Source organism: Microbacterium sp. PRF11, assembly GCF_031844085.1.
Classification (GTDB): domain Bacteria; phylum Actinomycetota; class Actinomycetes; order Actinomycetales; family Microbacteriaceae; genus Microbacterium.
On record NZ_JAUZUP010000004.1, the window covers coordinates 337,393 to 394,170 of the forward strand.

The 56,778-nt window shown below is 70.8% G+C and carries 53 protein-coding genes and 3 tRNA genes (2 of these 56 cut by a window edge); 34 read left to right on the top strand and 22 right to left on the bottom strand.

What is annotated here, in order from left to right:
• A protein-coding gene (locus Q9R20_RS13085; RefSeq protein WP_311249741.1) for a hypothetical protein crosses the window boundary here: on the top strand, positions 1–318 show its final stretch. 351 nt of this gene lie to the left of the window's left edge; only the last 318 of its 669 coding nucleotides appear in the window; its start codon lies off the left edge, out of view; its stop codon occupies positions 316–318.
• Positions 319–486: 168 nt separating this feature from the next.
• Positions 487–1,332: a cation-transporting ATPase gene (locus Q9R20_RS13090; protein ID WP_311249742.1), complete on the top strand. Its 846-nt coding sequence runs from the start codon at positions 487–489 to the stop codon at positions 1,330–1,332.
• A 17-nt stretch (positions 1,333–1,349) separates the two neighbouring features.
• Here the strand turns inward: Q9R20_RS13090 and Q9R20_RS13095 are convergent, their stop codons facing one another.
• The 5 genes from Q9R20_RS13095 to pepN form a co-directional block, all read right to left on the bottom strand.
• Complete coding sequence (locus tag Q9R20_RS13095) at positions 1,350–1,799, bottom strand: globin (RefSeq protein ID WP_311249743.1); 450 nt, start codon at positions 1,797–1,799, stop codon at positions 1,350–1,352.
• Complete coding sequence (locus tag Q9R20_RS13100; protein WP_311249744.1) at positions 1,796–3,031, bottom strand: mechanosensitive ion channel domain-containing protein; 1,236 nt, start codon at positions 3,029–3,031, stop codon at positions 1,796–1,798. The genes Q9R20_RS13095 and Q9R20_RS13100 overlap by 4 nt, the downstream gene beginning before the upstream one ends.
• A 72-nt stretch (positions 3,032–3,103) precedes the next feature.
• A complete protein-coding gene (locus tag Q9R20_RS13105) occupies positions 3,104–3,904 on the bottom strand; it encodes an ABC transporter permease subunit (RefSeq protein WP_311249745.1) in 801 nt (266 codons plus the stop codon).
• Positions 3,901–4,812, bottom strand: a complete 912-nt coding sequence (locus Q9R20_RS13110) for an ABC transporter ATP-binding protein (protein ID WP_295840583.1) — start codon at positions 4,810–4,812, stop codon at positions 3,901–3,903. The genes Q9R20_RS13105 and Q9R20_RS13110 overlap by 4 nt, the downstream gene beginning before the upstream one ends.
• Before the next feature lie 129 nt (positions 4,813–4,941).
• Complete coding sequence (gene pepN / locus Q9R20_RS13115; protein WP_311249746.1) at positions 4,942–7,491, bottom strand: aminopeptidase N; 2,550 nt, start codon at positions 7,489–7,491, stop codon at positions 4,942–4,944.
• A gap of 152 nt (positions 7,492–7,643) precedes the next feature.
• Here pepN and Q9R20_RS13120 point away from each other — a divergent pair, with 152 nt between their 5' ends.
• The 5 genes from Q9R20_RS13120 (at position 7,644) to Q9R20_RS13140 (ending at position 12,755) form a co-directional block, all read left to right on the top strand.
• Positions 7,644–8,831 carry a ferrochelatase gene (locus tag Q9R20_RS13120; protein ID WP_311249747.1) on the top strand — a complete coding sequence of 396 codons (1,188 nt, stop codon included), beginning with the start codon at positions 7,644–7,646 and terminating at the stop codon, positions 8,829–8,831.
• Positions 8,832–8,921: 90 nt separating this feature from the next.
• Positions 8,922–9,464 carry a ribose-5-phosphate isomerase gene (locus Q9R20_RS13125; RefSeq protein ID WP_311249748.1) on the top strand — a complete coding sequence of 181 codons (543 nt, stop codon included), beginning with the start codon at positions 8,922–8,924 and terminating at the stop codon, positions 9,462–9,464.
• On the top strand, positions 9,464–10,456 hold the full coding sequence (locus Q9R20_RS13130; RefSeq protein WP_311249749.1) for a DNA-formamidopyrimidine glycosylase family protein: 993 nt from the start codon (positions 9,464–9,466) through the stop codon (positions 10,454–10,456). Before Q9R20_RS13125 ends, Q9R20_RS13130 begins: the two co-directional genes overlap by 1 nt.
• A 185-nt stretch (positions 10,457–10,641) precedes the next feature.
• Positions 10,642–11,265 carry an FMN-binding negative transcriptional regulator gene (locus Q9R20_RS13135; protein ID WP_311249750.1) on the top strand — a complete coding sequence of 208 codons (624 nt, stop codon included), beginning with the start codon at positions 10,642–10,644 and terminating at the stop codon, positions 11,263–11,265.
• Positions 11,262–12,755, top strand: a complete 1,494-nt coding sequence (locus Q9R20_RS13140; RefSeq protein WP_396653692.1) for an amidohydrolase — start codon at positions 11,262–11,264, stop codon at positions 12,753–12,755. Before Q9R20_RS13135 ends, Q9R20_RS13140 begins: the two co-directional genes overlap by 4 nt.
• Before the next feature lie 139 nt (positions 12,756–12,894).
• Here the strand turns inward: Q9R20_RS13140 and Q9R20_RS13145 are convergent, their stop codons facing one another.
• From Q9R20_RS13145 to Q9R20_RS13165, 5 genes are all read right to left on the bottom strand, one after another.
• Positions 12,895–13,380, bottom strand: a complete 486-nt coding sequence (locus tag Q9R20_RS13145) for a DNA starvation/stationary phase protection protein (RefSeq protein WP_311249751.1) — start codon at positions 13,378–13,380, stop codon at positions 12,895–12,897.
• Between the two features lie 114 nt (positions 13,381–13,494).
• Positions 13,495–14,694, bottom strand: a complete 1,200-nt coding sequence (locus tag Q9R20_RS13150) for a signal peptidase I (protein WP_311249752.1) — start codon at positions 14,692–14,694, stop codon at positions 13,495–13,497.
• Positions 14,679–15,143, bottom strand: a complete 465-nt coding sequence (locus tag Q9R20_RS13155; RefSeq protein ID WP_311249753.1) for a hypothetical protein — start codon at positions 15,141–15,143, stop codon at positions 14,679–14,681. Before Q9R20_RS13155 ends, Q9R20_RS13150 begins: the two co-directional genes overlap by 16 nt.
• Entirely contained in the window at positions 15,140–15,667 is a 528-nt protein-coding gene (locus Q9R20_RS13160) for a hypothetical protein (RefSeq protein WP_311249754.1), read from the bottom strand. Before Q9R20_RS13160 ends, Q9R20_RS13155 begins: the two co-directional genes overlap by 4 nt.
• 13 nt (positions 15,668–15,680) lie before the next feature.
• Positions 15,681–16,271, bottom strand: a complete 591-nt coding sequence (locus Q9R20_RS13165; RefSeq protein WP_311249755.1) for an alternate-type signal peptide domain-containing protein — start codon at positions 16,269–16,271, stop codon at positions 15,681–15,683.
• A gap of 170 nt (positions 16,272–16,441) precedes the next feature.
• Between Q9R20_RS13165 and Q9R20_RS13170 the strand changes: the two genes are divergently transcribed.
• Complete coding sequence (locus Q9R20_RS13170) at positions 16,442–16,984, top strand: gamma carbonic anhydrase family protein (RefSeq protein ID WP_311249756.1); 543 nt, start codon at positions 16,442–16,444, stop codon at positions 16,982–16,984.
• A 46-nt stretch (positions 16,985–17,030) separates the two neighbouring features.
• Here the strand turns inward: Q9R20_RS13170 and Q9R20_RS13175 are convergent.
• Positions 17,031–17,101 (bottom strand) — tRNA-Gly (locus Q9R20_RS13175).
• Positions 17,102–17,283: 182 nt separating this feature from the next.
• Between Q9R20_RS13175 and Q9R20_RS13180 the strand changes: the two genes are divergently transcribed.
• The 7 genes from Q9R20_RS13180 (at position 17,284) to Q9R20_RS13210 (ending at position 23,025) form a co-directional block, all read left to right on the top strand.
• Positions 17,284–17,357, top strand: a tRNA-Pro gene (locus Q9R20_RS13180).
• Between the two features lie 73 nt (positions 17,358–17,430).
• Positions 17,431–18,939: a trigger factor gene (gene tig / locus Q9R20_RS13185; RefSeq protein ID WP_311249757.1), complete on the top strand. Its 1,509-nt coding sequence runs from the start codon at positions 17,431–17,433 to the stop codon at positions 18,937–18,939.
• 162 nt (positions 18,940–19,101) lie between these two features.
• Positions 19,102–19,590 (top strand): tetratricopeptide repeat protein, encoded by a 489-nt coding sequence (locus tag Q9R20_RS13190; protein ID WP_311249758.1) that lies wholly within the window; start codon positions 19,102–19,104, stop codon positions 19,588–19,590.
• Between the two features lie 78 nt (positions 19,591–19,668).
• Positions 19,669–20,253 (top strand): ATP-dependent Clp protease proteolytic subunit, encoded by a 585-nt coding sequence (locus Q9R20_RS13195; RefSeq protein ID WP_295840616.1) that lies wholly within the window; start codon positions 19,669–19,671, stop codon positions 20,251–20,253.
• A 23-nt stretch (positions 20,254–20,276) separates the two neighbouring features.
• Positions 20,277–20,939 (top strand): ATP-dependent Clp protease proteolytic subunit, encoded by a 663-nt coding sequence (locus tag Q9R20_RS13200; protein ID WP_311249759.1) that lies wholly within the window; start codon positions 20,277–20,279, stop codon positions 20,937–20,939.
• A gap of 243 nt (positions 20,940–21,182) precedes the next feature.
• A complete protein-coding gene (clpX, locus tag Q9R20_RS13205) occupies positions 21,183–22,451 on the top strand; it encodes an ATP-dependent Clp protease ATP-binding subunit ClpX (protein WP_311249760.1) in 1,269 nt (422 codons plus the stop codon).
• A 58-nt stretch (positions 22,452–22,509) separates the two neighbouring features.
• Complete coding sequence (locus tag Q9R20_RS13210) at positions 22,510–23,025, top strand: GNAT family N-acetyltransferase (protein ID WP_311249761.1); 516 nt, start codon at positions 22,510–22,512, stop codon at positions 23,023–23,025.
• A gap of 6 nt (positions 23,026–23,031) precedes the next feature.
• Here the strand turns inward: Q9R20_RS13210 and Q9R20_RS13215 are convergent, their stop codons facing one another.
• The 3 genes from Q9R20_RS13215 to valS all read right to left on the bottom strand — a co-directional run bounded on the left by Q9R20_RS13215 (position 23,032) and on the right by valS (position 28,089).
• Positions 23,032–25,083 carry a M3 family metallopeptidase gene (locus Q9R20_RS13215; RefSeq protein ID WP_311249762.1) on the bottom strand — a complete coding sequence of 684 codons (2,052 nt, stop codon included), beginning with the start codon at positions 25,081–25,083 and terminating at the stop codon, positions 23,032–23,034.
• A gap of 190 nt (positions 25,084–25,273) precedes the next feature.
• Entirely contained in the window at positions 25,274–25,522 is a 249-nt protein-coding gene (locus Q9R20_RS13220; protein ID WP_115918078.1) for a hypothetical protein, read from the bottom strand.
• Positions 25,522–28,089 carry a valine--tRNA ligase gene (gene valS / locus Q9R20_RS13225; protein WP_311249763.1) on the bottom strand — a complete coding sequence of 856 codons (2,568 nt, stop codon included), beginning with the start codon at positions 28,087–28,089 and terminating at the stop codon, positions 25,522–25,524. The genes Q9R20_RS13220 and valS overlap by 1 nt, the downstream gene beginning before the upstream one ends.
• 370 nt (positions 28,090–28,459) lie before the next feature.
• Here valS and Q9R20_RS13230 point away from each other — a divergent pair, with 370 nt between their 5' ends.
• From Q9R20_RS13230 to ndk, 8 genes are all read left to right on the top strand, one after another.
• On the top strand, positions 28,460–30,073 hold the full coding sequence (locus Q9R20_RS13230; RefSeq protein ID WP_311249764.1) for an ABC transporter substrate-binding protein: 1,614 nt from the start codon (positions 28,460–28,462) through the stop codon (positions 30,071–30,073).
• Between the two features lie 14 nt (positions 30,074–30,087).
• Entirely contained in the window at positions 30,088–31,065 is a 978-nt protein-coding gene (locus Q9R20_RS13235) for an ABC transporter permease (RefSeq protein WP_311249765.1), read from the top strand.
• Positions 31,062–31,904: an ABC transporter permease gene (locus tag Q9R20_RS13240; protein WP_311249766.1), complete on the top strand. Its 843-nt coding sequence runs from the start codon at positions 31,062–31,064 to the stop codon at positions 31,902–31,904. The genes Q9R20_RS13235 and Q9R20_RS13240 overlap by 4 nt, the downstream gene beginning before the upstream one ends.
• The gene (locus Q9R20_RS13245) at positions 31,901–33,448 is read left to right on the top strand and encodes an ABC transporter ATP-binding protein (protein ID WP_311249767.1); all 1,548 of its coding nucleotides are present in this window, start codon (positions 31,901–31,903) and stop codon (positions 33,446–33,448) included. The genes Q9R20_RS13240 and Q9R20_RS13245 overlap by 4 nt, the downstream gene beginning before the upstream one ends.
• A gap of 418 nt (positions 33,449–33,866) precedes the next feature.
• Positions 33,867–37,295: an isoleucine--tRNA ligase gene (gene ileS / locus Q9R20_RS13250; RefSeq protein WP_311249768.1), complete on the top strand. Its 3,429-nt coding sequence runs from the start codon at positions 33,867–33,869 to the stop codon at positions 37,293–37,295.
• Positions 37,292–38,644 carry a folylpolyglutamate synthase/dihydrofolate synthase family protein gene (locus Q9R20_RS13255; protein WP_311249769.1) on the top strand — a complete coding sequence of 451 codons (1,353 nt, stop codon included), beginning with the start codon at positions 37,292–37,294 and terminating at the stop codon, positions 38,642–38,644. The genes ileS and Q9R20_RS13255 overlap by 4 nt, the downstream gene beginning before the upstream one ends.
• On the top strand, positions 38,632–39,054 hold the full coding sequence (locus Q9R20_RS13260) for a DUF4233 domain-containing protein (protein WP_311249770.1): 423 nt from the start codon (positions 38,632–38,634) through the stop codon (positions 39,052–39,054). The genes Q9R20_RS13255 and Q9R20_RS13260 overlap by 13 nt, the downstream gene beginning before the upstream one ends.
• A 3-nt stretch (positions 39,055–39,057) precedes the next feature.
• Positions 39,058–39,474: a nucleoside-diphosphate kinase gene (gene ndk / locus Q9R20_RS13265; protein WP_311249771.1), complete on the top strand. Its 417-nt coding sequence runs from the start codon at positions 39,058–39,060 to the stop codon at positions 39,472–39,474.
• A 200-nt stretch (positions 39,475–39,674) separates the two neighbouring features.
• Here ndk and Q9R20_RS13270 read toward each other — a convergent pair whose 3' ends face one another.
• A complete protein-coding gene (locus Q9R20_RS13270; protein WP_311249772.1) occupies positions 39,675–40,271 on the bottom strand; it encodes a vitamin K epoxide reductase family protein in 597 nt (198 codons plus the stop codon).
• A gap of 380 nt (positions 40,272–40,651) precedes the next feature.
• Between Q9R20_RS13270 and Q9R20_RS13275 the strand changes: the two genes are divergently transcribed.
• Complete coding sequence (locus Q9R20_RS13275) at positions 40,652–43,180, top strand: Rne/Rng family ribonuclease (protein WP_311249773.1); 2,529 nt, start codon at positions 40,652–40,654, stop codon at positions 43,178–43,180.
• A 60-nt stretch (positions 43,181–43,240) separates the two neighbouring features.
• On the opposite strand, the gene Q9R20_RS13280 is transcribed toward Q9R20_RS13275, so the two are convergent.
• Positions 43,241–43,516 (bottom strand): DUF4031 domain-containing protein, encoded by a 276-nt coding sequence (locus tag Q9R20_RS13280; RefSeq protein WP_311249774.1) that lies wholly within the window; start codon positions 43,514–43,516, stop codon positions 43,241–43,243.
• A gap of 214 nt (positions 43,517–43,730) precedes the next feature.
• On the opposite strand from Q9R20_RS13280, the gene rplU reads away from it, so the two are divergent.
• The 9 genes from rplU (at position 43,731) to rsfS (ending at position 50,471) form a co-directional block, all read left to right on the top strand.
• Positions 43,731–44,039, top strand: coding sequence for a 50S ribosomal protein L21 (rplU, locus tag Q9R20_RS13285; protein ID WP_295840664.1), 309 nt, complete (start codon positions 43,731–43,733; stop codon positions 44,037–44,039).
• Positions 44,040–44,057: 18 nt separating this feature from the next.
• On the top strand, positions 44,058–44,315 hold the full coding sequence (gene rpmA, locus Q9R20_RS13290; protein ID WP_058596273.1) for a 50S ribosomal protein L27: 258 nt from the start codon (positions 44,058–44,060) through the stop codon (positions 44,313–44,315).
• Between the two features lie 146 nt (positions 44,316–44,461).
• A complete protein-coding gene (gene obgE / locus Q9R20_RS13295) occupies positions 44,462–46,006 on the top strand; it encodes a GTPase ObgE (protein ID WP_295840668.1) in 1,545 nt (514 codons plus the stop codon).
• Positions 46,003–46,839, top strand: a complete 837-nt coding sequence (proB, locus tag Q9R20_RS13300; RefSeq protein WP_311249775.1) for a glutamate 5-kinase — start codon at positions 46,003–46,005, stop codon at positions 46,837–46,839. Before obgE ends, proB begins: the two co-directional genes overlap by 4 nt.
• A 4-nt stretch (positions 46,840–46,843) precedes the next feature.
• Positions 46,844–48,103, top strand: coding sequence for a glutamate-5-semialdehyde dehydrogenase (locus Q9R20_RS13305; RefSeq protein WP_311249776.1), 1,260 nt, complete (start codon positions 46,844–46,846; stop codon positions 48,101–48,103).
• A gap of 50 nt (positions 48,104–48,153) precedes the next feature.
• Positions 48,154–48,378 carry a hypothetical protein gene (locus Q9R20_RS13310; RefSeq protein ID WP_295840673.1) on the top strand — a complete coding sequence of 75 codons (225 nt, stop codon included), beginning with the start codon at positions 48,154–48,156 and terminating at the stop codon, positions 48,376–48,378.
• A gap of 10 nt (positions 48,379–48,388) precedes the next feature.
• Positions 48,389–48,985 (top strand): nicotinate-nucleotide adenylyltransferase, encoded by a 597-nt coding sequence (nadD, locus tag Q9R20_RS13315; protein ID WP_295840674.1) that lies wholly within the window; start codon positions 48,389–48,391, stop codon positions 48,983–48,985.
• Complete coding sequence (locus Q9R20_RS13320) at positions 48,982–50,094, top strand: hypothetical protein (RefSeq protein WP_311249777.1); 1,113 nt, start codon at positions 48,982–48,984, stop codon at positions 50,092–50,094. The genes nadD and Q9R20_RS13320 overlap by 4 nt, the downstream gene beginning before the upstream one ends.
• Positions 50,091–50,471, top strand: coding sequence for a ribosome silencing factor (gene rsfS / locus Q9R20_RS13325; protein WP_311249778.1), 381 nt, complete (start codon positions 50,091–50,093; stop codon positions 50,469–50,471). The genes Q9R20_RS13320 and rsfS overlap by 4 nt, the downstream gene beginning before the upstream one ends.
• 62 nt (positions 50,472–50,533) lie before the next feature.
• On the opposite strand, the gene Q9R20_RS13330 is transcribed toward rsfS, so the two are convergent.
• The 3 genes from Q9R20_RS13330 to Q9R20_RS13340 are packed head-to-tail and all read right to left on the bottom strand — an operon-like array spanning position 50,534 to position 53,504.
• Positions 50,534–51,463, bottom strand: coding sequence for a TAXI family TRAP transporter solute-binding subunit (locus Q9R20_RS13330; protein WP_311249779.1), 930 nt, complete (start codon positions 51,461–51,463; stop codon positions 50,534–50,536).
• Complete coding sequence (locus Q9R20_RS13335) at positions 51,460–52,851, bottom strand: HAMP domain-containing sensor histidine kinase (protein WP_311249780.1); 1,392 nt, start codon at positions 52,849–52,851, stop codon at positions 51,460–51,462. Before Q9R20_RS13335 ends, Q9R20_RS13330 begins: the two co-directional genes overlap by 4 nt.
• Positions 52,848–53,504 (bottom strand): response regulator transcription factor, encoded by a 657-nt coding sequence (locus Q9R20_RS13340; RefSeq protein WP_311249781.1) that lies wholly within the window; start codon positions 53,502–53,504, stop codon positions 52,848–52,850. The genes Q9R20_RS13335 and Q9R20_RS13340 overlap by 4 nt, the downstream gene beginning before the upstream one ends.
• A gap of 178 nt (positions 53,505–53,682) precedes the next feature.
• Between Q9R20_RS13340 and Q9R20_RS13345 the strand changes: the two genes are divergently transcribed.
• Positions 53,683–55,047, top strand: coding sequence for an MFS transporter (locus Q9R20_RS13345; protein ID WP_311249782.1), 1,365 nt, complete (start codon positions 53,683–53,685; stop codon positions 55,045–55,047).
• A gap of 203 nt (positions 55,048–55,250) precedes the next feature.
• Here Q9R20_RS13345 and Q9R20_RS13350 read toward each other — a convergent pair.
• The 3 genes from Q9R20_RS13350 to Q9R20_RS13360 form a co-directional block, all read right to left on the bottom strand.
• Positions 55,251–55,323: transfer RNA gene (locus tag Q9R20_RS13350), tRNA-Ala, on the bottom strand.
• Positions 55,324–55,375: 52 nt separating this feature from the next.
• A complete protein-coding gene (locus Q9R20_RS13355; protein WP_311249852.1) occupies positions 55,376–56,266 on the bottom strand; it encodes a 3-methyladenine DNA glycosylase in 891 nt (296 codons plus the stop codon).
• Positions 56,267–56,268: 2 nt separating this feature from the next.
• Positions 56,269–56,778 carry the 3' portion of an SOS response-associated peptidase gene (locus tag Q9R20_RS13360; protein WP_311249783.1) on the bottom strand. It continues 201 nt past the right edge of the window, so the window shows 510 of its 711 coding nt (coding positions 202–711); its start codon lies beyond the right edge, outside the window — the gene reads right to left on this strand; its stop codon occupies positions 56,269–56,271.

Genomic DNA, 56,778 nt, shown 5'->3' on the forward strand with positions numbered 1-56,778 from the left:
GCCGTCGACGCCGCCGTCCTGGCCGCACGGGCGCAGTACGGGGTCGCCGCCGTCGCCGACGCTCTGCCGGCCGACGCCGGGGAGGACGTCGTGCGGGTGATCCGTGCGTCGGTGTGGGGGCAGCCCGACGACGCCCTCGGCGGACTTCCCCTGGGCACGGCGTTCGCGGCGTTCGCGCTCGGCTTCATCGCCGGGTCGGAACAAGCCGCGGTGCGCCGCAGCGGCTCCTGGACGCGGGTGAGCCTCGCGCGCGGGCACGTCCTCGTGCGCGGTCCGGTGCGGTCGGGGCTGACGCCCGTCCGGGCGACCGGCTCGTAGTACAGCGCGCGCACAGGTGGCCTCCGTACGCTGAACCGAGCAAGGGGAGTACTCCCGAGCGTCGGATCCGTCATCACGAGCCCACCGTTGGGTTCCGGGTCCGGCGGCCCCGCGGGGCGGAGGAGACCTTGACGTCGCGGCAGCGTGCCGCCCGTCGAGAGGTACCCCATGGTCTCGTTCTCCCGCCTGTTCGATCTCGCGTCCAAGGCCGTCGACAAGGCGACGTCGTCATCGTCGTCGTCCGGCCGTCCCGCACAGGGCGGCGGACGCGATTGGCGTGACATGGTCCGCGGCGCCGCGGACGCGGTGACCGGCGATCGCCGAGCCGCGGGCACCGCCGCCGGTCGGCCGACGGCGCCGCCGCACGGCCAGAGCTACGCCCCGCCCGCCGCGGGAACCCACGCCGCCTCGCTCTCCGCCGACGACCGCGCTGCGATCGCGCGCTACGACTACCTGCTCCGCACCGCCGACCCCGACCGGGTCGAGCAGATGCACCGGGAAGCCTTCGGCCGCCTCACCCCGCAGCAGCGCGCTCACGTCCGTGCGCGCATGGACGCCGACCTCGCTCCGCACGAGCGGCCGCGCTCCGACGCCCCCGACGACCTGGCGCGCACCGCCGCACGTGCGGAGGCCGCGCGCCCGGGCCGCATGTCGCGACTGCTCGCCGGGGCGGGCACGGCCGGGCTGGTGGGCGCCGGCGCGATCGGCGTTGGGGGCCTGCTCGCGGCGGTCGCGGGCGGCGCGGTCCTCAGCTCGGTCGCCGGACCCCTGCTCGAGCAGGCGGGTCAGCTCGGGGTCGACTTCACCGGACTCGCCGAGGGCGTCGACCTCGAGGCCATGGCATCCGGGGTCGACCTGCCCAGCCTCGCCGAGGGCGCGGGGCTGGGAGCCGTCGGAGACTGGGCGGGCGGAGCCCAGGACGCCGTCTCGGGTGTGGGCGAGCAGGTCAGCGGCTTCGGCGACAGCCTGTCGAACCTCGACATCCCGGGATTCGGCGACTTCCTCGGACGCTGACGGCCGGCGACCCGGCGTCAGTCGGCGGAGCGGACGGGCAGCCCCGTATCGGGGCGCCCGTCCTGCCGGGGGCCGATGCCGCGCGGCTCGAAGGTGTTGACCATGGCGTAGGCCGCGCGCTCGAGGTAGTCCCACAGGGGGGCTTCGAAGGCGGGCGGCAGGGCGATCTCGTCGACCGCGGCCCGCATGTGCGCGAGCCAGCGGTCACGGGCGTCGGGATCGACGTGGAACGGCATGTGCCGCATTCGCAGGCGGGGGTGACCGCGAGTCTCGCCGTAGGTCGTCGGGCCACCCCAGTACTGCGCGAGGAACAGCGTCAGGCGCTCCGCCGCGGGGCCGAGGTCGTCCTCGGGATACATCGGCTTGAGCACCTCGTCGCCGGCGACGCCGCGATAGAAGGCGTCGACGAGTCGGCGGAAGGTGTCCATGCCGCCGACCTGGTCGTAGAACGTCACCGGCTCGCTCACGAGCGGCCCTCCTCGTCGGCGCGGACCGCGGGAGGGGTCGGCTTGGGGGTGTCGGCGCCGGGGAGGTCGACCGTCGTGGTCGGGGCGGCATCGCGGACGGTCGCCTTCTTCGTCTTCTCGGGCGGGGTGAGGCTGCCGTCGGTCTCGCCAACGACCTTCTTGGCGCGCCGACGCGGCTTCCACACGGGTCGGTCGGTCGCCGAGGCGACGGGCGTCTCCTTCGTCTTCGGCGGGTGCGCCCCGCGAACACTTTGGGCGCCCTCCGCGCCGGTGAGCACGATGGAGTTCAGCTGGGGGAGCGCGATGCCCATCGCGTCGATGGCCCGCTTCAGACGCGCGCGCAGTTCGCGAGCGACGTCGTCCTTGGCGCTGGAGCGGGTCTTCAGCACGAGACGGATGACGAGGGCGTCACCGCTGATCGATTCGAGGCCCCAGATCTCGGGCTGCTCGATGATGCGCGAGCGCCACTTGGGTTCCTTCCACATCGTCTTCGCGGCGGACAGCATGGCCTTCTCGACGTCGTCGATGTCGGCATCCACCGGCACCGCGAGGTCGATGATGACGCGCGACCAGCCCTGCGACATGTTGCCGATGCGGGTGATCTCGCCGTTGCGCACGTACCAGAGCGTGCCGTTGACGTCGCGCACGTGCGTGATGCGGACGCTCACGAACTCCACGATCCCCGTCGCCAGGCCGAGGTCGACGACGTCGCCGATGCCGATCTGGTCTTCGGCGACGATGAAGATGCCGTTCAGGACGTCTTTGACGATGTTCTGGGCGCCAAAACCGAGACCGGCGCCGACGGCCGCCGTCAGCAGCGTCAGCGAGGCCAGGGCGTCCGGCGCGACGATCGTGGCGATCCACACGAGCGCCACGATCACGAGGATGACGTTGACGATGTTCTGCAGGATCGTGCCCAGGGTGCGGGTGCGTTGCACGAGGCGCACGGCGCTGAGGGGCGAGCGGTCGAGCGCCTGGGTGTCGTCGACGCGCGCCTTGCTCTTGGCGCCGTTGACGATCCGGTCGACGACGCGGCGGATGATGGCGCGCAGGATCCACGCCGCCACGGCGACGCCGACGATGATCCCGAGGATCTGCAGCATCGTGCCGCCGAAGCTCAGCAGCTGGCTGCCGATCCAGGTCCAGGTGTCGGCGCGCGCGAGATCGGCGGGCGAGGTGATGGTGGGCGACGGGGACGGGCTCGGTACGGAGGTGTCGGCGAGAACGAACATCGTGATCCAGCCTAACGACGGAAGCCTCGGCGCCGGCTGGGCGTCGAGGCTTCCGCGGTGCGGGAAGAGGGGTCAGGCGTCGCGCGAGCGCAGGGCGACGTAACCGAGCACGAGGGGCGCGGCGACCCAGGCCGCGAGGGAGATCGCCCCCTGTGCCAGCTGCTCGCCGCCGGGGCTCATCAGCTGGGACGCTGCGCTGGAGGGCAGGTACTCTCCGGCGTCGACGATCCACTGCCAGTCGGGACCCGCGAAGGTGAACAGGCCGAGCACGATCGGGAGCACGAAGAGCACGCCCACGGTCGTGGCGATCGCTCCGGCGCCGCTGCGCAGGAGGAAGCCGAACCCGAGGCCCATGAGCGTGAACGCCGCCATCGCGGTCGCTCCGAGCACGAGCGGGACGAGGGACTGCTCCGGCTGCGACCAGTCGAGTCCGGCCGAGAGCATCGGCATGGTGACGACGCTTGCGACGGCGTAGATGACGACGGTCGTCGCGGCCATCACCGCGGCGACGACGAGGGCCTTGGCGAGCATCACCGCGCCGCGGCGGGGCTCGGCGGTGAGCGTCGAACGGATCATGCCCGTCGAGTACTCGCCGGTGACGACGATCGCTCCCAGGATGCCGGCGACCAGCATCGTGAATTGCGTCGGCGCGAGCAGCACGGTGGCGGCGGGGAATCCGCCCTCCATGCCGCTGGAGGCGGCGGCGATGAGGAAGGAGATCCCCACCGACAACGCGGCGGTCACGCCGAGCGACCACCACGTGGACCGCAGCGACAGGATCTTGATCACCTCGCTGCGCAGCAGGCGCGGGAAGGTGACGCGCAGCGGGCGGGTGTGCGTGGCGCGGCGGGGCGCCGTGGCGACGGCGGTCATGCGATCTCCTTGGTCTTGTACTCGACCGAGGTCTCGGTCAGGGCGAGGTAGGCGTCCTCGAGGGATCCCGCGCGCGGGGTCAGCTCGTAGACCGGGATGCCGTGATGGGCGGCGACGTCACCGATGGTCTGGGCCGTGACACCGGTGATCTGGGCGGCCCCGGGCTCGAGCGGCGTGATGGTGGCATCCGGGATCTGCAGAGCGGACACGAGTGCGTCGAGGCGCGGGGAGCGGACGACCAGGGTCGTCGTGGTCCAGGACCCGACGAGGTCGGTCAGCGGCGCGTCGGCCAGCACTCGACCGCGGCCGAGCACGATCACGTGGTCGGCGGTCTGGGCCATCTCGCTCATGAGGTGGCTCGACAACAGCACCGTGCGCCCTTCGGCGGCGAGGTGGCGGACGAACTCGCGCACCCATCGGACGCCCTCCGGGTCGAGGCCGTTGACCGGCTCGTCGAGGATGAGGGTGTGCGGGTCGCCCAGCAGGGCCGCGGCGATGCCGAGGCGCTGGCCCATCCCGAGGGAGAAGCCTCCGGCCCGCTTGCCGGCCACGGCCCCGATGCCGGTGAGCTCGATGACCTCGTCGACGCGTGCTCGGCCGATGCCGTGCGTGGCGGCGAGGGCGAGCAGGTGGTTGCGCGCGGATCGGCCGGTGTGCACCGCCTTGGCGTCGAGCAGCACGCCCACCTCGGTGAGGGGCGAGCGCAGGGAGCGGTAGTCCTGCCCGCCCACGGTGACGCTGCCCGACGACGGCCGGTCGAGCCCGACGATCATGCGCATCGTCGTGGACTTGCCGGCTCCGTTGGGACCGAGGAAGCCCGTGACCCGACCCGGCGCGACGGTGAACGAGACGCCGTCGACCGCGGTCTTCGGGCCGTAACGTTTGGTGAGGTTCTCTGCGACGATCATGCTTCCACGCTAGGAAGCGGGGCGGTGCCGGGTCGTCCGCCGCGGGGATGACTCTCGTCGACCGGAGGATGATCCCGAACGACGGATGCCCCCTCCCGGAGGGGGAGAGGGCATCCGATCAGCGGGCGCTCACTGCGCGTCGCGCTCCTGCACGGCGAGGGCGCGCTCGACACCGGCGAGGTTCTCGCCGACCAGTCGACGCAGGGCCGGAGCCGCGTCGGCGTGCTGCGCGAGCCACGAGCGGGTCGCGTCGCGCAGCTCGCGGTTCGCCAGCGCGGCGGGGTAGAGACCCACGATGAGGTAATTCGCGATCTGGTAGCTGCGCGACTCCCAAATGGGCAGCAGCATCGCGAAGTAGGGCTCGACGAAGTCGGCCAGCACCTCGACCGTGGCCGGGTTGGTGAAGCCGGCCGCCGTCGAGCGGACGATCGTGTTCGGGGCGTCGGTGCGCTCGATGAGCGAGTCCCACGCCTGCTGCTTCGCCTCATGAGAGGGCAGCGACGCCTTGGCCATGGCGGCGAACTCGCCGCCCTTGGCCGTGTTGTCGGCGGCGCGGGCCTCGTCGATGTCGGCGGCGGTGACCGCGCCCGCGGCGGCGAGCGAGACCAGCAGCTGCCACGACAGGTCGGTGTCGATCTCGAGGCCCGGGAGCGTCGTCTCGTCGTCGCGCAGCGCGCGCACCGTCTCGGCGTGGGCCGGGGTGGATGCCGCCGATGCGAACGCCGTGACGAACTGCAGCTGGCTGTCACTTCCGGCCTCCGCCGCCTGGGCGAGCTCCCACAGACCGTCGGCGACGCGCTCGCGCGCGGCATCCCGGGTCGCCGGGGCGACGTAGGAGTTGGCGGCCAGCTGAAGCTGGGCGAGGGTCGTGCGCACCGTCGTCGACTCTGTCTCGGAGCCGATGTTGCGCAGCACGAGGTCGAGGTAGTCGGTCGCCGAGGCCTCGGCATCCCGGGTCTGATCCCAGGCCGCACCCCAGACGAGCGAGCGGGCCAGCGGGTCGGAGATGTCCTTGAGGTGCGCGATCGCGGTGGCCAGCGAGCGCTCGTCGAGGCGGATCTTGGCGTAGGCGAGGTCGTCGTCGTTGAGCAGAACAAGGTCGGGACGACGGATGCCGCGCAGCTCGGCGACCTCGGTGCGGTCGCCGTCGACGTCGAGTTCGACGTGGTGCACGCGCTCGAGGGCTCCGGCGTCGTTCAGCGAGTAGAAGCCGATGCCGAGGCGGTGCGGGCGGATCGTGGGGTAGTCGGCCGGTGCCGTCTGCACGATCGCGAAACGCGAGATGGTGCCGTCGGCACCCTCTTCGATGAGCGGCGTGAGCGTGTTGACACCCGCCGTCTCGAGCCACTTCTTCGCCCAGTCGCCCAGGTCGCGGCCGCTCGTGGTCTCGAGCTCGGTGAGCAGGTCGCCCACCTCGGTGTTCGACCACTGGTGCTTCTGGAAGTAGGCGGCGACGCCGGCGAAGAACTGCTCGATGCCCACCCAGGCGGCGAGCTGCTTGAGCACGGATCCGCCCTTGGCGTAGGTGATGCCGTCGAAGTTGACCTGCACGTCTTCGAGGTCGTTGATCTCGGCGACGACCGGGTGGGTCGAGGGGAGCTGGTCCTGGCGGTAGGCCCAGGTCTTCTCCATCGCGTTGAAGGTCGTCCACGCGGCCTCCCACTCGGTGGCCTCGGCGGTCGCGATCGTCGACGCCCACTCGGCGAACGACTCGTTGAGCCACAGGTCGTTCCACCACTTCATGGTGACGAGGTCGCCGAACCACATGTGCGCGAGCTCGTGCAGGATCGTGACGACGCGGCGCTCCTTGACGGCATCCGTCACCTTGCTGCGGAAGACGTACGTCTCGGTGAAGGTCACCGCGCCCGCGTTCTCCATCGCGCCCGCGTTGAACTCCGGCACGAAGAGCTGGTCGTACTTGGCGAAGGGGTAGGGGAAGCCGAACTTCTCCTCGAAGTAGGCGAAGCCCTGACGCGTCTTGTCGAAGACGTAGTCGGCGTCCAGGTACTGCCAGAGGCTCTTGCGGGCGAACACGCCGAGCGGGATGACACGGCCGTCTGCGCTCGTCAGCTCGCTGTAGGTCGCCTCGTAGGGACCCGCCACCAGAGCCGTGATGTACGAGGAGATGCGCGGGGTCGCGGGGAAGTCCCAGCGAGCGGTGTCGTCGGAGACGGCCACCGGCTCGGGCGTGGGGGAGTTGGAGACGACCTTCCAGCGCGCCGGCGCGGTCACCGAGAACGTGAACTCGGCTTTGAGGTCTGGCTGCTCGAACACCGTGTACATACGACGCGAGTCGGGCACCTCGAACTGCGAGTAGAGGTAGACCTCGCCGTCGACGGGATCGACGAAGCGGTGCAGGCCCTCGCCGGTGTTCGTGTACTCGCAGTCGGCCTCGACGACGAGCTCGTTCTCGGGCGCGAGACCGTCGAGCGCGATGCGGGAGTCGGCGTACACCTGGGCCGGGTCGAGAGAACGCCCGTTCAGCTCGATCGAGCGCACCTCGCGCGCGATGAGATCGATGAAGGTGGACGCACCCTCGGTCGATGCGAACGTCACCCGCGTGCGGGAGGAGAACACCTCGTCTCCGCGGGTGAGGTCGAGCTGCACGTGATACTCGTGCGTGTCGACGATCGCGCGGCGCTCCTGCGCCTCGATGCGGGTGAGGTTCTCTCCTGGCACTGGCGTTCTCCCGGGGATGAGGGTGGGATCGTCGCGGAAGACGTCCTGACGTGTGTGACGACAGGCTGCCGTCGGCGACGATGACAACCACATAAGCCTAGTCACGAGACAACCGGCGTCCAGGCCGTGCGGGCAGGTGGGAGGATGTCACCGTGAGCACGACCGACACGGACAACACCCCTGAGACCGTCCTCTACGCGTCGCCCGCCGCGGCATCCGGACCCAAGTGGGTCGAGACGCCCGTGGCGTACGACGGCATCCTCCTCGCCGGATTCGGCGGGCCGGAGGGGCAGGACGACGTCATCCCCTTCCTGCGCAACGTCACGCGCGGACGCGGCATCCCCGATGAGCGCCTCGAGGAGGTCGCCCACCACTACCGCCACTTCGGCGGAGTCAGCCCCATCAACCAGCACAACCGCGAGCTGAAGGCCGCGCTCGAGGCCGAGATCGCCAAGCGCGGCCTCGGTCTGCCGGTGTACTGGGGCAACCGCAACTGGGAGCCCTATCTCGAAGAGGCCGTGACCGAGGCCGCGGAAGCCGGGGACACCACCCTCATCGCGATCGCCACGAGCGCCTACAGCTCGTTCTCCAGCTGCCGCCAGTACCGCGAGGACTACGCCCGTGTGCTCGAGGCCACGGGCCTGGGCGAGACCGTGACCATCGACAAGGTGCGTCAGTTCTTCGACCACCCCGGATTCGTGACCACCTTCGTGCGCGGAGTGACGGATGCCGTCTCGGCCTACGTGGACGAGGGGATCGCCCCCGAGAAGATCCGGGTCCTCTTCTCCACCCACTCCATCCCCACCGCCGACGCGGAGCGGTCCGGACCGCGCGACGTCGACTTCGGCGACGGCGGCGCCTACGCGGCGCAGCACAAGGCCGTCGCGGCCTTCGTCATGGCCGAGGTCGCCGCAGCCGTCGCCGACGTCGAATGGGAGCTCGTCTACCAGTCGCGCTCCGGCCCGCCCACCCAGCCCTGGCTCGAGCCCGACGTCAACGACGTGATCGCCGAACTCCCCGGGCGCGGGGCCGAGGCCGTCGTGATCGTCCCGCTCGGATTCGTCAGCGACCACATGGAGGTGCTCTGGGACCTCGACACCGAGGCCATGGAGGCGGCCGAGGAGGCCGGCATCAAGGCGGTGCGCACCCCCACGCCCGGCATCGACCCGGCGTACGTCTCGGGACTCGTCGACCTCGTCGAGGAGCGTCTGAAGGGCACCCCGAAGAGCGAGCGACCGCACCTCACCGATCTCGGCCCGTGGTACGACGTGTGCCGCCCGGGCTGCTGCGAGAACATCCGCGCCGGATTCAAGCCGGTCGCCGCGGGCCTTCGGCCCTGACGGTCCCCGACGCCGCCCGTTCCCTTCGAGGAGCGGGCGGCGTCGTCATGTCCGCCCGCGGGGCCGAGCCGTCTCAATAGACTTGGCACCATGCGCATCCACATCGGCACCGATCACGCCGGTCTCGAGTTCTCCACCCAGATCCAGCACCACCTCGCCTCGCAGGGGCACGAGGTCGTCGACCACGGGCCGGTCGAGTACGACGCCCTCGACGACTACCCGTCGTTCTGCATCCGTGCCGCCCAGGCGGTCGTGCGCGACCAGGCCGCGGGCGTCGACGCCCTCGGCGTCGTCTTCGGCGGGTCGGGCAACGGCGAGCAGATCGCCGCGAACAAGGTGCTGGGTGTCCGCGCAGCGCTCGTCTGGAACATCTCCACCGCCGAGCTCGCCCGCGAGCACAACGACGCCAACGTCATCTCGATCGGCGCCCGGCAGCACACCTTCGAGGAGGCGGCGTCATTCATCGACCGCTTCATCGCCACCCCCTTCTCGGGGGAGGAGCGCCACGCGCGCCGCATCGGACAGCTCGCCGCATACGAGCAGGACGGCGTCCTGCTGCCCGACCCGCGCGCCGGGCGAACGCCGAACACCATGACCGACGCCAGCGACTCGTTCGACCCCGAGGCAGGCTGATGCCCGAAGGGCATTCCGTCCACCGCATCGCCCGGCAGTTCGAGCGCAACATCGTGGGCCGCACGGTCTCGGCATCCAGTCCCCAGGGGCGGTTCGTCGAGGGCGCGGCGGTCATCGACGGGCGCGAGGCGGTCGAGGTGCGCGCGGTCGCGAAGCAGATGTTCCTGCGCTTCGACGGCGACGTCTGGCTGCGCGTGCACCTCGGCATGTACGGTGCGTGGGACTTCTCGGGTGAGGTGTCGGTCGACGCGACGATCGCGTCGTCGAACGGCCGCATGGGCCAGACCAACCAACGCGGCACCGTGCTCGACGACGAACCGATCCTGGATGCCGCCGGCGAGAACTCCCTGAGTTCGATCGGCGCCCCGCGGCGCGCGCGCGTGCGGATGTCGGAGCAGACGACGGGGCTCGACGAGCAGACCGAATGGCCGCCCCCGGTGGTGGGAGCGGTGCGCCTGCGCCTGCTGACCGAGACCACCTGCGCCGATCTGCGCGGGCCCACCGCCTGCGCCCTGCAGACCCCCGACGAGGTGCAGGCGACGATCGCGAAGCTCGGCCCGGACCCTCTCGTGGATGACCTGACCGCGGGCGAGGAGCAGTTCACGGCGACGGTGCGCAAGAAGCCCACGGCCATCGGGCTGCTGCTCATGGACCAGTCGGTCGTCAGCGGCATCGGCAACGTCTACCGCGCCGAGCTGCTCTTCCGCGCCCGCCAGAACCCGCACACACCCGGACGCGAGGTGCCGGAGGAGGTCGTGCGGGGCCTCTGGCGCGATTGGGCTCGGCTGCTGCCGATCGGTGTCGAGACCGGTCAGATGATGACGATGGACGATCTCGACCCCGAGGCGTACCGCCGCGCCATGGCGCACCGCGACGACCGCCACTGGGTGTATCACCGCGCGGGGTTGCCCTGCCGGGTGTGCGGTACGACCGTGCTGATGGAGGAGGCCGCGGGGCGCAAGCTCTACTGGTGCCCGAACTGCCAGGCGTGAGGGCCCGGGTCCCGTTCGCGGCTGCGGGAGCTCCGGCGGAGGTGGCTGAGCCCGTCGAAGCCACCGGGGCGTGCGGGTTCCGGTCTCTTCGACAGGCTCAGGGACCTGGGGGCGGCCGCTCGGGGCCCGTTGAGAGGCGGCTGAGCCTGTCGAAGCCACCGGGTGCCGCGTTCTAGGCTGATCCGGTGCGTCAGAACCCGAGCTTCGCGATGACCGATGTCGGCGAGATCCGCCGTCTCGTCGACCTCAACCCGTGGGTCACCCTCATCAGTCAGGGCGACGACGGCCTCGTCGCCTCGCACTACGCCGTCATGCTCGACGACGAGCGCGACGACCTCACGATCGTGGGCCACGTCGGCAAACCCGACGACGTGATCCTCGGCCTCGGAGAGCGCGAACTGCTCGTCGTCGTGCAGGGCCCGCACGGTTACGTCACCCCGCGCTGGTACGGCGACGTCCCCGCCGTGCCGACCTGGAACTTCGTCGCCGCGCACCTGACCGGCATCCCGGAACTGCTGACCCCGGCCGAGAACCTGCGGGTGCTGGACCGACTGGTCGACCGCTTCGAGGGCGACGGCGACGACGCTCGGGGCCTGTACCGGCTGCCCAACGACGTCGACTTCGTCGAGCGTCTGGAGCGCGGAACGGTCGGGTTCCGACTGACCCCCACGCGCGTGACGGCCAAGCGCAAGCTGAGTCAGAACAGGAGCGCCGAGGTGACCGAGACGATCATCGCCGGGCTGTCCGGGCACAACCCCGCCCTCGCCGCCGAGATGCGTCGCGCCGCCGACGCCCGGGTGCGCCCGTGATCGGCGAGAGTGCGGCCTTCGTCCGCGCCGTGCGGGTGGCCGGCCCCGGCCGGGAGCTCCTGCCCACGACCGAGCCCGTCGACCTCGTCATCGCGGGCGGCCGCATCGCCGACATCGCTCCGACCGGCAACCTGAAACCGCGCGGATTCGTCGTGGAGGGCGACGGCGGGTGGGTGCTGCCCGGACTCTGGGACCACCACGTCCACGTTCTGCAGTGGGCTCTCGCGGCCGACCGCGTGCCGCTCGGCGAGGTCGATTCCGCCGCCGCCGCGGCCGCGATCATGGCGCTCGCACCCGAGAGCGGTGGGCGCCGCGTCGGTTCGGGATTCCGCGACGGTCTCTGGCCCGACACCCCCACCCTCGAGCTCCTGGATGCCGCCGCGGGCGGCGTCCCGACGTACCTCATCAACGCCGACGTGCACAGCGTGTGGATGAACTCGGCCGCGTTCCGGCGCGAGGGCTTCGAGCCCGTGGCATCCGGGATGCTCGTCGAAGAGGACGCGTTCGAGATCTCGCGGCGCCTCAACGCGGTCGCCCCGGACGTCGCCGACGACGCGGTCGAGCGCATGGCCCGCGCCGCCGCGGCCCGGGGAGTGGTGGGTCTCGTCGACCTCGACATGACGTGGAACGACGAGCCGTGGCAGCGCCGCGCCGCGCGCGGTTTCGACGTGCTGCGCGTCTCCTACGGCACCTACCCGCAGCACCTGGACCGGGCGATCGCCGAGGGCCTGCGCACCGGGGACACGGTGCGGGGCGCTTCGAACGATCTCGTGCGCGTCGGCCCGCTGAAGGCGATCACCGACGGCTCGCTCGGCACGCGCACGGCCGCGTGCGCCCACCACTACCCGGGAGAGGTCGGCAACCACGGGCTGCTGACCATCGCGCCGACCGAGCTCGTCGACATGATGACCCGAGCGACGGCGGCGGGGATCGAGTGCGCCATCCACGCGATCGGCGACGTCGCGAACGCGCACGCGCTCGACGCGTACGCCGTCACGGGCGCGGTCGGCACGATCGAGCACGCCCAGCTCGTCGCCCACGCCGACATCCCGCGCTTCGCCCGCCTCGGGGTCGCCGCGAGCGTGCAGCCCGAGCACGCGCTCGATGATCGCGACATGACGGATGCCATCTGGGCCGAGCAATCCGCCCAGCCGTACCCCCTGCGGGCCCTGGCCGACAGCGGGGCGAACCTGCGGTTCGGCTCCGACGCTCCCGTCGCCCCGCTGGACCCGTGGTCCGCGATCGCTTCGGCCGTCTACCGCACGCGCGACGGTCGCGACCCCTGGCAGCCGCACCAGCGGGTGGGCATCGACACCGCGATCGCGGCATCCACCGCCGGCGGCTCGACGGCCGCGGCGGAGATCTCGCCCGGAGCGCTCGCCGACCTCGTCGTCGTCGGCTCGGATCCGTTGACCGCCGACGAGCGGGCTCTGCGCAGTATGCCGGTACGCACGACGCTCCTCGCCGGCCGCGTGACGCACGGCGCCTGACCCGCCCGCGTCCACACCCGCGTGAGTCGCCAGGATTTGTCGCTTCGGTCTGGCGGGAAGCGACAATTCTTGGCGACTCACCCGGAGAACGACGACGGGGGCGGTGCCGAAGCACCGCCCCCGTCGAGGTGGAGAACTCTTACGCCGCGAGGTGCGCGAAGAGGAACCAGCGGTCCTTGTCGAGACCGCGCTTGATCTCGATGGCGACGTCCTGGCTCGACATGTCGGTCTCGTCGAGGCCGTCGATCGCGGTCTGGATGTCGACGAGCACGGCGTCGATGTCGTCGATCACGGCGCGGATGATGACGTCGGACTGCGCGAAGCCCGCGGGAACCGCGGTCTGCTTCGCCTTGGCCGCCACGGTCGACAGACGCGAGTCGACGGGGAGGCCCAGGGCGACGATGCGCTCGGCGGCGAGGTCGGCCCACTCCTGCGCGTGGGCGACGACGGTGTCGAGCAACTCGTGCACGCCGATGAAGTTCGAGCCGCGGACATGCCAGTGGGCCTGCTTGCCGTTGACGACGAGGGCCTCGAGGCCGATCACGACGGGAGAGAGGAACTGGGCGGTGCTCGAGGCCATCGTCGAGTCGACGGTGGTGGCGGCGGGGGTCTGAACGGTGCTCATGTCTGCTCCTTCTCGCAGCGAACGACGTCTGTTGGATGCAACGCTACTCACGTCCCGGCATTCCGCAAGCAAGATGAGGCTCGGCTAAATCCCTGGTGAGTAGGCAATCCTCACCTATGTTCGGCGCTTCGCCCACCGCGCCCTGAGGGTGAGGCCGAAGAAGGCCGCCACCCCCGCGAGCAGAACCGGAACGGCGAGCGACGCCGCGGGCAGGCCGGTCGACGGCAACGTCCCCGCGGGCGGGAGGGCGCCAGGACTCCCACCGGTGGCCTCGGTCAATCGCACGACGGGAGTCACCACCGCCGCCGAGCGGCGCGAGTCGTTGCCCGAGGCCGCATCCAGCGCCAGCCCCACGTCCAGGCGTACCGTGCCACCCGCGGGGATGACCTCGCTCACCCACTGCTCGCCCGCGGGCACGGCGGAAGAGGCGACCACCAGTCGCACGGCCTCCGCCAGCGCGCGGTCGCCGGGGTCGTCGGTGCGCGGCACGGCATCGAGCCGCAGACCCGCTCGCGCCGGGTCCGCGCCGGCGTTGCGGATCCACACGGTCGATCCCACCGTCTCGCCCGGGACGAGCAGTCCCGCGTCGTCGAACAACGACACCGAGCCGTTCGCGACGAAGCTCACGCCGTCGTCGCTGATGAGGAGGCGGTCGAGGGGCGCCGCGTGGGCGGCATCCGGAAGACTCAGGGGGAGGCACGCGGCCGCCGCGACCACCGCGAGCACGACGGCGGGACCGCCCCGGCGCTCGCGCCTGCTCCGCACGAGATCGAGGGTCAGGAGGGCAGCGCCGTAGCCGACGACCGCGATGCCCACCGCCACCACCAGGGCGCCGCGCTCCTGGCCGCCGATCAGGACGCCTGGATACCCCAGGTAGGGCACGGCCAGGACGACCGTGCCGCGCAGCTGCTCCCGCTGGACCGGCGGATCGTCGGCGTCGTTCGCGTCGCCCCGGGTGATGAGCAGGCGATCGCCTCCGGTGCTGCTGGTCGTCCCCACCACCCGATGGGTGACCACCGCCGGATCGCCCGAACGGATCTGGTACGTCACGACGTCTCCGACGCGCACGGCCTCGATCGGGGTCTGCCGGACGGCGATGAGGGTGCCCGGCGGCATCCCGGGCTGCATGCTGCCGGTGAGGACGGTGTACGTCTGCGCGCCCATCAGCAGGGGGATGACCACGGCGACGAGGGCGAACAGCGACACGACGACCAGCAGGATGGTCCCGACGACGGCGCGGGTTCGGGCGAGAGGGGGAGCGGGACGGCGTTCGCTCGCGCGGAGGTCGCGGCGGGTGGTCAGGGGTTCTGACATCTGACACCCGCCAGCCCCGAAGGGCCGATGACCTGCGCATTACCCGGCGCGGATTCCCAGTTCTGGGTCCGCGCAACCACCGTGATCGAGGTGGAAGATCCGATGAGCGCGCCCAGGAGGGAGATGATCAGGGTCCCGGTGATGTCGAAGGACAGCGCGCTCGTCTCGAAGAAGGAGGTCGAGCCCCCTACGTACAGGCGGTAGCTCGTCGCATTGGGGACCTTCGCCCACGAAATGGTCGCGGAGTCTGCCAGACCCAGCAGGCCCGTGTTCGTCTTGCACGTCGTGGTCGGTGCGGCCAACGTGCCCGTCGACAGTGCGATGACCGGAGCGCTCGCGCTCGCCTGCCAGGCCCCAGCGGCGGGCGATGCCGCGGGCGCAAGGGTGAGCGCCAGCGCCGCCGCCATTGCGCAGCCGACGGTCGCGATCCGGCGCTTCTGCACGATCACGAGACCACCTGGTCTGCCGTGACGGAGATCGAAGGGAGGAGGTCCTTGCCCTGCGCGACGTTGGGCGCGGAGGGGGAGAGCGTCAGGCGCACGCAGAGGTCGACGGACTGCCCCGGCGTCAGGCCGCCAGCGGGTGCCCAAGAGCTCCCGGCGGCGATGATCGTCGCGCTCCCGCACGACCCCACGAACACCTGCGTACTCACGTACGGCGCGAGCTCGGGCGAAAGGGCGACGACCGGTGTCACACGCCATCGCAGCGTCGTGCCCCCGGCTCCCGTCTCGGTCACCCGTAGCGTCGCGGTATCGCTGGACGCTCCCGGGAACAGCGGCGTCCATTTGGACCAGTCGCCCACCCACTGGGTGGACACGGCAAGCGATCCGGATGCCACGGGCCCGGCCCTCAGATCCACGCGCGCGCTCCAGAACGCCTGGGCGGCGGCGGTCCCGGTGCCCAGCACCAGGACCGCCGCGAGGACTCCGGCCCATCTCAGCCGACGCGGGACGCCGTTGTCGCGCTTCGACATGGCCGCCGGAGGGTCAGCTGGACGCCTGCGTCAGCGTGAACGAGATGTCGTTCAGGTTGACGCTCTGCGACGCCCCCACCTGACCGGTGGTCGACGGCTTGAAGGTGATCGTCAGCGTGGCGGTGGCGGCGCCGTTGTTCGCCTGCGTGAGGCGGTAGGTGTTCGTGCCGCTGGGCGTGCCATAGCTGCTGACGGTCAGGGCGACATCCAGGTTGCTGCCGAGGGCCCCGGTCGTGAAGGCCGAGCCGACCTGGGCCTTCAGGTCGGCCGCGATCGTGTCGCCCACGAGCGTCACGTCGAGCGGCTGCGTGAGGGTCAGCACGTCACCGGGGACGATGCGCACGTTCGCCAGGTTGGTCACCGGCTGCACGGCGCCGAGGACGCCTTTCAGGCTCCAGGTGCCGGTCCCGAGCGAGAGGTCGAGGTTTCCGGACTGCACGGTTCCGGAGCTGAGCGCGGTCTGCGTCGACCAGTAGGCGTAGGTGCCCCCTCCGCCGAGCATCAGCGCGGCGCCGGCGGCGATCGCCAGGATCGCCGTGCCGCGGCGGTGGCGGCGCACGGGTCGGGTTGTGGCCGGGGCGAGCGAGTCGTGGGACTGCGACATGGCGGGTTCTCCTGAGACGAGGTGGCTTCGTTGTCTCAGAACCTATGATTCAGGTGTGAGTCGAGTGCTACCGGTTCCTACCGGAATGACTACGGGGCCGCGCGTCTGAGTAATCGTGTTCATCGGGTCGGTAGTCGAGCGGGCGTGATGCGCAGGTCTAGCCTCGGACCATGACGATCGCTGCCGACGCCTCCGTCCTCGCCCTCCCCGGAGCGGCACCGATCGTCCACGAGACTGCTTTCGTGGCATCCGGTGCACGGGTGGTCGGCGACGTCACCCTCGCCGAGGGCGCGAGCATCTGGTACAACGCCGTCGCGCGCGGCGACAGCGCGGCCATCATGCTCGGGCCGCGGAGCAATCTGCAGGACAACGTGTCGGTGCACGTCGACGCCGGGCGGCCGGTGATCATCGGCGCCGACGTGTCGGTCGGGCACAACGCCGTCGTGCACGGCTGCACGATCGGCGACGGGTCATTGATCGGGATGGGCAGCGTCGTGCTCTCAGGAGCGCAGATCGGCTCGGGGTGCCTCATCGCCGGGGGAGCGGTGGTGCTCGAGGGAACGGTGGTCCCCGACGGGTCGCTGGTCGCCGGCGTTCCGGCGAAGATCCGGCGGGCGCTGACCGACGAGGAGCGGGAGAAGATCCTGCGCAACGCGCGGACCTACCTGGCCCACGTCGTCAGACACCGCGAAACGATCAGCGTGAGCGACTGAGTCGCTCCGGGGGAGTGCGCCCGGCTCATGAGCCTGCGCATTTCGGAGGGGCTGACGAGAATCGAACTCGCATCATCTGTTTGGAAGACAGAGGCTTTACCACTAAGCTACAGCCCCGGATTTCCACAGTTCTGAGCGAACCGGGGAACTCGGACTCCACCACTCTACGACACCCGCGGGCGCCCCGCGAACCCGGGCATCCCGAGTCCCGGGGCACGCGCCTCGTGGAAATCGGCGCTGGCAGGGTGATCGACTAGACTTTCAGCGGTCGTTTCGTCGGCGCGTGCCGCGCGCCGCCCCGGGGCGTAGCTCAGCTTGGTAGAGCGCCCGCTTTGGGAGCGGGAGGCCGCAGGTTCAAATCCTGTCGCCCCGACGTCACGGCCCCACAGACCACAGGCCCAACCGGCCCCCGCGTGCGCGCGGGCCACACGAGGAGAACGAACCGCATGGTCAACAGCACCGTCGAGAAGCTCAGCCCCACCCGGGTCAAGCTGCACATCACGGTCTCGCCCGACGAGCTCAAGCCGAGCATCGCCCACGCCTACGAGCACATCGCTCGTGACGTGCAGATCCCCGGCTTCCGCAAGGGCAAGGTTCCCGCGCCCATCATCGACCAGCGCATGGGTCGCGGCGCCGTCATCGAGCACGCGGTCAACGAGGGCCTCGACGGCTTCTACCGTCAGGCCGTCGAGGCGCAGGAGCTGCGCGTGATCGGCCGCCCGAGCGCCGAGATCGTCGAGCTGCCCGAGCTGAAGGACTTCTCCGGCGACCTGGTCGTCGACGTCGAGGTCGACGTTCGTCCCGAGTTCGACCTGCCCGCCTACGACACGATCACCGTGACCGTCGACAAGGCCGACATCGACGAGGCCGGGATCGACGCCGAGCTCGACCGTCTGCGCGCGCGCTTCGGCACGCTCGTCACGGTCGACCGCCCCGTCACGACCGGTGATTTCGTCGAGCTCGACCTCGTCGCCACCATCGACGGCAACGAGATCGACCGCGCCGAGGGCGTGTCGTACGAGATCGGCTCCGGCGAGCTGCTCGAGGGCATCGACGAGGCGATCGAGTCGCTCACCGCCGACGAGCAGACCACGTTCCGCTCGAAGCTCGTCGGTGGAGACCACGCCGGCGAAGAGGCCGAGGTCGCCGTCACCATCAAGGCCGTCAAGGAGCGCGAGCTGCCCGACGCCGACGACGACTTCGCGCAGATGGCATCGGAGTTCGACACCATCGGCGAGCTGCGCGAGTCGCTCAGCGAGCGCGTGTCGCAGCAGGCCGTCTTCACGCAGGGCTCCGCCGCGCGTGACAAGTTCATCGAGGCCCTGCTCGACGCCGTCGAGATCCCGGTTCCGCCGCAGCTCATCGAAGACGAGGTGCACCAGCACCTCGAGGGCGAGAACCGCCTCGAAGACGACGAGCACCGCGCCGAGGTCACCGAGGCCAGCGAGAAGCAGTTCCGCACGCAGATGGTCCTCGACAAGATCGCCGAAGAGGCCAACGTCCAGGTGTCGCAGGACGAGCTGACGCAGTACCTCATCCAGTCGGCCGCCCAGTACAACATGGCGCCGCAGGACTTCGTCAACGCGCTGCAGCAGGGCAACCAGCTCCCCGCCCTCGTCGGCGAGGTCGCCCGCAACAAGGCGCTGGCCATCGCCCTCGGCAAGGTCACCGTCGTCGACACCGACGGCAAGCCCGTCGACCTGACCGGCTTCGTCGCCGTGGAGGGCGAAGAGCCCGCCGAGGGCGACGACGACACCGACGAGGCCCCGGCCGCCGAAGAGGTTCCGGCTGCCGAGGAGGCGCCCGCCGAGGCTCCCGCCAAGAAGCGCGCCCCCGCGAAGAAGAAGGCCGCCGACCATGAGGCGTCCGCCGAGGACGCTCCCGCGAAGGCTCCCGCCAAGAAGCGCGCGCCCGCGAAGAAGAAGACCGACGACGAGGCCGCTGCCGCCGAGTAAGTCGAGACGAGGGGGCGGATGCCATGGCATCCGCCCCCTTTTTCGTTCCCGGATGCCGTGACCGCAGCGCGAACCCGTCGAGTGTCCAGAACACCCGGGCGACTCTCGAAACGGTCCGGGAGTTCTGGACACTCGACCCCGAACGACGACATGGGAGCGACAGTGAACGACTGGCAGAGCCGAGTGGATGCCGTCTGGGCCGACGACCAGCTCAGCCCCGAGGACGTGATCGAGCGCATCGACGCCCTGGGCGCGGAGCGCCCCGAGGATGACGCGGTGGCGTTGTTCGAGCGGGCCGGAGCGCGCGACTCGGCCGGTCTCGAGGTCGAGGCGGAGGCGCTGTACCGTCGCGCGCTCGCCCTCGGCCTCGACGACGAGCGGCGCACCCGTGCGACCATCCAGCTCGCGAGCACCATCCGCAACCTCGGGAAGACCGAGGAAGCGCTCGCGATGCTCGAGGCCGAGTACGGGCGCGATCCCGACGGGCCGCTGCACGACGCGGCCGCCGCCTTCTACGCCCTCGCGCTGGTCTCGAGCGGGGAGCCCGAGCGCGCGGCATCCATCGCCCTTCAGGCACTGGCCCCGCACTTGCCGCGCTATACCCGGTCGGTGACCGGATACGCGCGAGAAATCGCCGACGACACCCGCTGATCCGCCCGCGGCGAACACGGCATCCCGCCTCCGACCCCGCCGGTAGATTCGTTGCAGATCACCGGAAGAGGAGCACACATGCCCGAACCCCTTATGGCAACGAGCGTCTTCGACAGGCTGCTGAAGGACCGCATCATCTGGCTCGGTTCGGAGGTGCGCGACGAGAACGCCAACGAGATCTGCGCGAAGATCCTGCTTCTCGCCGCAGAAGACGCCGAGCGCGACATCTACCTGTACATCAACTCGCCCGGTGGCTCGATCACCGCGGGTATGGCCATCTACGACACGATGCAGTTCGTGCCGAACGACATCGTCACCGTCGGCATCGGCATGGCGGCGTCGATGGGCCAGCTGCTGCTGACCAGCGGCACCAAGGGCAAGCGGTACATCACGCCCAACGCCCGCGTGCTGCTGCACCAGCCGCACGGCGGCTTCGGCGGCACCTCGAGCGACATCCAGACGCAGGCGCAGCTCATCCTCGACATGAAGCGTCGACTGGCCGAGATCACCGCCAGCCAGACCGGCAAGAGCGTCGAGCAGATCAACGCCGACGGTGACCGCGACCGCTGGTTCTCGGCGCAGGAAGCGCTCGAGTACGGCTTCGTCGACCACATGCGCGAGCACGCCACCGACGTCACCGGCGGCGGCGGGACCGCGGCCTGAGGCCGAGAGGAAAGGACACCGACATGAACATCCCCACCTTCGGCGGCTCCGCAGCCCACATGCCCAGCAGCCGCTACGTTCTTCCTCAGTTCGAGGAGCGCACCGCCTACGGCTACAAGCGCCAGGACCCCTACAACAAGCTGTTCGAGGACCGCGTCATCTTCCTCGGCGTGCAGGTCGACGACGCGTCGGCCGACGACGTCATGGCCCAGCTGCTCGTCCTCGAGTCGCAGGACCCCGACCGCGACATCATCATGTACATCAACTCGCCCGGCGGCTCCTTCACGGCCATGACGGCGATCTACGACACGATGCAGTACGTCTCGCCGCAGATCCAGACGGTCGTGCTCGGACAGGCCGCCTCCGCGGCATCCGTCCTGCTCGCCGCCGGCGCCCCCGGCAAGCGTCTCGCCCTCCCCAACGCCCGCATCCTGATCCACCAGCCCGCCATGGGTGAGGCCGGACACGGACAGGCCTCCGACATCGAGATCCAGGCGGCGGAGATCCTCCGTATGCGCACCTGGCTCGAGGAGACCATGGCCCGCCACACCGGACAGGACGCGGCGAAGGTCAACAAGGACATCGACCGCGACAAGATCCTCTCGGCCCAGGAGGCCATGGATTACGGCATCGTCGACCAGGTCCTCACGACCCGCAAGCGCACCCCGGCGGCCCTCACCGCCTGACGCGTTCGCGCCACGGCCAGCCCCGCAGACCCGTTTCGGTCTGCGGGGCTTCGTCGTGCGCGCCGCGCTGATCGCGTGAGTCGCCAGGATTTGTCACTTCGGCGCACGCCCAGGCGACAAAAAGTGGCGACTCGCGCGGTGGGGGGGAACGCCGCGGCGCGCGCAAATGCCCTCGGATGCCGTGGGCTCGGGTTAGGCTCGGGTAACACACCGGCGGGGGCCGGGTGACGGGAGGAACCGGCCATGGCACGCATCGGTGAGAGCGCCGACCTGTTCAAATGCTCTTTCTGCGGCAAGAGCCAGAAGCAGGTGCAGCAGCTCATCGCCGGTCCCGGCGTGTACATCTGCGACGAGTGCGTCGAGCTGTGCAACGAGATCATCGAGGAGCGCATGGCCGAATCCTCGGCCGGCGAGGTCGCCGAGTTCGACCTGCCCAAGCCCCGCGAGATCTTCTCGTTCCTCGAGGAATACGTCGTCGGGCAGGAGCCGGCCAAGCGCGCCCTCGCCGTCGCCGTCTACAACCACTACAAGCGTGTCCGCGCCCACGGCACGCTTCAGCCAGCCGAGCAGCGCGCTGAAGAGATCGACATCGCCAAGAGCAACATCCTCTTGCTCGGGCCCACCGGTTGCGGCAAGACCTACCTGGCGCAGACGCTCGCGAAGCGCCTCAACGTCCCCTTCGCGGTGGCCGATGCCACGGCCCTCACCGAGGCCGGCTACGTCGGTGAAGACGTCGAGAACATCCTCCTCAAGCTGCTGCAGGCCGCCGATTTCGACGTGAAGCGCGCCGAGACCGGCATCATTTACATCGACGAGGTCGACAAGATCGCCCGGAAGGCCGAGAACCCCTCGATCACGCGCGATGTGTCGGGCGAGGGCGTGCAGCAGGCGCTGCTGAAGATCCTCGAGGGAACGGTCGCCTCGGTGCCGCCGCAGGGCGGGCGCAAGCACCCGCACCAGGAGTTCATCCAGATCGACACGACGAACGTCCTGTTCATCGTGGCCGGCGCGTTCGCGGGTCTCGAGGAGATCATCTCGGCCCGCGTCGGCAAGCACGGCGTCGGCTTCGGCGCTCCGCTGCACCGCAAGGAAGACGCGCCCGACCTCTTCAGCGAGGCGCTTCCCGAAGACCTGCACAAGTTCGGCCTGATCCCCGAGTTCATCGGTCGTCTGCCCGTGGTGGCCTCCGTGTCGCCCCTCGATCAGGATGCACTGATGGAGATCCTCACCGCGCCGCGCAACGCGCTCGTCAAGCAGTATCAGCGCATGTTCGAACTCGACGGCGTCCAGCTCGAGTTCGACGACGACGCCCTGCGCGCGATCGCCGACCTCGCGGTCGCCCGCAAGACCGGCGCCCGAGGGCTCCGTGCCATCCTCGAAGACGTCCTCGGCCCCATCATGTTCGATGTGCCCTCCGCCGACGACATCGCCAAGGTGGTCATCACGCGCGCGGCCGTTGAAGACGGCGCGCAGCCGACGATCGTGCTCGCGCAGAAGCGTCGCAGCGCCTGAGCAACATTCACGGGGCGTCATGCCCGGTGCGCGATCCTGCGCGCGGCAGGATGGGACGATGCTCGCCGACCTGCCGCTTCCCGTCGTCCTGTCCACCCGCTCCGGCGACGTCGGCGTGCGTCGCGCGGCGGCGTCGGACCTCCCCGCTCTCATCGCGCTGCTCTCGGACGACCCGATCAGCGCCGCGCGCGGCGACCGCGGCGGTGCCGAAGACGTCGAGGCCTACTCCGCCGGCCTGACCAGCGTCCTCGACGCGCCGCTGAACGACCTGCTGGTCGTGGATGCCGCTGACGGCACGGTCGTGGGGACCCTTCAGCTGACCGTTATCCCCGGCATGGCGCGCCGGGGCGCCACGCGGCTGCTCGTCGAGGCTGTCCGGGTGTCCTCGAGCGTGCGCTCCGGGGGCATCGGCAGCGCCGTCATGCGCTGGGTGATGCACGAGGCCGCCCCGGCGACCGGGGCGAGCCTCGTGCAACTGACCTCCGACGCGGCGCGCGTCGACGCCCACCGGTTCTACACGCGGCTCGGCTTCGTCGACTCGCACGTCGGGTTCAAATACTCGGTGCCGAGCTGACCGCGCTCAGCCCGCGAGCCCGCGACGCTCCAGCAACGGCTGGATCTCGGCATCCCGGCCCCGGAAGTCCCGGTAGGCGGCGAGAGGGTCGCCGGACCCGCCGACACCCAGGAGTCGCCGGCGGAACCGATCACCGTTCTCGCGCGAGAGGCCGCCGTTCTCGCGGAACCACTCCACGGTGTCGGCGTCGAGCACCTCGCTCCAGATGTAGGAGTAGTACCCGGCGCTGTAGCCGCCCGAGAACACGTGCGCGAAGTACGTCGACGCGTAGCGGGTGGGGACCGCGGGGTTGTCGAGTCCGATGTCGGCCAGGGCCGACGCCTCGAAGGCCTCGACGTCGATGTCGGCCGCCGCCTCGTCCGTGGAGAGACCGTGCCACGCCTGGTCGATCCAGGATGCCGCGAGGTACTCGCTCGTGGCGAAGCCCTGGTTGAACGCCTCGGACGCGTGCAGCCGCTCGACGACGTCGGACGGCAGCGGCTCACCGGTGTCGATGTGACGGGCGTAGTTCGAGAGGATCTCGGGCCACAGGATCCACATCTCGTTCACCTGGCTGGGGAACTCGACGAAGTCGCGGTACACCGCGGTACCGCCGAAGTGCGGGTAGGTGACGGTGGCGAAAAGGCCGTGCAGGGCGTGCCCGAACTCGTGGAAGAGGGTCGTGACCTCGTCGAGCGTCAGCAGCGTCGGAGTCCCGGGCGCGGGCTTGTTGACGTTCAGATTGTTGACCACGACCGGGGCGGTGCCGCGGAGGGCCGACTGCGTGACGATCGAGTTCATCCACGCGCCGCCGCGCTTGGTGTCGCGCGTGTACAGATCGAGCAGGAACAGCCCGAGCTCGCTGCCGTCGGCGTTGTGCACCTCGAACACGCGCACGTCGGGGTGATAGCCCTGCAGGTCGTGCCGCTCGGAGACCCGGATGCCGTAGAGCTGCTCGGCCGCGAAGAAGACGCCGTCGCGCAGCACCCGCTCCGCCTCGAACCATGGGCGCAGGGCCGCGCGGTCGAGGTCGTAGCGCTCCGCGCGCACCTTCTCGGTGTAGTACGCCCAGTCGTGCGCCTCGATGCGGATGCCGTCGGCGTCGGCGATCTGCTGCAGCGCCTCCTGCTCGGAGCGGGCGTTGGCGGCCGCGGGGGCGGCGAGTCTGCGCAGCAGGTCGTGCACGGCATCCGGGGATCCCGCCGTCTGGTCGGCCAGGATGGCGGCGGCGTGCGAGGGATAGCCCAGGAGGGCGGCCCGCTCGGCACGGAGGCGCACGATGTCGCGCAGCACGGGGCGGTTGTCGTGCTCGTTGCCGCGGATGGCGCGCGACCGCGACGCCTCGAGCAGCCTGTGACGGCTCTCGCGGTTCGTGAGCGACGCGAGCAGCGGATGGCCCGTGTAGAGCGTGAGGGTGACGATGTAACGCCCATCGAGGCCCCGGTTCGTGGCAGCCTGCGCCGCGGCCGAGAGCTCACCGTCGCTGAGCCCGTCGAGCTCGGCCGCGGTGTCGAAGACCACGGCGAGGTCGTTGGTGTCGGCGAGCAGGTTCTTCTCGAACGCGTTCGTCAGGACCGACAGGCGTTGGTTGAGGTCGGTGAGGCGCTGCTTCTGCTCGTCGTCGAGTCCCGCTCCGGCGAGCGACATCTCGCGGTGGCGGCGCTCGACGAGGTAGCGGCTCTCGTCGTCGAGATCGAGGTCGTCGAGCCGGGCGTACAGCGCGGCGACGCGGGCGAAGAGGGCGGCGTCGAGCTGGATGGCGTCGCCGTGCGCCGACATCAGGGGCGCGAGCTCCTCCTCGACCGCCTGGATCTCGGGAGTGCCGTCGGCGGATGCCACGGTGTAGAACGCGCGGGCGACGCGGTCGAGCAGTTCGCCGCTGCGCTCCAGGGCGACCAGGGTGTTCTCGAAGGTGGGGTCCGCGGTTTCGGCGGTGATCGCCTCGACCTCCGCCCGCTGCGCAGCGAAGGCGGCGTGGAACGCCGGGAGGTAGTGCTCGACCGCGATGCTGCCGTAGGGCGGCAGGTCGTAGGGGAGCGAGGGCGGCGCGAGGAGGGGATTGTTCACGGCATCCGTCATCGGTCCAGCCTACGAGCAGGCACGAGGGTTGCGGGGGGAGGACTTTCGGCCGAGGGCGGACATCGGGCGCGCGAGTCGTCCTCCGCCGCCGGATTCTCCTCCGCTCCGGGGCCGCGGCGACGAGAGAGCCGAACACGACGGAGCCCGCCGACGCCCCGGAGGGCGCAGCGGGCTCCGTGATGAGCGCGGCTCAGGCGAATTCGGCGTCGTCGTCGTAGCGCACGACGACCTCGCCCGCGGCATCCTGGGTCACGATGACCCCGGTGTCGAGTTCGGCGACGGGGCGCCCCTCGAGGAACGTCAGCGTCCACCTCGGAGCGGGAGCGCTGAGCCCGTCGGGGTTCAGCGCGGCCTCGACCGCGGCGATCTGGGCGTGCAGCGCCTCGGGCACAGCCTTCGGCGGCTGCTCGCGGGCGGTCCAACGGGTTCCGAGTTGCATCAGGCCTCCTGGGGTGCGAACACGATGTCGGTGACGGTGGTGGTCTCGGCCTCGGCGAACGAGATCGTCTCGATCCGCCCCACGGCGCGCAGGTCGCCCTCGGCGAGGCGCAGTGCTTCGACGTGCGGTCCCGCCACGGTGAGCGAGGTCACGGGCGTCTTCTGCGAGGCCTTCGCCTCGGTCTTGGCGCGACGGATGCCGATGAGCGCGGCGCTCACGGCGGTCAGCACGGCCGGGTCGCCCTCGATGCCGAGGGGCTCGGGCCACGCGGCGGTGTGCACGGAGCCCTCCTCGAACCACGACCACACCTCCTCGGACGCGAACGACAGCACGGGCGCGAACAGGCGCACGAGCGTCGACAGCGCCGTGCGCAGCGCGAGGGCCGCGGAGGCCTGGCCCACGTCGGTCTGGTCGTACGCGCGCTCCTTCACCAGCTCGAGGTAGTCGTCGCAGAACGTCCAGAAGAACGACTCGGTGATCTCCAGCGCGCGCGCATGGTCGTACGCCTCGAAGGCGGCGGTGGCGTCGCGCACGACGGCATCCAGGGTCGCGAGCATCGACGCGTCGAGCGCGTGCGTCACCTCGGCGCCCTCGGGCACGGGGAACGACAGCACGAACTTCGCGGCGTTGAGGAGCTTGATCGCGAGACGGCGCCCGATCTTGACCTGCGTGGGGTTCTGCGGGTCGAAGGCCGCGTCGGTGCCGAGACGGCTCGACGCCGACCAGTAGCGCACCGCGTCGGAGCCGTGCTGCTTGAGGATGTCGGCGGGCGTGACCACATTGCCCTTCGACTTGGACATCTTCTTGCGATCGGGGTCGACGATGAAGCCCGAGATCGCGGCATCCGACCAGGGGCTCCGGTCGTCCTCCAGCGCGCTGCGCAGCATGGTCGAGAAGAGCCAGGTGCGGATGATGTCCTGCCCCTGCGGGCGCAGGTCGAACGGCGACACGAGGTTCCACAGCTCCTCGTCGCGCTGCCAGCCGCCGGCCAGCTGCGGGGTGAGGGACGAGGTCGCCCACGTGTCGAGGATGTCGCGCTCGGCGTCGAAGCCGCCCGCCGCACCGCGCTGCTCCTCGGTGTAGCCCGGTGGGACGTCGGTGGTCGGGTCGACGGGCAGCGAGGCGAGGTCGGGAGTCAGCACGCGGTCGTAGTCGCGCTCGCCGTTCTGGTCGAGCGCGTACCAGACGGGGATCGGCACACCGAAGAAGCGCTGGCGCGACACGAGCCAGTCACCCGTGAGACCGCTGGTCCAGTTCTCGAACCGCACACGCATGAAGTCCGGATGCCACGACATCTCGCGACCGAGCGAGATGAGGCGCTCCCGCAGCTCGGCGTCGCGCGCACCGTTGCGGATGTACCACTGGCGCGTCGACACGATCTCGAGCGGGCGGTCGCCCTTCTCGAAGAACTTCACGGGGTGGGTGAAGGGCTTCGGTGCGCCCTCCATGGCGCCGGACTCCTGCAGGAGCTCGACGATGCGCTTCTTGGCGCTGAACACCGTCTTGCCCGCGAGCTCCGCGTACGCCGCCTTCGCGGCATCCGTCACGATCACCTCGGGAGCCTCGGCGACGATGCGGCCGTCCTTGCCGATGATCGTGCGGTTGGGCAGGTCGAGCTCGCGCCACCAGATGATGTCGGTCACGTCGCCGAAGGTGCAGATCATGGCGATGCCCGAGCCCTTGTCCTTCTGCGCGAGAGGGTGCGCGAGGACCGGCACCTCGACGTCGAACAGGGGCGTGCGCACGGTCGAGCCGAACAACGGCTGGTAGCGCTCGTCATCGGGGTTCGCCACGAGGGCCACGCACGCGGGCAGCAGCTCGGGGCGCGTGGTCTCGATGAACACGTCTCCCGAGCCGTCGGTCTTCGCGAAGCCCACGCGGTGGTACGCAGCCGGCTGGTCGCGGTCCTCGAGCTCGGCCTGGGCGATCGCGGAGCGGAAGTCGACGTCCCACAGCGTCGGTGCGAGCGCCTGGTACGCCTCGCCGCGCTCGATGTTGCGCAGGAACGCCAGCTGGCTCGTGCGGATCGAGTCGTCGGAGATCGTGCGGTAGGTCTGCGTCCAGTCGACGCTGAGGCCGAGCTCGCGGAACAGCTCCTCGAACTGCTTCTCGTCCTCGATCGTCAGCTGCTCGCACAGCTCGATGAAGTTGCGGCGGCTGATGGGCACCTGGTCGGCGGCCTTGCTGCTCTTGTTGTCGCCACCCGCGAACGGCGGGGTGAAGTCGGCGTCGTAGGGGAGCGAGGGGTCGCAGCGCACGCCGTAGTAGTTCTGCACGCGGCGCTCGGTGGGCAGACCGTTGTCGTCCCAGCCCATCGGGTAGAACACCGTCTTGCCGCGCATGCGCTCGAAGCGCACCTTCACGTCGGTGTGCGTGAACGAGAACACGTGGCCGATGTGCAGGCTCCCGGATGCCGTCGGCGGCGGGGTGTCCACCGAGTAGACGCCCTGGCGACCGGCCTCGGCGGCGCGGATGCGATCGAACACGTACGTGCCGCGCTCGTTCCACGCGGCATCCCACTTCTGCTCGAGACCCTCCAGGGCGGGCTTGTCGGGAATGGTGGCCATGGGGGTACTCCTCGAGCGATATGGGCGGCACTGTGTGAGCGTGCCTGATGGGTATGGCATCCACGATACCGGGGTCGGGCGGGAGCGCACGCTGCCGGCGCACGCTCGCAGATTCGGATGGGTGCAGCAAATTCGGATGCCGAGCGGACGCGCATCCGATTCTGTCGCGCCGGTCCGAATCCGTTCGCGGCCGACGTGAGCGCGGCGCGGGGGGTTTCGCGCGAGTCGCCAGGAATTGTCGCTTCCCGTCCCCTTGAAGCGACAATTCTTGGCGACTCACGCGGGGGGGGCGTGCGAGACGGGGTTTCCGCACCCGGTACAGGAACGCGAGTAGGCTGGAGACTCCCCACAGACACTTCGAGGTTTCGTCATGCCTTCACAGCTTTCCCGCCGCGTGCTCTCGGCGGTCGCCGTCGCCGCGGTCGCCGCCCTCTCGCTCTCGGCGTGCGCCGGTTCCGACCCCGCAGCGCAGGGCGACGGCGAGATCGTCTGGGCGATCGAGGGGGCGAACCTCTCGGCCGGGCACATGGACCCGCAGACCAGCCAGCTCGACGTGTCGGCCATGGTGCAGCGCGCCGTGCTCGACTCGCTCGTGTACCAGGAGGCCGACGGATCGTTCTCGCCGTGGCTCGCCGAGTCCTGGGACGTCGAAGACGGCGGCGCGAGCTACCTCTTCCGCCTGCGCACCGACGTGACCTTTCACGACGGCACGGCGTTCGACGCCGCGGCGGTCAAGGCGAACTTCGACCGCATCGCCGACCCCGACACCGCCTCGGCCCAGGCTGCGAGCATGCTCGGCGGCGAGCTGTACGCCGGCACCGACGTCGTCGACGAGCACACCGTACGCGTGCGCTTTACGCAGCCCTATGCGCCGTTCCTGCAGGCGGCGTCGACCTCGCTGCTCGGCTTCTACTCGCCCGCGGTGCTGGAGTCGAAGGCCGACCAGCTCAAGGCCGGCGGCCCCGGCATCACCGTCGGCACGGGCCCCTTCGAGCTCACCGAGTACACGCCCGACCAGGACATCGTCTACACCCGCAACGAGGATTACACCTGGGGTCCCGACGGCGGCGGCACGCCGACGTTCAAGACCCTGCGCGTCGACATCCTGCCCGAGGCCTCCGTCCGCCTCGGCGCGCTCTCGAGCGGTCAGGCCGACGTCGTCACCAATCTGCCGCCGAACCTCGTCGGCCAGGTCCCGGGCGACGACGAGGTGAAGTCGATCGCCTATCCGGGCCTGCCGTACTCGCTGTTCCTGAACGAGAAGTACGGCGTCTTCGCCGACCAGAAGGTGCGTCAGGCGTTCACGAAGGCCATCGACGTCGACACCGCCGTGCAGGAGATCTTCTACGGCCAGTACCCCCGCGCGTGGAGCATCCTCGGTGCCACCACCCCCGGCTACGACGCGAGCCTCGAGAATTCGTGGCCCTTCGACCGGGCGGCCGCCGATGCCCTCCTCGACGAGGCGGGCTGGACGGGACGGGATGCCGACGGCATCCGCACCAAGGACGGTCAGCGCCTCACCGCGCGCTGGATCGCGTGGACGCCCGTGCCCGACGACCGCGCTGCGCTGGCCAACGCCGTGCAGAGCGACCTCAAAGCGGTCGGCTTCGACCTGCAGCGCGAAGTGCTCGAGCCCGGCGCCTACAACGAGCAGTACGGGCCGAAGACCTACGACGTCACCGACTGGGGCTTCTCCGGCGTCGACGCCGACCTGCTGCGCAGCCACCTCGCCACCGACGGGTTCCAGAACGCCTCCCAGGTGAGCGATCCGGCCTTGGACGCGCTGCTGGAGCAGGGCGCCTCGACGACCGATCCGGCCGAACGCAACGCGATCTATGCGCAGGTGCAGCAGTGGAACGCCGAGCAGGCCGCGATCGTGCCGCTGTACAGCCCCGCGCTGATCAGCGCCGTCACCCCGAAGGTGTCGGGGCTCGAGTTCGACCTGTATGGTCGTCCGCTGTTCGCGACCGCGTCGGTCGGCTGAGTCCGGACTCACGGATGCCGCGTTCTCGCTCCCGCGCCCTGCTGAGGCGCCTCGGCGGGATCGCGGCATCCGTCGTTCTCGTGCTCTGGGGTGCGGCGACCTTGGCGTTCGTGGCGTTCCGGATCATCCCCGGCGACCCGGTCGACGTCATGCTGGGCCCGCAGGCGCAGGTGAGCGAGGCGGTGAAGGCGGGGATCCGCTCCGAGCTCGGACTGGACCGGCCCGTCATCGAGCAGTACGCGGCGTTCCTCGGGCGGCTCGTGCGGGGAGACCTGGGGGAGTCCTATCAGCTGCGCCTCCCTGTCTCCGAGGTCATCGGCCGACAGCTCGGACCCACCCTGCAGCTGTCGGCGCTGGCGCTGGTGATCGCCGTGCTGCTGGCCCTCGCGACCGCGCTTCTCGTGCGCGGACGGCGTGGGCGGGCCGCGGCATCCGGGATCGAGCTCATCGTGCTGTCATCGCCGGTGTTCTGGACGGGGCTCGTGCTGCTGAGCGTCTTCTCGTTCCAGCTCGGGTGGTTCCCGGTGGCCGGAGGACGGGATGCTGCCTCGCTCGTGCTGCCGGCGGTGACCCTGGCCCTGCCGGTCGCCGCACTCCTGTCCCAGGTGCTGCGCGACGGGATCGAGGCCGCCGAGCGCGAGCCGTTCCTGCTGACGGTGCGGGCCCGCGGCGCGACGCCACGACGCGAGACGCTGCACCACACGCTGCGTCACGCGAGCGTCGGCGGCGTGACCCTCGCCGCGTATCTGGTGGGCTCCCTGCTGGGCGGCGCGGTGCTCGTCGAGACGGTGTTCGCGCGACCCGGGATCGGGCGGGTGACGCTCGCGGCGATCACCGACCGCGATCTGCCGGTGATCACGGGGGTCATCCTGCTGAGCGCGCTCGTCTTCGTGGTGGTCAACACCGTGGTCGACCTCGTTGTCCCCCTTCTCGACCCGCGGCTGCGCTCCGTCCGGACGGCGCTTCGCGTGCGGGCGGGGGTACCGGCGTGAGCGTCGTCGCTCCTGCGCGTCGGCCATCCCGCCGCGGCCGGGTGATCGCGCTGTCGATCGCTGGCGCCGTCCTGACCGTGATCGCCCTGGCGGCGGTGGCACCGGGTGTTCTCGCCACCCACGATCCGCTGCTGACCGACGTGCGCGCCACCCTCCAGCCGCCGAGCGCCGCGCACTGGTTCGGCACCGACCAGAGCGGGCGGGACGTGTACTCCCGCGTCGTGTTCGGCGCGGGGCGATCGGTGGGGATCGGTCTGCTCGCGACGGGTCTCGCCGTGATCGTCGGGGTCGTCTTCGGTTCGCTGTCGGCCGTCGCCCCGCGCGCGGTGGACGCGGCCGCGATGCGCGTCGTCGACGTGCTGCTGGCCTTCCCCGAGTTCCTGGTCGCCCTCCTGGTCGTGGCGGTCCTGGGCCCGGGGCCGGCGAACATCGCGGTGGCCGTGACGATCGCCGCCGTCCCCGTGTACGTGCGTCTGGCTCGTGCGCAGACCCGCTCGCTCGCTGCGGCCGAGCACGTCGAGGCCGCGCGCATCATCGGCGTCCCCGCCGTCATCGTGCACGTCCGGCACGTGCTGCCGGGCGTTCTGGGCGCCGTGAGCGTGCTGGCCACGATCGGCGTCGGAACGAGCATCCTCGCGGCAGCCGGCTTGAGCTTCCTCGGCCTCGGCCCCACCGAGCCCACCGCCGAGTGGGGTCTCATGCTGTCGGCCGGCCGGAACCTCCTGCTCCAGGCCCCGTGGGTCGCCGTGTTCCCGGGGCTGGCCATCACCGCGACCGTCGTCAGCGTGAGCGTCGTCGGGCGCATCCTCCGCGCACGCACCGAGGAGCGGGGCGCGTGAGCGGGGTGCGCCTGCGCGGCCTGCGCATCGACGGTCCGGATGGCGCGATCGTGCGCGGACTCGATCTCGATGTCGCACCGGGTGAGTGCGTCGCGATCGTCGGCGAGTCGGGAGCGGGCAAGTCGCTGAGCGGACGCGCCCTGCTCGGGCTGGTTCCCGACGGTCTGTCGTGGTCCGCGGACGACCTGGAGATCGACGGCGTCGCCGCGCAGTCCCTGACCGGATCGCAGTGGCGGGCCCTGCGCGGTCGGCGCATCGCCCTCGTGTCGCAGGACGCGCTCGTCTCGCTGGATCCCCTCCGTCGTGTCGGCGCCGAGGTCGCCGAGCCGGTGCGCATCCATGAGCCGGGCGTGCGCGGCGACGCTCTCGCGGGGCGCGTGCGCTCCAGCCTCGAGCGTGTCTCGATGCCCGACCCCGCCGAGCGGGCCCGGCAATACCCGCACGAACTCTCCGGCGGACTGCGCCAGCGCGCCCTGATCGCCTCGGCCCTGTCGGCGAACCCCGCCGTCGTGGTCGCCGACGAACCCACCACGGCCTTGGATGCCACCGTGCAGGCGCGCGTGCTCGACCTGCTGCGCCGCATCGCCGACGACGGCGTCGCCGTGGTGTTCATCAGCCACGACCTGGGCGCCGTCGCGCGGGTGGCGGATCGGGTCGTCGTGATGCACGAGGGACGGGTGGTCGAGACCGGCGTCACGGCCGAGGTGCTGGCATCCCCTCGCGATCCCGTCACGCGCGAACTCGTCGCCGCGGTGTCGCACGAGCCGCTCGGCCGCGCACCGCGCACCGACGCTCCGCTCTTCGCCGCCCGCGGCGTCACGAAGCGTTTCGGCGACCGAGTGGCCGTGAACGACGTCTCGTTCGAGGTCCGTCGCGGTCGCACCCTCGCTGTCGTGGGGGAGTCGGGGTCGGGGAAGACCACCCTCGCGCGGCTCGTGGTCGGCGTAGCGGCGGCCGACGCGGGGACGCTCTCGTTCGACGGGCACTCCTGGACGCCCGACGTGGCACGCGGCGCGGACCGGCGGCGGGTGCAGCTCGTGCAGCAGAACCCCTGGGGTGCTCTGGATCCGCGGTGGAGCGTGGGTCGCACGCTCCTCGAGGCCGTGGCCGCCGGCGGCGTGGCGCGTCCCGGACGTCGTCGGGCCGTGGCCGCCCTGCTCGACGAGGTCGGGCTGTCTCCCGCGTTCGTCCGGCGCCGACCCGCGCAGCTGTCGGGCGGACAGCGCCAGCGCGTCGCGATCGCCCGCGCCCTCGCGGTGTCGCCTGATCTGCTCGTGCTCGACGAACCGGTCTCGGCCCTCGACGCCACGGTCCGGGCGCGGATCCTCGAGCGCCTCCTCGCCCTGCAGCGCGAGCGCGACCTCGCGATGATCTTCGTCACCCACGATCTCGACGTCGTGGCCGGAATCGCCGACGACGTGATCGTGATGAAGGACGGCCGCGTCGTGGACTCCGGCGCCGTGTCGTGCGTCTTCGCCGCGCCGGGGCATCCGTTCACCCGGGAGATGCTGGCCGCCGCCGGTCTGGGCGCCCCCGACGCGTGAGCCAGCGCGGCCCTCGCGTCGAGTGTCCACGACACGCCGCATCCCACGCGCTACGCGCGGCGTGTTCTGGACACTCAACGGGATGGTGCCCGGCGGCACTCGAGTGTCCACAACACCCGGACGACACCGGCCCCGTGTCCGGGTGTCCTGGACACTCGCGACGGTCGCGGGCGGCCGCACCGCACCCCGCCCCGCTCGCGTAGACTCGACGGACACGCATCGATCCGGCCATCACCGGGGAGCTCGCGGAAGAACGTCCGGCCCTCGACTCGCTCGAGGTCCGGGTCAGTAGAACCGCGCGGGGCAGGCCCGTCACAGCCGCAGTGAAAGCGGCGTTCCCGACAGGGTGCGCAATGCAGGGTGGTACCGCGGTCCGCACGGATCGTCCCGGCGAGCAGACCTCGACCCGCGGAGTGACATGACCTACCCACGCCCCTCATCCTTCGGCCCGGCCGCCGACGCGGCCTCGGATGCCACGACCCCGGTGTCCACGCAGGGCGCCGCGTCCGCGGCATCCGTCGTCCCCAGCCCGCGCTTCCCGGCGATCGAGCAGGAGACGCTCGCGTTCTGGAAGAGCGACGACACCTTCCGCGCCTCGATCGCGAACCGCGAGGGCGCCGAGGAGTGGGTGTTCTACGACGGCCCGCCGTTCGCCAACGGCCTGCCGCACTACGGGCACCTGCTGACCGGTTACGCGAAGGACGTCTTCCCGCGCTTCCAGACCATGCGCGGCAAGAAGGTCGACCGCGTGTTCGGCTGGGACACCCACGGCCTGCCCGCCGAGCTCGAGGCGATGAAGCAGCTCGGGATCACCGAGAAGGACGAGATCGAGGCCATGGGCGTGGCGACCTTCAACGCCAAGGCCCGCGAGTCCGTCCTCGAGTACACGCGCGAGTGGCAGGACTACGTCACTCGCCAGGCCCGCTGGGTCGACTTCGAGCGCGGGTACAAGACCCTCGACACCACGTACATGGAGAGCGTCCTGTGGGCGTTCAAGACCCTGCACGACAAGGGTCTCGCCTACGAGGGCTACCGCGTGCTGCCGTACTGCTGGCGCGACGAGACGCCCCTGTCGACGCACGAGCTGCGCATGGACGACGACGTCTACAAGATGCGCCAGGACCCCTCGGTCACGGTCACGTTCCCGCTCGTCGGGGCGAAGGCCGAGGCACTCGGGCTCACCGGCGTGCGGGCGCTCGCGTGGACGACGACGCCGTGGACGCTCCCCACGAACCTCGCGCTGGCGGTGGGTCCCGGCATCCGGTACGCGGTCATCGAGGGCGGACCGAACGGCGCGGCCGACGTGCACCGCGCGCCCGACGGCACGCCCGACGAGGCTTTCGAGGCCGTCGCGCACCGCTACCTGCTGGCCGAGGATCTGCTCCCCGGTTACGCGAAGGACCTCGGGTACGAGAGCCCGGATGCCGCTCGCGAGGCCGTGCAGACGACGATCCTGGGCGCCGAGCTCGAGGGCGTCTCGTACGACCGCCTCTTCGACTACTACGCCGACGCCTCGGTGTGGGGAACCGAGAACGCGTGGAAGATCCTCGTCGACGACTACGTCACCGTCAGCGACGGCACCGGCATCGTGCATCAGGCCCCGGCCTACGGTGAGGACGACAAGCGCCTCGCTGATGCCGCGGGCCTGCCCACGATCATCTCGCTCGACGACGGCGGCCGGTTCCTCTCGGCCGTGGCCGACGTCGCGGGCGAGCTGTGGCTCGACGCGAACCGTCCGCTGATCCGTCTGCTCAAGCAGGGCGGGCGCCTCCTTCGCGAGGCGTCGTACGAGCACTCTTACCCGCACTGCTGGCGCTGCCGGAACCCCCTCATCTACAAGGCCGTGTCGAGCTGGTTCGTGCGCGTGACAGACATCAAGGACGACCTGCTGGCGAACAACCAGCAGATCACCTGGGTGCCCGAGAACGTCAAGGAGGGCCAGTTCGGCAAGTGGCTCGAGGGCGCGCGCGACTGGTCGATCAGCCGCAACCGCTACTGGGGTTCGCCGATCCCGGTGTGGAAGAGCGACGACCCCGACTACCCGCGCGTCGACGTGTACGGCTCGTTGGCCGACATGGAGGCCGACTTCGGCCGCCTGCCGGTGAACGCCGACGGCGAGGTCGACCTGCACCGGCCCTACATCGACGACCTCACCCGGCCGAACCCCGACGACCCGACGGGACAGTCGACGATGCGCCGCATCGAGGACGTGCTCGACGTCTGGTTCGACTCGGGCTCGATGCCGTTCGCCCAGGTGCACTACCCGTTCGAGAACCACGAGTGGTTCGACGAGCACGCTCCGGCCGACTTCATCGTCGAGTACATCGGGCAGACGCGCGGCTGGTTCTACGTCATGCACGTGCTCTCGACCGCCCTGTTCGACCGTCCGGCGTACACCGGCGTCTCGTGCCACGGCATCGTGCTCGGCAACGACGGGCAGAAGATGTCGAAGTCGCTGCGCAACTACCCCGACGTGCGCGAGGTCTTCGACCGCGACGGCTCGGACGCCATGCGCTGGTTCCTCATGTCGTCGAGCGTGCTGCGCGGCGGCAACCTCGTCGTGACCGAGGAGGGCATCCGCTCGGGCGTGCGTGAGTTCCTGCTGCCGTTGTGGAACGCCTGGTACTTCTTCGCGACCTACGCCAACGCGTCAGGGCCCGACGGCTACACCGCCGAGTGGCGCACGGATTCGACCGACGTTCTCGACCGGTACATCCTGGCGCTCACCGGCGACCTCGTCCGCGATGTCGCCGCCGACCTCGAGGGCCTCGACTCCACGACCGCCGCCGAGCGCCTGCGCGACTTCGCCGAGGTGCTGACCAACTGGTACATCCGCCGCTCGCGCGACCGCTTCTGGGTCGGCGTGACCGACGACCCCACCAGCCGCGAAGCCTTCGACACGCTCTACACCGTGCTCGAGACGCTCACCCGCGTCGCCGCCCCGCTCATCCCGCTCGTGTCCGAGCGCGTGTGGCAGGGCCTGACCGGCGGCCGCAGCGTGCACCTCGAGGACTGGCCCAACGCCTCGGCGTTCCCCGCGGCCGAAGACATCCGCACCGCGATGGACACCGTCCGCGAGGTGTCGAGCGTCGCCAACGCCCTGCGCAAGAAGGAGGGCAAGCGCGTGCGCCTGCCGCTGCCGCGTCTGACGGTGGTGACCCCGGATGCCGCGGGCCTGGCGCAGTTCGACGACATCCTGCGCGAGGAGCTCAACGTCAAGACCGTCGAACAGGTCGCGCTCGAGGACGGCACGGCGGGGGAGTACGGCATCACCCACCGCCTCTCCGTGAACGCCCGCGCCGCGGGCCCGCGCCTGGGCAAGCAGGTACAGCAGGCCATCAAGGCCGCGCGCGAAGGCGACTGGAGCGAGAGCGACGGTCAGGTCGTCGCCGGCGGCATCGCGCTGGAACCGGGCGAGTACGACCTCGTCGTCGAGACCGCGGGTCGCCCCGAGGGCGAGGCGCTGGCCGTGCTGTCGAGCGGCGGCTTCGTGCTGCTCGACACCGTCACCACCCCCGAGCTCGAGGCCGAGGGCCTGGCGCGCGACATGATCCGCGGCATCCAGGACACCCGAAAGGCCGCCGGCTTCGACGTGAGCGACCGGATCTTCCTGTCGCTGACGTTCGTCGACGACGCCGACGCGCGGGCCGTCGCCCAGGCGTTCGACGTGGCAGGCGTGGCATCCGAGACCCTCGCCGAGGCCGTCGTGCTCGCCGGAGCCGAGGGCCGGCTCATCGAGCGGGGCGCGGCCCTGCCCGCCGAGTACGAGGCGCAGATCGCCGCCAAGACCTACGCGAACGTCGGCCCCGTCACGGTGGCCGTCGCGCGGATCGGAGCCCCCGCATGAGCGACCGCACCAGGGCGGATGCCGTCTACTCGGCGCTGCTCGAACGGCAGGGCGAGCAATGGGTGCAGCCGCGCGTCGAGCGCACGCGCCGCGTGCTCGAACTGCTCGCCGACCCGCAGCGCACGTACCGCGTGATTCACGTCACCGGCACGAACGGCAAGACCTCGACCAGCCGCATGATCGAGAGCCTCCTGCGGGCCCTCGGGCTGCGCACGGGGCTGTTCACGAGCCCGCACCTCGAGCGCTTCACCGAGCGCATCCTCGTCGACGGCGAGCCCGTGGCCGACGCCGCGATCGCCGACGCCTGGGACGAGATCCAGCCGTTCGTCGAGATGGTGGATGCCGAGCTCGCGGCATCCGGGGACGCCCCGCTGACGTTCTTCGAGCTGCTCACCGTGCTGGCCTTCGTCGCCTTCGCGGATGCGCCGATCGACGTGCTCGTGCTCGAGGTCGGCATGGGCGGGGAGTGGGACTCCACGAACACCGCCGACGGAGACGTCGCGGTGTTCGCGCCGATCGACATCGACCACACCGATCGTCTGGGCTCGAGCATCGCCGAGATCGCCACCGTCAAGGCCGGGATCATCAAGCCCGGAGCCGCGGTCGTCTCGGCCGCGCAGCCGGAGGAGGCCCTCCGCGCCATCCGCACCCGCGCCGAGAAGGAGGGCGCCACGGTGGCGGTCGCCGGCGACGGCTTCGCGCTGGAGGGCCAGACCCTCGCCGTCGGCGGCCAGCAGCTCGACATCCGCGGGGTGGCCGGAACCTACTCCGAGGTGTACCTGCCGCTGTACGGCGCTCACCAGGGCAGCAACGCGGCCCTCGCGGTCGCCGCGGTCGAGTCGCTCATCGGCGGGGGAGAGCAGGCGCTGAACGCCGACGTCGTCGCCGACGGTCTCGGCAACGCCACCTCGCCCGGCCGGCTGCAGCTCGTCGGCACCGCGCCCACCGTCTTCGTCGACGCGGCGCACAACCCGCACGGCGCTCGCGCGCTCGTCGCCGCTCTCGACGAGTCCTTCGACATCGACGAGTGGGGCGCCGTGGTCGGCATCCTCGAGGGCAAGGATGCCGCCGGCATCATGTCGGCGCTGGTCCCGGGCGTCGCCCGCGTGTTCGCGACCGCGCCCGACAGCGATCGCGCCACCGATCCCGACGCGATCGCCGACGTCGCCGAGGCGGCCGACCTGCCCGTCACGGTGCATCCCACCCTCGAGGACGCCGCCGACGCCGCGCGTTCCTGGGCCGCCGAGTCCGACCGCCGCGCCGTGGTCATCGCCGGCTCCGTCGTGCTCGCCGGCGAAGCCCTGCGGCTCGCGGAGCTCGAGGACTGGAAGGCCGGGTGGCAGGGTTGAGCCCGCGCGAACCCCGCGCGCCGCGCCCGCGCCGCCGGCGCGGTGCCCAGGAGTCGCTCGGCGCGGTGGTGCTCGGCTTCGAGTCGATCGTCGTGTTCCTCGGCGGGCTCGTCGTGTTCGGCCTGAAGGCGCTGCCCTTCGGCATCGAGCCGTGGTGGGGCATCGTCGGCGGCGTCGTCCTGGCGATCGCGATGGTCGCCGTCTCCGGATTGCTCCGGCACCGCTGGGCGCTGTTCGCCGGGTGGGGCCTGCAGGTGCTCCTGCTGCTCGGCGGTTTCCTCGTCCCCGCCCTCGCCGTGGTCGCCGTCATTTTCGGTGGCATGTGGGCGTATGCGACGATCAAGGGAGCGGCGCTGGACCGACGCAACGCCCGGCTCGCCGCCGACCCCGACCTCTCGAACGGAGAATGACCCATGGCCACCGAAGAGACCCTCGTCCTGGTCAAGCCCGACGGCGTCGCCCGCGGCCTGACCGGCGCGATCCTCGCCCGTATCGAGGCGAAGGGCTACGCCCTCGTCGACATCCGCCTGGTCGAGCCCGACCGCGAGACCCTCGCGCAGCACTACGCCGAGCACGAGGGCAAGCCGTTCTACGAGCCGCTGCTCGAGTTCATGATGTCGGGGCCCTCCGTCGCGATCCGCCTCGCCGGTAACCGCGTCATCGAGGGCTTCCGCTCCCTCGCCGGGACGACCGATCCCACGACCGCGGCCCCCGGCACCATCCGCGGCGACTTCGGCCGCGACTGGGGCCTGAAGGTGCAGCAGAACCTCGTGCACGGCTCCGACAGCGTCGAATCCGCCGAGCGCGAGCTCACGATCTGGTTCGCCTGATCCCGGATGCCGAGAAGGCCGTCGCCCGTAAGGGCGGCGGCCTTCGTCGTTACGGGCGGCGTGTCGGGGACGGACGCGGCCCGCTCCGTCAAAGCTGGGTGAGCACCGCGCCGCACGATGTCAGCGATCCCCACCACCTCAGCGGCTCCAAGCGCCGTAGCGCTGAGGATGCTCGACTTCGCGACATCGCGCGCGGTACGTCAGAGCTGGGCGAGCACGTTCAGGCGCAGCTGCGCGAGCACCGCCACCACGACGAACGCGGCGAGCGTCATGAGCGGAACCCACGACATCAGGCGGTCGGCGATCTCCCGCACGCGCCGGCCCGGAAGAACGCCCTCGCGCAGCACGTGCAGCGTCACGACGAAGAACGAGGGGATGACCACCGACCACGTCACCATGCACCAGGGGCAGAGCGTGGCGAGCACGTACAGGCTCTGCGCGATCAGCCAGATGACGAATCCGAGCGCGAAGGCGAAGCCGACCCAGAAGAGCGCCCAGAACCACCGCGCGAAACGGGCTCCGGCGAGCAGCGCCATGCCGACCACGATGGGCGCGATCCACGCCGCGAGACCGATAATCGGGTTGGGGAAACCGAAGACGCTGCCCTGCGCCGACTGCAGGTTCGCCGAGCACTGCACCAGCACGCTGAAGTCGCAGGATGCCGCCGCATCGGGGTTCGCGAGCTGCTGGAAGCGCTCCATGGTGAGCGAGAAAGCGGCCCACCATCCGACGACCCCCGCGAAGATCAGCCAGACGGCGACGACGACGGGGCGGCGCGGGGCGACTGTTTCGCTCATGAGCGCGATTCTTCCACCCGGTCGCTATGCGCATGCTTTGAGAGGCGGGGGCTGGGCCTCTCGTCGGCGAAGGCCACGAGGCGCCCCGACCGGGGACGTGGACTCGACCGTCGCCGTCCCTACGTGCGGAAATGCGCGGAGATGACGGGTTCCGCGAGCGGCGTCGTGGGCGTTCGCCCCGGTCCGTGCGATAATCGAAGCTGATGTGACCGCGGCCGCGCCGCAGGAACATCACCAGAAGACTTCGGGCGATGACCGCCCTTCGCAGACCGAGCCGCAGGCCGACTGCAGACCGAGTGAGTTCGCGGCCCCGCCGGGTGCGGCGCCGCATGAGATTTCGTCGGGCGACGCGCGGTGTCGCCCGCCAGGGAGTACCCCGCATGGCCGAGAAGAACGACGATCAGACCCCCACCGACGAAACGGTGACCGAGACGCACGCTCCCGAGACCGACGAGCAGGTCGACACGGTCGCCCCGGCCGAAGAGGACGAGGCCGCGGTCCAGGATGCCGAGCAGGCCGCCGCCGCCGACACCGAGGCGCCCGCGGTGCTCGACGAGCCCGACGCCGAGGCTGCGGCATCCGCCCCCGACGCCGAGGCTGCGGCATCCGCCCCCGACGTCCCGGCCGAAGACGTCGAGGCCGCCACGGTCGACGCTCAGCCCGAGCACGAGACCCCCGGCGAGCCCGAGACGCCCGCCGAACCCGAGACCCCCGGCGAGCCCGAGACGCCCGCCGAGCCGGAGAAGCCGGCGCGACCCACCGCGGTCTCGCTCGGGCTGCTCCCCGAGAACTTCGTCTCCGCGGTCTCGACCGCTCTGCACTTCTACGCCCCCGAGCTGCCGCCGCTGCCCGCACGCGACGACGCATGGGACCGCGACGACCGCGACGACGACGGGTCGAACGAGCGCGGCTCCGCGAACACCCGCCGCCGCAATCGCCGCCGCGGCGGCGCGCCCGCGGGAGACGAGGTCGCCGAGCCGTCGGCCGCGCCGGTCCGCCAGCGCGCTGTCGAGGTCATCACCGAGCCGCAGCGCATCAAGGGCTCCACCCGCCTCGAGGCGAAGAAGCAGCGTCGGCGCGATGGGCGCGAGGCCGGCCGTCGCCGCCCCGTGGTGACCGAGGCGGAGTTCCTCGCCCGCCGCGAAGCGGTCGATCGTGTGATGGTCGTGCGCTCGAAGGCCGGTCGCATCCAGATCGCCGTCCTCGAGGACAACGTGCTCGTCGAGCACTACGTCGCCCGTAATCAGGACGCCTCGCTCATCGGCAACGTCTACCTCGGACGCGTGCAGAACGTGCTGCCCAGCATGGAGGCCGCGTTCGTCGACATCGGTCGAGGCCGCAACGCCGTGCTCTACTCGGGCGAGGTCGACTGGGACGGCGTCGAGACCAACAACCAGCCCCGCCGTATCGAGCTCGCGCTCAAGTCAGGCGACCGCGTGCTCGTACAGGTCACCAAAGACCCCGTGGGGCACAAGGGCGCGCGCCTGACGAGCCAGATCTCGCTGCCCGGCCGCTACCTCGTGTACGTGCCCAACGGCACGATGAACGGCATCTCGCGCAAGCTCCCCGACACCGAGCGCGCGCGCCTGAAGAAGATCCTCAAAGAGGTGCTGCCCGAGTCCTCCGGCGTCATCGTCCGGACCGCGGCGGAGGGCGCGACCGAAGAGCAGCTGACCCTCGACGTGCAGCGCCTGACCTCGCAGTGGGAGCACGTCTCCAGCCAGGTCAAGACGATCCAGGCACCCGCCCTGCTGCACTCCGAGCCCGACCTTCTGGTCAAGATCGTGCGCGACGTCTTCAACGAGGACTTCACCCGCATGCTCATCCAGGGCGACGAGGCGCTGCAGACGATCTCGAACTACCTCAAGGGCGTCGCTCCCGACCTGCTCGAGCGCGTCGAGAAGTACGAGGGCGAGCAGGATCCGTTCGACGCCTTCCGCGTGACCGAGCAGATCGAGAAGGCGCTCGACCGCAAGGTCTGGCTGCCCTCCGGCGGCTCGCTCGTGATCGACCGCACGGAGGCCATGACCGTGGTCGACGTCAACACCGGCAAGTTCGTCGGCTCGGGCGGAAACCTCGAAGAGACCGTCACCAAGAACAACCTCGAGGCCGCCGAGGAGATCGTGCGCCAGCTGCGCCTGCGCGACATCGGCGGGATCATCGTCGTCGACTTCATCGACATGGTGCTCGAGTCCAACCGCGACCTCGTGCTGCGCCGACTCATCGAGTGCCTGAGCCGCGACCGGACGAAGCATCAGGTCGCGGAGGTCACCTCGCTCGGCCTCGTGCAGATGACCCGCAAGAAGCTGGGACTGGGTCTGCTCGAGACCTTCAGCGAGGCCTGCGAGGTCTGCGCCGGTCGCGGCGTCATCGTCCACCACGACCCCGTCGTCAAGCACCGCCCCGCGGGCTCCTCGAACGGCAACGGCAACCAGGGCTCGTCCAACCGACGCGGACGCGGTGGGAACGGTGGCTCCAACGGCAATGGCAACGCCCAGTCGGGCAACACCGCGCAGAACGCCTCCGGCGCCGCCGCGGCCCAGGCCGGCGGCACGCACGTCATCACCGAGGGCGTGAAGTCCGCACTCGCGCAGATCGCGGCATCCACCGTCAAGCCCACCATCGACGACCCCGCCGTCGTCGAGGCGGCCGTCGTGGCGTCCGTGGAGGCCGTCCTCGAAGCCAAGACCGAGAAGGATGCCGAGACCCCGGCGCCTGTGCGTGAGAAGCGTCCCCGCAAGAAGCGCGAACCGAAAGCTCCGCGCACCGAGAAGGACGCGCTGCTGGAGTCGGTGCTCGAAGCCCTTCCCGAGCCCAAGGCTCCGGGTCAGGGACGCTCGCGCCGCCGCGTGACCACGGCGGCCCTCACCGGCACGCCCGTCGACGCGCAACCGGTCACCGAGTCCTGAGCCGCATCCGCTGAGGGGTCGGCCCCCGTCGGATCCGATCCGATCGCGGGGGCCGGCCCCTCAGGCGTGCCGGCGACGGTCTCGTGCCGGGACGCGCAGACCCGACGCGAGCAGGCGTCGCACGAGTTCCTTGCCGCCCACGTGCTCCGCGCCGAGCGCGACGAGGTCGGCGTGCCTCTCGTCGGGGACGTCGTAGTGATCGAGGTCGAACGCTCGTCGAGGGATCCCGGCCGCCGCGGCGAAGGCGTGCAGCTCCGCGAGATCGCTGTCGCTGACCAGGTGCGCCCACAGTCGTCCGTGGGCGGGCCACCGCGGGTCGTCGATCAGGATCGCCATCGCTCGATCCTACGGTCGACACGCGGGCCGGATGCTTTTGCCGGATGCTCCCGGGTGAGCTAAACTTGACCCTTGGTGCGTCGCGTCCGCCCTTCCAGGTGCGTGACCCCGCGGTCTTTCGCCCGCCGGATCGCACCGAGACTTGGGTCAGCAGACCCTCCCCAACGTCATCAGACAACCGGAGCCGTGCGCTCCCGAATGAAACAGGTGTGAAGTGGTTTACGCAGTTGTGCGCGCCGGCGGCCGGCAGGAGAAGGTGGAGGTCGGCACGATCGTCGTGCTCGACCGCCAGCAGGCGAAGATCGGCGAGAGCATCCAGCTGCCCGCCGTCCTGTTCGTCGACGGCGACGCGGTCACGACCGACGCCGACAAGCTCGCGAAGGTCTCGGTCACGGCCGAGGTCCTCGGTGAGGAGCGCGGTCCGAAGATCGTGATCCAGAAGTTCAAGAACAAGACCGGCTACAAGAAGCGCCAGGGCCACCGCCAGGACCTCACGCGCGTCAAGATCACCGGCATCAAGTAAGAGCCAGGAGACGCAGAGATGGCACACAAAAAGGGCGCAAGCTCCACCCGCAACGGTCGTGACTCCAACGCACAGCGCCTCGGCGTGAAGCGCTTCGGCGGCCAGGCCGTCAACGCCGGCGAAATCCTCGTCCGCCAGCGCGGCACGCACTTCCACCCCGGCGCCAACGTCGGCCGCGGTGGCGACGACACGCTGTTCGCCCTCGCCGCCGGTGCGGTCGAGTTCGGCAACAAGGGCGGCCGCAAGGTCGTCAACATCGTCGCCGCAGCGGAGTAATTCCCAGCGCTTCGGCGCTCGCGAGGGGGTGGGCACTGCCTACCCCCTCGTTCCTTTTCCCGGCGCGGCCCCGCTGCGCGATCCCGTCCCGACACCCCGTCGCCTCCCGCGCCGGTCGAGTCGTCGTCCACCCGGAAGGACCCGTCATGGTCACCTTCGTCGACCGCGTCACCCTGCACCTGCGTGCGGGCAAGGGCGGCAACGGCTGCGTCTCGGTGCGCCGTGAGAAGTTCAAGCCGCTGGCCGGTCCCGACGGCGGCAACGGCGGCAGCGGGGGAGACGTCGTGCTCGTCGCCGACCCCCAGACGACCACGCTGCTGTCGTACCACCACTCGCCGCACCGTTCGGCCGGCAACGGCGGGTTCGGCATGGGCGACCACCGCTCGGGTGCTCTGGGCGAGGACCAGGAGCTCCCGGTCCCGCTCGGCACGGTCGTGAAAGACGTCGACGGCAACGTCCTGGTCGACATGCTCACTCCGGGGATGCGTTTCGTCGCGGCCCCCGGTGGACTCGGCGGTCTCGGCAACGCGGCCCTGGCGTCGCCGAAGCGCAAGGCCCCCGGCTTCGCGCTGCTGGGCACGCCCGGTTACGAGGGCGACGTCGTCCTCGAGCTCAAGACCGTCGCCGACGTCGCTCTGGTCGGCTTCCCGTCCGCGGGCAAGTCGAGCCTGATCGCCGCGGTGTCGGCCGCGCGCCCCAAGATCGCCGACTACCCCTTCACCACACTGCACCCGAATCTTGGCGTCGTGCAGGCCGGTGACGCGCGGTACACGATCGCCGACGTCCCCGGCCTCATCGAGGGCGCGAGCGAGGGCAAGGGTCTCGGACTGGAATTCCTCCGCCATGTCGAACGGTGCACGGCCCTCGTGCACGTGCTCGACTGCGCGACGCTCGACCCGGGCCGCGACCCGCTGAGCGACCTCGACATCATCCTCGCCGAGCTCGCCGCCTACCCGGTTCCCGAGGGACAGATCCCGCTGCTCGACCGCCCGCAGATCATCGCTTTGAACAAGGTCGACGTCCCCGAGGCGCACGAGCTCGCCGATTTCGTGCGTCCCGACCTCGAGGCGCGCGGCTTCCGCGTGTTCGAGATCTCCACCGTCAGCCGCTCGGGGCTGCGCGAGCTCACCTTCGCGCTCGGCGAGATCGTCGAGGAGCACCGCCGCGCCACCGTGGAGCAGGCTCCTGCCGAGCGCGTCGTCATCCGCCCGCGCGGCGCCGAGAAAGACTTCACGATCAAGGTCGAGGGCGGCACCTACGGTCCCGTCTACCGCATCCTCGGCGACAAGCCCGTCAAGTGGGTCCAGCAGACCGACTTCCAGAACGAGGAGGCGGTGGGCTACCTCGCCGATCGCCTCGCGCGCCTGGGCGTCGAGGACGGCCTGTTCCGCGCCGGCGCGGTCGCGGGTGCGACCGTCGTCATCGGTCCCGGCGACGGCATCGTCTTCGACTGGGAGCCGACTCTCACCTCGGCCGCCGAGCTCATGACGGCTCCGCGCGGCACCGACCCCCGTCTCGTGCAGAACTCCCGCCGCACCTCGTCCGAGCGCCGGGAGCAGTACCACGAGCGCATGGATGCCAAGGCCGACGCCCGCGCCGAGCTCGAGGCCGAGCGCCGCGCGGCGCGTGCGGCGGGGATCTCGCCCGACGGCGACTCCTCGCAGCTCTCCCTCGAGGACGACCAGCGGTGACCGCGACGACGCGCGCCGACATCCCCGGCGCCGCCCGCGTCGTGGTGAAGGTCGGGTCGTCGTCGATCAGCGGCGACGGTGCCCACCGGATCGACACCATCGTGGAGGCGCTCTCGCGCGCTCACGGCACGGGCACCGAAGTCGTCCTCGTCTCCTCGGGCGCCATCGCCACCGCGCTGCCCCTGCTCGATCTCGACGGTCGTCCGCACGATCTGGCGACCCAGCAGGCCGCCGCGGCCGTCGGGCAGAACGTCCTGATGTGGCGGTACCAGACCTCGCTCGACCGGTTCGGTCTGCTCGCGGGGCAGGTCCTGCTCACGGCGGGCGACCTCGAGAACGCCACGCACCGGTCGAACGCCCGTCGCGCGATGGAACGGCTGCTGGGGCTGGGCATCCTGCCGATCGTCAACGAGAACGACACCGTCGCCACCCACGAGATCCGTTTCGGTGACAACGACCGTCTGGCGGCGCTGGTCGCCCAGCTCATCGGGGCCGACGCCCTCATCCTGCTCAGTGACATCGAGACGCTGTTCACTCGTCCGCCGAGCGAGCCGGGCGCGCGTCCGATCACCGACGTGGCGTGGGGCGACGACCTGTCCGACTTCGAGTTCGGCGCGGGCGTCGTCAACGGCGTCGGCACCGGGGGAGCTGCGACCAAGGCCTCCGCGGCCAAGCTCGCCTCGACCGCGGGCGTGGGCGTGCTCGTCACGAGCGCCGACCTGGTGGCATCCGCCCTCGCCGGCGACGCCGTGGGCACCTGGTTCGCTCCCCATCCCGATCCCGTCACCCTCGCGACCGGGCCCGTGGGCGCCGTGGGCGCGCCGGTACACTGACCCCATGACCGTGATCGCCGCCTCCGTCGACGAGCGCCTGCGCCTGGCCAAAGACGCGGCGCGCGAGGTCGCCCTCCTCGACGCCGATCGCAAGCGCGAGCTGCTGAACGCCGTCGCCGACGCGATCGACGCGGCGACGACCGAGATCGTGGCCGCCAACGCCGACGACCTCGACCGCGGCCGGGCCGACGCCATCGGCGAGGCCCTGCTCGACCGTTTGCGCCTCGACGAGCGTCGTGTGGCGGCCCTCGCCGCGGCGGTGCGCGACGTCGCCGACCTGCCCGACCCGGTCGGGCGCGTCCTCGACCGCCGCACCCTGCCCAACGGCCTGTCCCTCGAGAAGGTCGCCGTCCCCTTCGGCGTGGTCGGCTCGATCTACGAGGCGCGTCCCAACGTCACGGTCGACATCGCCTCGCTGGCGCTGCGGTCGGGCAACGCGGTCGTCCTCCGGGGCGGCTCGGCCGCGCAGAGCTCGAACGCGACGCTCGTCCGGGTCATGCGCGACGCGCTGCAGTCGCAGGGTGTCACGCCCGAAGCGGTGCAGAGCGTCGACGACTTCGGTCGCGACGGCGCCCGCGCGCTCATGAACGCCCGCGGGCTCGTCGACGTGCTGGTCCCGCGCGGCAGCGCCTCGCTCATCGAGACCGTCGTCACCGAGTCCTCCGTCCCCGTGATCGAGACGGGCGCCGGCGTGGTGCACATCGTGCTCGACGCGACGGCCCGCGACGACTGGGCGCGAGACATCGTGCTGAACGCCAAGGTGCAGCGACCGAGCGTCTGCAACGCGGTCGAGACGGTGCTCGTGCACCGCGCTGCCGCCGACCGTCTGCTGCCCGAGCTCATGGCATCCCTCTCCGACGCGGGCGTCACCGTCCACGGCGACGACGCGACCCGCGGCTACGACGCGCGGGTGGTCGCGGCCACCGGTGACGACTGGGCGCGCGAGTACGGCACCCTCGACCTGTCCGTCCGCGTGGTCGACGACCTCGACGACGCCCTCGAGCACATCCGCCGCTACTCGACGCACCACACCGAGGCGATCATCACCGACGATCAGCTCTCGGCCGACCGCTTCCTCGCCGAGGTCGACTCGGCCGTCGTGCTCGTGAACGCCTCGACGCGGTTCACCGACGGCGGGGAGTTCGGCTTCGGCGCCGAGGTCGGCATCTCGACGCAGAAACTGCACGCCCGCGGACCCATGGGCCTCGCCGAGCTGACGAGCACCAAGTGGCTCGGGCGCGGCGACGGCCAGGTACGCGCCTGACCGCCTAAAATGGCAGTGCGCTGTGCGCACACCACTCGAACGGAGCACTGATGACTTTCGCCTCACTTCTCGCCCACGCCGCCGAAGAAGGCGGACACCACGGCGGCAACGTGCAGGCCGAGACCTTCTGGGTCGGCGCCGTGGCGTTCGTGGTCTTCATCGCGCTGAGCCTGGTGACCCTGTCGTACCGCAACGTGGCCAACCGCCACGCGCACAAGGCCGAGGCGTACACCCAGAAGCACGGGACGCCCACCCCCGAGGCGCACGGCCACTGAGGCCCACCGTATGTCGGTGACGCGCGCCCCGCGGATCGGGGTCATGGGTGGGACGTTCGATCCCATCCATCACGGTCACCTGGTCGCGGCGTCCGAGGTCGCGCAGTCGTTCGACCTCGACGAGGTCGTCTTCGTGCCCACGGGCCGCCCGTGGCAGAAGGACGAAGTCACGCAGAGCGAGCACCGTTACCTCATGACGGTGATCGCGACGGCGTCCAATCCGCAGTTCACCGTCAGCCGCGTCGACATCGATCGCGCGGGCCCGACGTACACGATCGACACGCTGCGCGACCTGCAGGAACAACGGCCGGGGGCCGAGTTGTTCTTCATCACGGGGGCCGACGCCGTGGCGCAGATCCTCAGCTGGCGCAACCACGACGAGCTGTGGCAGCTCGCCCACTTCGTCGCCGTCTCCCGTCCCGGTCACGTGCTGACCACCGAGGGTCTTCCCTCCGACAACGTGAGCCAGCTGGAGATCCCCGCGCTGTCGATCTCGTCCACAGACTGCCGCGCCCGTGTGCGCCGAGGACACCCCGTGTGGTACCTCGTGCCCGACGGCGTCGTGCAGTACATCGCGAAGCACCACCTCTACCGGAGCACTGCATGAGCACTTCCGAGAACCCCGAGAACCCGCCGCTGACCCGCCGTCAGCTGCGCGAGCTCCGTCAGACCGGCGCGACGCCGATCATCACGTCGTCGCCCTCCGACGAGTCCCCGGGTGCCGAGACCCCGGCGCCCGTCGTCGAGCCCGCGTCCGAGGCCCCGGCGTCCGACGAGCCCGCCGCCCCGGCTCCGGTCGCCGAGCAGCCCGCCCGCGAGCAGGAGCCCGAGCCCGAGCCCGCGATCGTCTCCGAGGTGCCGGCGGCGACGCCCGAGCAGCCGACGGACGGCCCGGCCGTCACCGACGACTCCGTCGCCGAGCCCCCCGTCGCGTCGGCGTCGGAGCCCGCTCTGCGGCCGGCGTCGTTCGAGTCCTTCGACGGCTTCGACGCGGGGGGCGAGTTCGGCTTCTCCGGTCTCACGCGTCGCCAGGCGCGCGCGCAGGAGAAGATCCGCACGGCCGCCGTGCCCATCATCAGTCCCGACCTCGAGCCCTCGCCGCCGCACCAGCCGGTGCCCTCCGCGAAGTCCGACGAGGCCGAGGCGTCGCCCGCCATCTTCCGCCCGGCCGTCGCCGACACCGCGGACGACGCCGTCGAGGCGCCCGCCCCGTCGGTGGTCAACCCGGCCCTCGGCTCCGACCTCCTGCAGGGCGCGACGCCCGAGGTCACCCTGCCGGCGTCGTTCGACCAGCTCATCTCGCGCAACACGGGATCGACGGGTGCCGTCTCGACCCCGAACGCGCTGATCCTCTCGCAGACGCCGACCGGCGTCCCGCTCGTCGGCCCGGTCAACGCGACCGGCGAGATCATGATCACCGGCACGTTCGAACTCCCCGAGGGTCTCGGATCCGTCGGACACGCCCCCGGCACCACCGACGGCCGCGACGCCGACGCGGTGCTCCTCGACGGCGAGCTCCCGCCCGCGTCGTCCCCCACGCCGATCGCCGCGAGCGCCGCGATCAGCACCGTCAAGCAGCCCGGCGAGATCATTCGCCCCCCGGCGCCCGAGAAGGGGAGCAAGCTCCTCGTCGGCCTCATCGTCACGACCGGCGCACTCGCGCTGGCTGTCGCCGTCACCCTCGTGCTCGCCTTCACGACAGGAGTCTTCCGATGACAGCCACCGACAACGGCCGCGAGATGGCGCGCATCGCCGCGATCGCCGCCGACGCGAAGGGCGGCGACGACATCGTCGCCCTCGACGTCTCCGAGCCCCTTCCGCTCGTCGACATCTTCCTCCTCGTCACCGGCCGCAACGAGCGCAACGTCGCCGCGATCGCCGACGAGGTCGAGGAGAAGCTCCTCGAAGCCGGCCACAAGCGTCTGCGCCGCGAGGGGCGCCAGGAGTCCCGCTGGGTGCTCCTCGACTTCGGCGACCTCGTCGTCCACGTCTTCCACGAGGAGGAGCGCGTCTACTACGGCCTCGAGCGCCTCTGGAAGGACTGCCCGGTCGTCCCGATCGAGCTGCCGACGCCGGCGAACGCCGCCGACTAATCGCCGACCTCGAATGCCCCTCGCCGTCCGGCGGGGGGCATCGTCGTTCCGTCTGCGCCGACCTAGCCGTACCGCTCGCGGTAACGGCGCTCCGCGGCGGGGTGCAGCGCGATCGGGGCGGTGTCGATCAGGCTCGCCGGCGTCAGGTACTGGATGCCGAGGGCGTCGGGCGGCACGAGCGCCGGGGCGTCGTCGATGAGCGCGTCGACCAGGGCGCGCGCGAGGTCGTCGGCGAGGTCGGACCGGGCGAGAAGGAGGTTCGCGACGCCGATCGTCGGGACCGCGCGCTGCGCGCCGTACACCCCGGAGGGGATCGTGGTCGCGGCGTACACGTCGGGGAAACGCGCGTCCAGCGCGGGGAGCGCGCCCGTCGTGTCGATGACCGAGACGGCGACGCGTTCGGCCAGGGCGGCGATCTGCGGGGTCGGCACCCCGCCCGACCAGAAGAACGCGTCGATCCGCGCCTCGGCGAGGTCGTCCACGGCTTGCCGGAACGTCCGTTCCACCGACCGGGGACCGGTCGTCCCCTCCGGGTCGAGGCTCGCCGCGATGAGCACGCGACGGGCGGTCGCGGCCGCTCCGGATCCCGGCGCACCGAGCGACACCGTTCGGCCGGCGAGGTCTGACAGCTGCCCGATCCCGCTGTCGGCGCGGACGATGCACTGCAGGTAGTTCTGGTACACGCGTCCGATCGCGACCACCTCCCCGTCGGCACCCGCCGCGGAGTCCACGAGCGACAGTCCGAGGTCGACGCGGCGCTCCCGCAGCAGCCGCAGGTTGTCGATGCTGCCCTCGGTGGCCAGCGGCGAGACGCTCACAGCGGTCGACGACCGGGTCGCGGCGGCCATCAGCTCGCCGAACTCCAGATAGCTGCCGCCCGGCTCGCCGCACCCGAGGACGAGCGGGGTCGACGTGGGGGCGGCGCACGCGACGAGCGAGGACACGCCCGCTCCGGCGACGACGGCGAGGAAGGCGCGGCGCGTCAGGGTCATCTCGCCCGTCCCCACGTCAGGCGGGCGCCGAGACCACCGAGCGGGGAGCGCTCGAGACGGAGATCCCCACCGCCGGCGCGCATCAGCTCGGCGACGATCGCGAGACCGAGACCGGTGCCGGGCGTGGAACGGTGGGCGCGGGCACGCCAGAACCGGGTGCCCATGCTCTCGAGATCGGCGTCGGCGAGCTGCGTCCCGGAATCGTCGACGCGCAGAGTCGTCTCCCCGGCGGCCTCGGTCACGGAGAGTCGCACGCGGGCCCCGCGCCCGGCGTAGTTCAGGGCGTTGTCGAGCAGCACCTGCACCATCTCCTCGAGGTCCGCGCGGCCGCAGGGGACGGTGACGTCCGTCTCGTCGGCGGCATCCATCGTCAGGCCGGCGTCCTCGAGCCGGCGGCGGTGCGGTTCTCCGAGGGCGGATGCCGACACCCGGCACTCGCGCTCCGCGCCCTCGTCGCGCGCGGCGTCGAACCCCTGCCGCGAGGCCGAGGCCCGATGCTCGGCGTTGGCGAGGGTCAGCATGCGCTCGACGGTGTGCTCGAGGCGGTCGAGGTCGTGATCGACCGCGGCGAGATCGCCCGCGGCATCCGGATCCCGCGGGAGCGAGTCGACGCGCAGCCGGATCGCGGCCAGTGGCGTGCGCAACTGGTGCGAGGCGTCTGCGACGAAGCCGCGCTGCTGTTCGAGGGTGTGCTCGACCTCGTCGGTCATCGTCGTAAACGCGCGACTCAAGCGCCGCAGCTCGGGCGGGCCGGTGGGACGCAGCGGAACCGGCTCGCGATGCGCGGTCAGGGCGGCCACGGCGGAGTCGAGGGCACGCACCGGACGGAGGATCCAGCGCGTCCACAGCAGCGACGCCCCCATCAGTGCCGCGAGGAGCAGCAGGCCCACGAGCACCACGAGGGTCCACGCCGCGGCGACCTCGGTCTTCGCCCGCTTCAGATCGACCTCGAGCACCACCACGCCGGTCGACAGGTCGCCGGCCGCGATCACGGGCACCGCGACGAGAGCGGAGTCCGGAGCCCAGGGGGCGACCCGCGGAAGCGACACCTGGGGGATCGCCCGCGAGGCCGCCCCGGCGATCGAACGGACGTCGAGGTCGGGGGAGAGGTCGCCCGCGGAGGCGACGGCGTCGCCGCTCTCGTCGAGGACGAGTACGGCCTCGCCGTAGACCGTGTCGAACCGGTCGAGATAGGTCTGCAGACCCGAGGAGCCGCCCTGCACGAGCGCGGTGCGCGCGCGTTGCACGACCTGGTCGAGCGACGCCTGGCGCTGCAGAGCGAGCTGCTGCGTCCTCGAGTCCGCGATGGACTCCGCCGTGGGGATCAGCACGGCGACGACGGCGATGAGACCGAACACGAGCAGGGGGAGGAGCACGCGCAGCTTCACGCGGCATCCTCCAGCCGGTAACCGAAGCCGCGCACGGTCGTGATCGTCAGTTCGGGGAGCTTCTGCCGCACCTGGCCGAGGTGCACGTCGAACGACCGCGAAGAGGCGGCGTAGGCGTCGCCCCAGACCTCGTCGAGGATGACCCGTCGGCTGACGACCGTCCCCGCGCGGCGAGTGAGCGACAACAGGATGCCGAACTCGTTGGGAGTGAGCGCCACCTCGCGTCCCGCCACGCTGACGCGCCGTGCGTCGACGTCGATCGACACCCGGGAGGTCTTTACACGCGTGGGCTCCTCGGGCGGGCTGTAACGGCGCGTGACGGCGACCAGCCGCGCGAGCAGTTCGTGCAGGCGCACGGGCTTCACGAGATAGTCGTCGGCGCCGAGGGACAGGGCGCGCACGGTGGAGCGTTCGTCACCGCGCGCGGTGACCACGATCACCGGGACCGGGCTGACCTCGCGCAGATCGCGCAGCACGTCGAGGCCGTCGCGGTCCTCGAGGCCGAGGTCGAGCAGCACCGCTTGGACGTCTCGGTGCCGCAGCAGCACGTCGCTGCCCCGCGACACCCGCGTGCACGTGTGGCCCGCGCGGCTCAGGGCCGAGACGAGGGCCGCGGCGACGGAGCCGTCGTCCTCGGCGACGAGTACGTGCATGCTCCATCGTAGGCACAGCGGCCGCGCCGCCGGGATCGCCGAATGTAAGGCGACTGTAAGGATCCGCGCACGTGGCGCCCGCAGCGACCACGATGGCCGGTACGTCTCGTCGCCGCTGCCGGGGCCGTCCCCTCAGCGGTGACGGGGCGACCATCGTCCCTCGACCGATCGGATTCCCATGTCAACGACGACGACGATCCCCACGAGCCTCAGGCGTTCGATCTCGAACACCCTGAAGGGCTCGGCCGGCAATCTCGTGGAGTGGTACGACGTCTACGTCTACTCCGTCTTCGCGGTGTACTTCGAGTCGCAGTTCTTCAGCGCCGACGACAAGAACTCCACGATCTACGTGTGGGCGATCTTCGCCGTCACGTTCCTCATGCGACCCATCGGCTCGTGGTTCTTCGGCCGCTTCGCCGACCGCTACGGCCGTCGCCTCTCGCTCACCGTCTCGGTGTCGCTGATGGCGTTCTGCTCGCTGGTCATCGCCTTCGCGCCGACCGCCGAGGCCATCGGCGCCGGGGCGGTCGTCATCCTCGTCTTCGCCCGCCTCGTGCAGGGTTTCGCCACCGGCGGCGAATACGGCACGAGCGCCACGTACATGTCCGAGGCGGCCATGCCCGGGCGCCGCGGATTCCTCTCGTCGTTCCACTACGTCACGCTCGTCGGCGGTCACGTGCTCGCGCAGACGACCCTGTTGATCATGGTGCTGACCCTCGACGAGGAAGCCATCACCGCGTGGGGCTGGCGTGTCGCCTTCGCCATCGGCGGTGTCGCCGCGGTCGCCGTGTTCTGGATGCGCCGCACGATGGACGAGTCGCTCGAGAAGCACGTGCTCGACGACACCAAGGCGGGACGGTCGAAGGACTCGGGCTCGATGCGCGACCTGCTCGTCAACAACTGGCGGCCGCTGCTGCTGTGCTTCGCCGTCACCGCCGGAGGCACCGTCGCGTTCTACACCTACTCGGTCACCGGCCCGAACATCGTCAAGACCGCGTTCTCCGGCGGCGACGTCGTCACCGGCACCGTCATCAACCTCATCGCCCTGACCGCCCTGATGCTCATGCAGCCCGTGGGCGGGTGGCTGAGCGACAAGGTCGGGCGCAAGTCGTTGCTGGTCTTCTTCGGGGTCGGAGGCGTGCTCTACACGTGGTTCCTCATCACCATGCTGCCGCAGCAGACCAACGAGTTCGCGGCCTTCGCGATCCTGTTCGGCGGCTTCGTCATCCTGACCGGCTACACCTCGATCAACGCGCTCGTGAAGGCGCAGCTGTTCCCGACCCACGTCCGCGCCCTCGGCGTGGGCCTCGGGTACGCGCTCGCCAACTCACTGTTCGGCGGGACGGCGCCCCTGCTCTACGCCGGAGCGCAGACGACCCAGCAGGTGCCGCTGTTCATCGTCTACGTCACGGTCATCATCGCCGCCTCGCTCGCGGTGTACGTCTTCGCGCTGCGCAACAAGGCACCGAACTGGCTCGACGACGAACTCGTCATGCGCGAAGCGGAGCAGAAGAAGACGCGCGAGACGGTCGCGTCGCGCTGACGCGCACGGGAGCGGATCCGGTGAACGGATGCGGATGCCGGGGTCTTCGGCATCCGCATCCTTTGCTCGTCTCCGCATCCGGCGCCCGCACCGACGGAGCGAGGGCACGACGGTCACGGCTGCGGCGCGGCGCCGGGATCGAGCGGGCGAGCCACCGCCGATACGACGAAAGCCCCCGCCGAGGCGGGGGCTTTCTCTGTGGGTGGACCTGAGGGGACTCGAACCCCTGACCCCCTGCATGCCATGCAGGTGCGCTACCAGCTGCGCCACAGGCCCGTTTTCTGTTTTCCGCCCCGTTTGAGGCAACTCCATGAGCTTACAACACGGATCACGAGCGCACGAAATCGGCTCCGCCGGGCGTGTCGTCGGGTCGGGTGACGGCCGAGAGGACGACCCGCCGCAGAGCCTGGCCGCGCTCGCTGAGCGCTCTCTGCCGTGAGACGTACTCGGCCTTGCCCTCGGGGGTCTCGATGGCCACCGGGGCGTACCCCCAGGCGGTGAGATCGTAGGGCGACGCCCGCATGTCGAGGGTCCGGATGTCGCGGGCGAGCTCGAACGCGTCGAGCAGCAGAGCACCCGGGACGAGGGGACCGAGCTTGACCGTCCACTTGTAGACGTCCATGCCGGCGTGCAGGCACCCGGGCTGTTCCCGCGACACCTGGTCGTCGCGGCTCAGGGCGGTGCGGTTGAGCGGAACGGCTTCGGGGGTGAAGAAGCGGAAGGCGTCGAAGTGCGTGCACCTCAGGTCGTGAGCCTCGACCACGGCGTCGGTCCCGTCGCTCCCGAGACGGAGCGGAACGGCGTGCCGCACCTCGTCGGCGCGGTAGGCCATCGCCCACTCGTGCAGGCCGAAGCACCCGAACTGCGCGGGTCGGTCCAGGGTCGCCCGCAGCAGGTTGACGACGCCGCGGTACATCGAGCCCTTCTCGGTGCGGAAGCGCTCGGCATCCACCTCCACCCCACCGGCCACGGCTCGATACCAGCGCCAGCCGGCGCGCTCCTCGGCCCCTTCGAGCAGGACGCCCGGCCCCGGGTGCCAGCGCCGCAGGATAGCCGGCTTGTACGAGTAGTAGGTGAAGAGGAAGTCCTCGACGGGATGCTTCTGCGCCCGCTGGGCCCGGGCACGGTGATCGGCGGTCAGCGCGTCGGCTCGGAGCGCGTGTTCGTCGGCGGCGGCCGTCCACTCCTCCCGCGTGAGACGCGCTCCAGTCGCGAGCAGGCTCACTCGACGGGCTCGATGAGGGCGGGGGAGTCGTTGCGCACGTTGCCCACGGCCGGCGACACCACGTGGTCGTCGAGCGTCTCGGCGACGTCGGGCGCCGCGTCGATCGCGGCGTCGAGGATGTCGCCCACGTTCTCGGTGGTCGGATCGAGCCACGCGTCGGCGAAGTCGGGATCCATGAACAGCGGCATCCGGTCGTGGATCGAACCGAGGCGCCCGATCGAATCGCGCGTGAGGATGGTGCAGCTCAGCACCCACCGGGCGGGGTCGTCGTCGGCACGGGCGGGATCTTTCCACCACTCGTACAGCCCGGCGAAGAACAGCGGGGATCCGTCGGCGGGATGGATGTAGTGCGGGATCTTGCCCTCGTCGCCCGTCTTCCACTCGTAGTACCCGGATGCCGGGATCACCGCGCGTCGCTTGATGAGGGCGTTGCGGAACATCGGTTTGTCCTCGACCTCTTCGGAGCGGGCGTTGAACGCCCGGGCCCCGATCTTGACGTCTTTGGC

Bases quoted from the DNA above. Each gene is read 5' to 3' on its own strand.
- Q9R20_RS13090 (WP_311249742.1), top strand. From the start codon at position 487: ATGGTCTCGTTCTCCCGCCTGTTCGATCTCGCGTCCAAGGCCGTCGAC.
- Q9R20_RS13100 (WP_311249744.1), bottom strand. From the start codon at position 3,031: ATGTTCGTTCTCGCCGACACCTCCGTACCGAGCCCGTCCCCGTCGCCC.
- Q9R20_RS13105 (WP_311249745.1), bottom strand. From the start codon at position 3,904: ATGACCGCCGTCGCCACGGCGCCCCGCCGCGCCACGCACACCCGCCCG.
- Q9R20_RS13110 (WP_295840583.1), bottom strand. From the start codon at position 4,812: ATGATCGTCGCAGAGAACCTCACCAAACGTTACGGCCCGAAGACCGCG.
- Q9R20_RS13125 (WP_311249748.1), top strand. From the start codon at position 8,922: ATGCGCATCCACATCGGCACCGATCACGCCGGTCTCGAGTTCTCCACC.
- Q9R20_RS13130 (WP_311249749.1), top strand. From the start codon at position 9,464: ATGCCCGAAGGGCATTCCGTCCACCGCATCGCCCGGCAGTTCGAGCGC.
- Q9R20_RS13145 (WP_311249751.1), bottom strand. From the start codon at position 13,380: ATGAGCACCGTTCAGACCCCCGCCGCCACCACCGTCGACTCGACGATG.
- Q9R20_RS13150 (WP_311249752.1), bottom strand. From the start codon at position 14,694: ATGTCAGAACCCCTGACCACCCGCCGCGACCTCCGCGCGAGCGAACGC.
- Q9R20_RS13160 (WP_311249754.1), bottom strand. From the start codon at position 15,667: ATGTCGAAGCGCGACAACGGCGTCCCGCGTCGGCTGAGATGGGCCGGA.
- Q9R20_RS13165 (WP_311249755.1), bottom strand. From the start codon at position 16,271: ATGTCGCAGTCCCACGACTCGCTCGCCCCGGCCACAACCCGACCCGTG.
- Q9R20_RS13170 (WP_311249756.1), top strand. From the start codon at position 16,442: ATGACGATCGCTGCCGACGCCTCCGTCCTCGCCCTCCCCGGAGCGGCA.
- tig (WP_311249757.1), top strand. From the start codon at position 17,431: ATGGTCAACAGCACCGTCGAGAAGCTCAGCCCCACCCGGGTCAAGCTG.
- Q9R20_RS13195 (WP_295840616.1), top strand. From the start codon at position 19,669: ATGCCCGAACCCCTTATGGCAACGAGCGTCTTCGACAGGCTGCTGAAG.
- Q9R20_RS13200 (WP_311249759.1), top strand. From the start codon at position 20,277: ATGAACATCCCCACCTTCGGCGGCTCCGCAGCCCACATGCCCAGCAGC.
- clpX (WP_311249760.1), top strand. From the start codon at position 21,183: ATGGCACGCATCGGTGAGAGCGCCGACCTGTTCAAATGCTCTTTCTGC.
- Q9R20_RS13210 (WP_311249761.1), top strand. From the start codon at position 22,510: ATGCTCGCCGACCTGCCGCTTCCCGTCGTCCTGTCCACCCGCTCCGGC.
- Q9R20_RS13215 (WP_311249762.1), bottom strand. From the start codon at position 25,083: ATGACGGATGCCGTGAACAATCCCCTCCTCGCGCCGCCCTCGCTCCCC.
- Q9R20_RS13220 (WP_115918078.1), bottom strand. From the start codon at position 25,522: ATGCAACTCGGAACCCGTTGGACCGCCCGCGAGCAGCCGCCGAAGGCT.
- valS (WP_311249763.1), bottom strand. From the start codon at position 28,089: ATGGCCACCATTCCCGACAAGCCCGCCCTGGAGGGTCTCGAGCAGAAG.
- Q9R20_RS13230 (WP_311249764.1), top strand. From the start codon at position 28,460: ATGCCTTCACAGCTTTCCCGCCGCGTGCTCTCGGCGGTCGCCGTCGCC.
- Q9R20_RS13235 (WP_311249765.1), top strand. From the start codon at position 30,088: ATGCCGCGTTCTCGCTCCCGCGCCCTGCTGAGGCGCCTCGGCGGGATC.
- ileS (WP_311249768.1), top strand. From the start codon at position 33,867: ATGACCTACCCACGCCCCTCATCCTTCGGCCCGGCCGCCGACGCGGCC.
- Q9R20_RS13255 (WP_311249769.1), top strand. From the start codon at position 37,292: ATGAGCGACCGCACCAGGGCGGATGCCGTCTACTCGGCGCTGCTCGAA.
- ndk (WP_311249771.1), top strand. From the start codon at position 39,058: ATGGCCACCGAAGAGACCCTCGTCCTGGTCAAGCCCGACGGCGTCGCC.
- Q9R20_RS13270 (WP_311249772.1), bottom strand. From the start codon at position 40,271: ATGAGCGAAACAGTCGCCCCGCGCCGCCCCGTCGTCGTCGCCGTCTGG.
- Q9R20_RS13275 (WP_311249773.1), top strand. From the start codon at position 40,652: ATGGCCGAGAAGAACGACGATCAGACCCCCACCGACGAAACGGTGACC.
- Q9R20_RS13280 (WP_311249774.1), bottom strand. From the start codon at position 43,516: ATGGCGATCCTGATCGACGACCCGCGGTGGCCCGCCCACGGACGACTG.
- rpmA (WP_058596273.1), top strand. From the start codon at position 44,058: ATGGCACACAAAAAGGGCGCAAGCTCCACCCGCAACGGTCGTGACTCC.
- obgE (WP_295840668.1), top strand. From the start codon at position 44,462: ATGGTCACCTTCGTCGACCGCGTCACCCTGCACCTGCGTGCGGGCAAG.
- Q9R20_RS13305 (WP_311249776.1), top strand. From the start codon at position 46,844: ATGACCGTGATCGCCGCCTCCGTCGACGAGCGCCTGCGCCTGGCCAAA.
- Q9R20_RS13310 (WP_295840673.1), top strand. From the start codon at position 48,154: ATGACTTTCGCCTCACTTCTCGCCCACGCCGCCGAAGAAGGCGGACAC.
- nadD (WP_295840674.1), top strand. From the start codon at position 48,389: ATGTCGGTGACGCGCGCCCCGCGGATCGGGGTCATGGGTGGGACGTTC.
- Q9R20_RS13320 (WP_311249777.1), top strand. From the start codon at position 48,982: ATGAGCACTTCCGAGAACCCCGAGAACCCGCCGCTGACCCGCCGTCAG.
- rsfS (WP_311249778.1), top strand. From the start codon at position 50,091: ATGACAGCCACCGACAACGGCCGCGAGATGGCGCGCATCGCCGCGATC.
- Q9R20_RS13330 (WP_311249779.1), bottom strand. From the start codon at position 51,463: ATGACCCTGACGCGCCGCGCCTTCCTCGCCGTCGTCGCCGGAGCGGGC.
- Q9R20_RS13340 (WP_311249781.1), bottom strand. From the start codon at position 53,504: ATGCACGTACTCGTCGCCGAGGACGACGGCTCCGTCGCCGCGGCCCTC.
- Q9R20_RS13345 (WP_311249782.1), top strand. From the start codon at position 53,683: ATGTCAACGACGACGACGATCCCCACGAGCCTCAGGCGTTCGATCTCG.